The 54,885-nt window shown below is 72.2% G+C and carries 55 protein-coding genes and 3 pseudogenes (2 of these 58 only partly in view); 32 read left to right on the forward strand and 26 right to left on the reverse strand.

The window, feature by feature from the left end:
• A pseudogene (gene amaP / locus KGS77_RS28920) lies at window positions 1-545 on the forward strand (alkaline shock response membrane anchor protein AmaP) (it extends 60 nt beyond the left edge of the window).
• 52 nt (window positions 546-597) lie between these two features.
• Here amaP and KGS77_RS28925 read toward each other — a convergent pair.
• Window positions 598-1,137 (reverse strand): helix-turn-helix domain-containing protein, encoded by a 540-nt coding sequence (locus KGS77_RS28925; RefSeq protein ID WP_242586089.1) that lies wholly within the window; start codon window positions 1,135-1,137, stop codon window positions 598-600.
• Between the two features lie 100 nt (window positions 1,138-1,237).
• On the opposite strand from KGS77_RS28925, the gene KGS77_RS34720 reads away from it, so the two are divergent.
• Both KGS77_RS34720 and KGS77_RS34725 read left to right on the forward strand, forming a co-directional pair.
• On the forward strand, window positions 1,238-2,002 hold the full coding sequence (locus KGS77_RS34720) for an erythromycin esterase family protein (protein WP_277994280.1): 765 nt from the start codon (window positions 1,238-1,240) through the stop codon (window positions 2,000-2,002).
• Window positions 1,957-2,712 (forward strand): erythromycin esterase family protein, encoded by a 756-nt coding sequence (locus KGS77_RS34725; RefSeq protein WP_347404594.1) that lies wholly within the window; start codon window positions 1,957-1,959, stop codon window positions 2,710-2,712. The genes KGS77_RS34720 and KGS77_RS34725 overlap by 46 nt, the downstream gene beginning before the upstream one ends.
• Before the next feature lie 83 nt (window positions 2,713-2,795).
• On the opposite strand, the gene KGS77_RS28935 is transcribed toward KGS77_RS34725, so the two are convergent.
• Genes KGS77_RS28935 through KGS77_RS28950 form a run of 4 tightly spaced genes read right to left on the reverse strand, consistent with a single transcriptional unit; the run spans window position 2,796 to window position 6,880 of the window.
• A complete protein-coding gene (locus KGS77_RS28935; RefSeq protein WP_242586090.1) occupies window positions 2,796-3,305 on the reverse strand; it encodes a GNAT family N-acetyltransferase in 510 nt (169 codons plus the stop codon).
• 16 nt (window positions 3,306-3,321) lie between these two features.
• Complete coding sequence (locus KGS77_RS28940) at window positions 3,322-4,077, reverse strand: SDR family oxidoreductase (protein WP_242586091.1); 756 nt, start codon at window positions 4,075-4,077, stop codon at window positions 3,322-3,324.
• A 4-nt stretch (window positions 4,078-4,081) separates the two neighbouring features.
• Entirely contained in the window at window positions 4,082-5,911 is a 1,830-nt protein-coding gene (locus KGS77_RS28945; protein ID WP_242586092.1) for a glycoside hydrolase family 15 protein, read from the reverse strand.
• 30 nt (window positions 5,912-5,941) lie between these two features.
• The gene (locus KGS77_RS28950) at window positions 5,942-6,880 is read right to left on the reverse strand and encodes an SURF1 family protein (RefSeq protein ID WP_242586093.1); all 939 of its coding nucleotides are present in this window, start codon (window positions 6,878-6,880) and stop codon (window positions 5,942-5,944) included.
• Window positions 6,881-7,080: 200 nt separating this feature from the next.
• On the opposite strand from KGS77_RS28950, the gene KGS77_RS28955 reads away from it, so the two are divergent.
• Entirely contained in the window at window positions 7,081-7,332 is a 252-nt protein-coding gene (locus KGS77_RS28955; RefSeq protein ID WP_242586094.1) for a hypothetical protein, read from the forward strand.
• Here the strand turns inward: KGS77_RS28955 and KGS77_RS28960 are convergent.
• Window positions 7,322-8,341, reverse strand: coding sequence for a DEDDh family exonuclease (locus KGS77_RS28960; protein WP_242587754.1), 1,020 nt, complete (start codon window positions 8,339-8,341; stop codon window positions 7,322-7,324). The genes KGS77_RS28955 and KGS77_RS28960 overlap by 11 nt on opposite strands.
• 272 nt (window positions 8,342-8,613) lie before the next feature.
• Window positions 8,614-9,390, reverse strand: a complete 777-nt coding sequence (locus KGS77_RS28965) for a helix-turn-helix domain-containing protein (protein ID WP_347404541.1) — start codon at window positions 9,388-9,390, stop codon at window positions 8,614-8,616.
• Window positions 9,391-9,505: 115 nt separating this feature from the next.
• Between KGS77_RS28965 and KGS77_RS28970 the strand changes: the two genes are divergently transcribed.
• The 4 genes from KGS77_RS28970 (at window position 9,506) to KGS77_RS28985 (ending at window position 14,108) form a co-directional block, all read left to right on the forward strand.
• Window positions 9,506-10,393 (forward strand): acetoacetate decarboxylase family protein, encoded by an 888-nt coding sequence (locus KGS77_RS28970; RefSeq protein ID WP_242586095.1) that lies wholly within the window; start codon window positions 9,506-9,508, stop codon window positions 10,391-10,393.
• On the forward strand, window positions 10,393-11,283 hold the full coding sequence (locus KGS77_RS28975; protein WP_242586096.1) for an SDR family NAD(P)-dependent oxidoreductase: 891 nt from the start codon (window positions 10,393-10,395) through the stop codon (window positions 11,281-11,283). Before KGS77_RS28970 ends, KGS77_RS28975 begins: the two co-directional genes overlap by 1 nt.
• A gap of 94 nt (window positions 11,284-11,377) precedes the next feature.
• Complete coding sequence (locus KGS77_RS28980; protein WP_242586097.1) at window positions 11,378-12,670, forward strand: amidohydrolase family protein; 1,293 nt, start codon at window positions 11,378-11,380, stop codon at window positions 12,668-12,670.
• Window positions 12,663-14,108 (forward strand): amidohydrolase family protein, encoded by a 1,446-nt coding sequence (locus KGS77_RS28985; protein WP_242586098.1) that lies wholly within the window; start codon window positions 12,663-12,665, stop codon window positions 14,106-14,108. The genes KGS77_RS28980 and KGS77_RS28985 overlap by 8 nt, the downstream gene beginning before the upstream one ends.
• Window positions 14,109-14,117: 9 nt before the next feature.
• On the opposite strand, the gene KGS77_RS28990 is transcribed toward KGS77_RS28985, so the two are convergent.
• Window positions 14,118-14,891 (reverse strand): peptidase E, encoded by a 774-nt coding sequence (locus KGS77_RS28990; RefSeq protein ID WP_242586099.1) that lies wholly within the window; start codon window positions 14,889-14,891, stop codon window positions 14,118-14,120.
• A 210-nt stretch (window positions 14,892-15,101) separates the two neighbouring features.
• Between KGS77_RS28990 and KGS77_RS28995 the strand changes: the two genes are divergently transcribed.
• Together KGS77_RS28995 and KGS77_RS29000 are read left to right on the forward strand one after the other, a co-directional pair.
• The gene (locus tag KGS77_RS28995; RefSeq protein WP_242586100.1) at window positions 15,102-16,064 is read left to right on the forward strand and encodes a sterol desaturase family protein; all 963 of its coding nucleotides are present in this window, start codon (window positions 15,102-15,104) and stop codon (window positions 16,062-16,064) included.
• A 140-nt stretch (window positions 16,065-16,204) separates the two neighbouring features.
• Window positions 16,205-16,870 carry a lysoplasmalogenase gene (locus KGS77_RS29000; RefSeq protein WP_242587756.1) on the forward strand — a complete coding sequence of 222 codons (666 nt, stop codon included), beginning with the start codon at window positions 16,205-16,207 and terminating at the stop codon, window positions 16,868-16,870.
• A 146-nt stretch (window positions 16,871-17,016) separates the two neighbouring features.
• Here KGS77_RS29000 and KGS77_RS29005 read toward each other — a convergent pair whose 3' ends face one another.
• Together KGS77_RS29005 and KGS77_RS29010 are read right to left on the reverse strand one after the other, a co-directional pair.
• The gene (locus KGS77_RS29005) at window positions 17,017-18,543 is read right to left on the reverse strand and encodes a S8 family serine peptidase (protein WP_242586101.1); all 1,527 of its coding nucleotides are present in this window, start codon (window positions 18,541-18,543) and stop codon (window positions 17,017-17,019) included.
• Between the two features lie 375 nt (window positions 18,544-18,918).
• Window positions 18,919-19,056: a hypothetical protein gene (locus KGS77_RS29010; RefSeq protein ID WP_242586102.1), complete on the reverse strand. Its 138-nt coding sequence runs from the start codon at window positions 19,054-19,056 to the stop codon at window positions 18,919-18,921.
• A gap of 235 nt (window positions 19,057-19,291) precedes the next feature.
• Here KGS77_RS29010 and KGS77_RS29015 point away from each other — a divergent pair, with 235 nt between their 5' ends.
• From KGS77_RS29015 to moaA, 3 genes are all read left to right on the forward strand, one after another.
• The gene (locus tag KGS77_RS29015; RefSeq protein ID WP_242586103.1) at window positions 19,292-19,636 is read left to right on the forward strand and encodes a DUF485 domain-containing protein; all 345 of its coding nucleotides are present in this window, start codon (window positions 19,292-19,294) and stop codon (window positions 19,634-19,636) included.
• A 5-nt stretch (window positions 19,637-19,641) separates the two neighbouring features.
• Window positions 19,642-21,291, forward strand: coding sequence for a cation acetate symporter (locus KGS77_RS29020; RefSeq protein ID WP_242587757.1), 1,650 nt, complete (start codon window positions 19,642-19,644; stop codon window positions 21,289-21,291).
• A gap of 213 nt (window positions 21,292-21,504) precedes the next feature.
• Window positions 21,505-22,494 carry a GTP 3',8-cyclase MoaA gene (gene moaA, locus KGS77_RS29025; RefSeq protein ID WP_242586104.1) on the forward strand — a complete coding sequence of 330 codons (990 nt, stop codon included), beginning with the start codon at window positions 21,505-21,507 and terminating at the stop codon, window positions 22,492-22,494.
• Here the strand turns inward: moaA and KGS77_RS29030 are convergent.
• Both KGS77_RS29030 and KGS77_RS29035 read right to left on the reverse strand, forming a co-directional pair.
• Window positions 22,477-22,722 (reverse strand): hypothetical protein, encoded by a 246-nt coding sequence (locus tag KGS77_RS29030; RefSeq protein WP_242587758.1) that lies wholly within the window; start codon window positions 22,720-22,722, stop codon window positions 22,477-22,479. The genes moaA and KGS77_RS29030 overlap by 18 nt on opposite strands.
• A 313-nt stretch (window positions 22,723-23,035) precedes the next feature.
• Window positions 23,036-23,409, reverse strand: a pseudogene (locus tag KGS77_RS29035) (DUF3099 domain-containing protein).
• A gap of 219 nt (window positions 23,410-23,628) precedes the next feature.
• Between KGS77_RS29035 and KGS77_RS29040 the strand changes: the two are divergent.
• Window positions 23,629-23,901: a GlsB/YeaQ/YmgE family stress response membrane protein gene (locus KGS77_RS29040; RefSeq protein ID WP_242586105.1), complete on the forward strand. Its 273-nt coding sequence runs from the start codon at window positions 23,629-23,631 to the stop codon at window positions 23,899-23,901.
• A 128-nt stretch (window positions 23,902-24,029) separates the two neighbouring features.
• On the opposite strand, the gene tyrS is transcribed toward KGS77_RS29040, so the two are convergent.
• From tyrS to KGS77_RS29055, 3 genes are all read right to left on the reverse strand, one after another.
• Window positions 24,030-25,433 carry a tyrosine--tRNA ligase gene (tyrS, locus tag KGS77_RS29045; protein ID WP_242586106.1) on the reverse strand — a complete coding sequence of 468 codons (1,404 nt, stop codon included), beginning with the start codon at window positions 25,431-25,433 and terminating at the stop codon, window positions 24,030-24,032.
• Between the two features lie 173 nt (window positions 25,434-25,606).
• Window positions 25,607-27,019 (reverse strand): TldD/PmbA family protein, encoded by a 1,413-nt coding sequence (locus KGS77_RS29050; RefSeq protein WP_242586107.1) that lies wholly within the window; start codon window positions 27,017-27,019, stop codon window positions 25,607-25,609.
• Complete coding sequence (locus tag KGS77_RS29055) at window positions 27,016-28,650, reverse strand: TldD/PmbA family protein (RefSeq protein WP_242586108.1); 1,635 nt, start codon at window positions 28,648-28,650, stop codon at window positions 27,016-27,018. The genes KGS77_RS29050 and KGS77_RS29055 overlap by 4 nt, the downstream gene beginning before the upstream one ends.
• Before the next feature lie 214 nt (window positions 28,651-28,864).
• On the opposite strand from KGS77_RS29055, the gene fabG reads away from it, so the two are divergent.
• The 3 genes from fabG to KGS77_RS29070 all read left to right on the forward strand — a co-directional run bounded on the left by fabG (window position 28,865) and on the right by KGS77_RS29070 (window position 30,822).
• Window positions 28,865-29,569 (forward strand): 3-oxoacyl-[acyl-carrier-protein] reductase, encoded by a 705-nt coding sequence (gene fabG / locus KGS77_RS29060; protein ID WP_242586109.1) that lies wholly within the window; start codon window positions 28,865-28,867, stop codon window positions 29,567-29,569.
• A gap of 5 nt (window positions 29,570-29,574) precedes the next feature.
• Window positions 29,575-30,354 carry an enoyl-ACP reductase FabI gene (gene fabI / locus KGS77_RS29065; RefSeq protein ID WP_242586110.1) on the forward strand — a complete coding sequence of 260 codons (780 nt, stop codon included), beginning with the start codon at window positions 29,575-29,577 and terminating at the stop codon, window positions 30,352-30,354.
• 273 nt (window positions 30,355-30,627) lie between these two features.
• Window positions 30,628-30,822: a hypothetical protein gene (locus tag KGS77_RS29070; RefSeq protein WP_242586111.1), complete on the forward strand. Its 195-nt coding sequence runs from the start codon at window positions 30,628-30,630 to the stop codon at window positions 30,820-30,822.
• A 54-nt stretch (window positions 30,823-30,876) separates the two neighbouring features.
• Here KGS77_RS29070 and KGS77_RS29075 read toward each other — a convergent pair whose 3' ends face one another.
• Window positions 30,877-31,560: a FadR/GntR family transcriptional regulator gene (locus KGS77_RS29075; protein ID WP_242586112.1), complete on the reverse strand. Its 684-nt coding sequence runs from the start codon at window positions 31,558-31,560 to the stop codon at window positions 30,877-30,879.
• Between the two features lie 102 nt (window positions 31,561-31,662).
• On the opposite strand from KGS77_RS29075, the gene KGS77_RS29080 reads away from it, so the two are divergent.
• The 5 genes and pseudogenes from KGS77_RS29080 to KGS77_RS29095 all read left to right on the forward strand — a co-directional run bounded on the left by KGS77_RS29080 (window position 31,663) and on the right by KGS77_RS29095 (window position 34,602).
• On the forward strand, window positions 31,663-31,965 hold the full coding sequence (locus KGS77_RS29080) for a hypothetical protein (protein WP_242586113.1): 303 nt from the start codon (window positions 31,663-31,665) through the stop codon (window positions 31,963-31,965).
• A gap of 53 nt (window positions 31,966-32,018) precedes the next feature.
• A pseudogene (locus KGS77_RS29085) lies at window positions 32,019-33,222 on the forward strand (MFS transporter); the annotation flags it as partial.
• Between the two features lie 16 nt (window positions 33,223-33,238).
• Window positions 33,239-33,355 (forward strand): SGM_5486 family transporter-associated protein, encoded by a 117-nt coding sequence (locus tag KGS77_RS34730; RefSeq protein ID WP_277994281.1) that lies wholly within the window; start codon window positions 33,239-33,241, stop codon window positions 33,353-33,355.
• A 431-nt stretch (window positions 33,356-33,786) separates the two neighbouring features.
• A complete protein-coding gene (locus tag KGS77_RS29090; RefSeq protein WP_242586114.1) occupies window positions 33,787-33,996 on the forward strand; it encodes a hypothetical protein in 210 nt (69 codons plus the stop codon).
• An 87-nt stretch (window positions 33,997-34,083) separates the two neighbouring features.
• Window positions 34,084-34,602: a histidine phosphatase family protein gene (locus tag KGS77_RS29095; RefSeq protein ID WP_242586115.1), complete on the forward strand. Its 519-nt coding sequence runs from the start codon at window positions 34,084-34,086 to the stop codon at window positions 34,600-34,602.
• Window positions 34,603-34,866: 264 nt separating this feature from the next.
• Here the strand turns inward: KGS77_RS29095 and serB are convergent, their stop codons facing one another.
• From serB to KGS77_RS35100, 3 genes are all read right to left on the reverse strand, one after another.
• Complete coding sequence (serB, locus tag KGS77_RS29100; RefSeq protein WP_242586116.1) at window positions 34,867-36,114, reverse strand: phosphoserine phosphatase SerB; 1,248 nt, start codon at window positions 36,112-36,114, stop codon at window positions 34,867-34,869.
• A 119-nt stretch (window positions 36,115-36,233) separates the two neighbouring features.
• Window positions 36,234-37,877 carry a streptophobe family protein gene (locus KGS77_RS29105; protein ID WP_347404595.1) on the reverse strand — a complete coding sequence of 548 codons (1,644 nt, stop codon included), beginning with the start codon at window positions 37,875-37,877 and terminating at the stop codon, window positions 36,234-36,236.
• On the reverse strand, window positions 37,775-38,287 hold the full coding sequence (locus tag KGS77_RS35100) for a streptophobe family protein (RefSeq protein ID WP_347404542.1): 513 nt from the start codon (window positions 38,285-38,287) through the stop codon (window positions 37,775-37,777). The genes KGS77_RS29105 and KGS77_RS35100 overlap by 103 nt, the downstream gene beginning before the upstream one ends.
• Window positions 38,288-38,516: 229 nt before the next feature.
• Between KGS77_RS35100 and KGS77_RS29110 the strand changes: the two genes are divergently transcribed.
• Window positions 38,517-41,207, forward strand: a complete 2,691-nt coding sequence (locus KGS77_RS29110) for an FHA domain-containing protein (protein WP_242586117.1) — start codon at window positions 38,517-38,519, stop codon at window positions 41,205-41,207.
• Window positions 41,208-41,335: 128 nt separating this feature from the next.
• Here KGS77_RS29110 and KGS77_RS29115 read toward each other — a convergent pair whose 3' ends face one another.
• From KGS77_RS29115 to KGS77_RS29130, 4 genes are all read right to left on the reverse strand, one after another.
• Entirely contained in the window at window positions 41,336-42,070 is a 735-nt protein-coding gene (locus KGS77_RS29115; protein ID WP_242586118.1) for a transglycosylase SLT domain-containing protein, read from the reverse strand.
• 428 nt (window positions 42,071-42,498) lie between these two features.
• Window positions 42,499-43,200 (reverse strand): nitroreductase family protein, encoded by a 702-nt coding sequence (locus KGS77_RS29120; RefSeq protein ID WP_242586119.1) that lies wholly within the window; start codon window positions 43,198-43,200, stop codon window positions 42,499-42,501.
• 16 nt (window positions 43,201-43,216) lie between these two features.
• Window positions 43,217-44,353, reverse strand: coding sequence for an S-adenosylmethionine:tRNA ribosyltransferase-isomerase (locus KGS77_RS29125; RefSeq protein WP_242586120.1), 1,137 nt, complete (start codon window positions 44,351-44,353; stop codon window positions 43,217-43,219).
• A complete protein-coding gene (locus KGS77_RS29130; protein WP_242586121.1) occupies window positions 44,353-45,141 on the reverse strand; it encodes an SDR family NAD(P)-dependent oxidoreductase in 789 nt (262 codons plus the stop codon). The genes KGS77_RS29125 and KGS77_RS29130 overlap by 1 nt, the downstream gene beginning before the upstream one ends.
• Window positions 45,142-45,426: 285 nt before the next feature.
• Between KGS77_RS29130 and KGS77_RS29135 the strand changes: the two genes are divergently transcribed.
• The 5 genes from KGS77_RS29135 (at window position 45,427) to KGS77_RS29150 (ending at window position 48,359) form a co-directional block, all read left to right on the forward strand.
• Complete coding sequence (locus tag KGS77_RS29135) at window positions 45,427-46,572, forward strand: GAF domain-containing sensor histidine kinase (protein WP_242586122.1); 1,146 nt, start codon at window positions 45,427-45,429, stop codon at window positions 46,570-46,572.
• A gap of 16 nt (window positions 46,573-46,588) precedes the next feature.
• Entirely contained in the window at window positions 46,589-47,263 is a 675-nt protein-coding gene (locus KGS77_RS29140) for a response regulator transcription factor (protein ID WP_277994333.1), read from the forward strand.
• 107 nt (window positions 47,264-47,370) lie between these two features.
• A complete protein-coding gene (locus KGS77_RS34735; RefSeq protein WP_277994282.1) occupies window positions 47,371-47,502 on the forward strand; it encodes a hypothetical protein in 132 nt (43 codons plus the stop codon).
• 162 nt (window positions 47,503-47,664) lie between these two features.
• Window positions 47,665-47,907: a chaplin gene (locus tag KGS77_RS29145; RefSeq protein ID WP_242586123.1), complete on the forward strand. Its 243-nt coding sequence runs from the start codon at window positions 47,665-47,667 to the stop codon at window positions 47,905-47,907.
• 215 nt (window positions 47,908-48,122) lie between these two features.
• A complete protein-coding gene (locus tag KGS77_RS29150; RefSeq protein ID WP_242586124.1) occupies window positions 48,123-48,359 on the forward strand; it encodes a chaplin in 237 nt (78 codons plus the stop codon).
• Between the two features lie 399 nt (window positions 48,360-48,758).
• Here the strand turns inward: KGS77_RS29150 and KGS77_RS29155 are convergent, their stop codons facing one another.
• Complete coding sequence (locus KGS77_RS29155) at window positions 48,759-49,577, reverse strand: hypothetical protein (protein WP_242586125.1); 819 nt, start codon at window positions 49,575-49,577, stop codon at window positions 48,759-48,761.
• A gap of 91 nt (window positions 49,578-49,668) precedes the next feature.
• Between KGS77_RS29155 and KGS77_RS29160 the strand changes: the two genes are divergently transcribed.
• From KGS77_RS29160 to KGS77_RS29175, 4 genes are all read left to right on the forward strand, one after another.
• Window positions 49,669-50,478 carry an ABC transporter ATP-binding protein gene (locus KGS77_RS29160; protein WP_242586126.1) on the forward strand — a complete coding sequence of 270 codons (810 nt, stop codon included), beginning with the start codon at window positions 49,669-49,671 and terminating at the stop codon, window positions 50,476-50,478.
• A gap of 185 nt (window positions 50,479-50,663) precedes the next feature.
• On the forward strand, window positions 50,664-51,077 hold the full coding sequence (locus tag KGS77_RS29165; protein WP_242587760.1) for an NfeD family protein: 414 nt from the start codon (window positions 50,664-50,666) through the stop codon (window positions 51,075-51,077).
• Between the two features lie 255 nt (window positions 51,078-51,332).
• Window positions 51,333-52,274 carry an SPFH domain-containing protein gene (locus KGS77_RS29170; protein WP_242586127.1) on the forward strand — a complete coding sequence of 314 codons (942 nt, stop codon included), beginning with the start codon at window positions 51,333-51,335 and terminating at the stop codon, window positions 52,272-52,274.
• 169 nt (window positions 52,275-52,443) lie between these two features.
• Window positions 52,444-53,211: a sulfite exporter TauE/SafE family protein gene (locus KGS77_RS29175; RefSeq protein WP_242586128.1), complete on the forward strand. Its 768-nt coding sequence runs from the start codon at window positions 52,444-52,446 to the stop codon at window positions 53,209-53,211.
• A gap of 151 nt (window positions 53,212-53,362) precedes the next feature.
• Here the strand turns inward: KGS77_RS29175 and KGS77_RS29180 are convergent, their stop codons facing one another.
• Window positions 53,363-53,866 carry an HNH endonuclease gene (locus tag KGS77_RS29180; RefSeq protein ID WP_242586129.1) on the reverse strand — a complete coding sequence of 168 codons (504 nt, stop codon included), beginning with the start codon at window positions 53,864-53,866 and terminating at the stop codon, window positions 53,363-53,365.
• Window positions 53,867-54,388: 522 nt separating this feature from the next.
• Window positions 54,389-54,885 carry the 3' portion of a YbhB/YbcL family Raf kinase inhibitor-like protein gene (locus tag KGS77_RS29185; protein ID WP_242586130.1) on the reverse strand. The gene runs 43 nt beyond the window's last position, so only the last 497 of its 540 coding nucleotides appear in the window; its start codon lies beyond the right edge, outside the window; the stop codon is at window positions 54,389-54,391.

Consider the following 54,885-nt stretch of genomic DNA (forward strand, 5'->3'; position numbering starts at 1 on the left):
CTGGGCACCGGCGGGCTGGTCCTGCTGGGCGGGCTCGACCTGCCGGGCCGGTGGGGCTTCGGGCTGCCCGACCGGTGGCCGTGGGCCGGGCCCGGCGAGGTGCTGCTCACCGAAGCGGACCGCCGGCGCTGGACCGGCCACGGCTGGTGGTGGCCGGTGGTCATCGCCGCGCTGGCCGTCCTGGTCCTGCTCGCCCTGTGGTGGCTGCTCGCCCAGTTCCGGCGCCACCGCGTGCGGGAGGTCCTCATCGACAGCGGTGACGGCGAGGGCGCGCTGCTGCGCGGCCGGGCCCTGGAGGCCGTGGTGGAGGCGGACTCCCGATCGGTGGAGGGGGTGGAGCGGGCCCACGTCCTGCTGGCCGGCCGGCGCCGGGAACCCCGTATGCGTATCGGCCTCGCCCTGGCCCCCACGCGGAGCCCGCCACCGTGGTCACCCGCCTCACCGACGAGGCACTCACCCGGGCCCGTCACTCGGCCGGCCTGTCCCGTCTCCCGGCCGAGGTCCGGCTGCGCGCGGTCAGGCACCGCGCCGAACGGGTGAGCTGAACAGGCGAGCTGAACAGGCGAGCCATACGGGTGAGCTGACACGCCCGCCGGCTCACTCGTGGGCCGGTTCCCCCGTCGGGAACAGGATCGTGCTCAGCAGATGGGGCCTGCGGCCCGGCGCGGGTTTGTTGTGCATCTTGGCCGTGATGGCGCCGACGAGGTCACCGATCAGTTCGGCGAGTTCCGCCTCGTCGAGCCAGAGCGGGAACTGCCGGTAGGAGACCGAGTCGGCGGACGGGTCCGCGTGATCCCGGTCGAGGTAGGCGTTGAACTCCGTGAGCAGGGCGGCCATGGCTGCCGCGAACCCCTGGCGATGCTCGCTCAGGGTCATCGACGCGGCCGTCTCCCGGTCGATCACCGTCCGCGCCCGGTGCAGCCGGTAGCGGCGTTCGACCGCGCCGTGCACCCGCTGTTCGTCCTCGACCTCCAGCACTCCCGCCTCCGCGAGCAGGCCCACGTGCCGGTACACGGTCGTCTTGGGGACATCGGGGAGGTGCACGCACAGCTCGGACGTCGTACGGGTCCGGTCGCCGGACATGGCGTGCACGATGCGCAGCCGTACGGGGTGCAGCAGCAGGTCAAGAGTGTCCATCCCCGCACGGTCCCACATCTGGTACCGTTCCCAAAAATGGGAATGCAGCCCGGGTTTCCGGAGCCGGGCCGTCTTCTCCTGAATCGCGAGGGAGCCACCAGTGACGCCGAATCCGCCTTCGACGCCGAACCCCCCTTCGTCCGCGCCGGCCCGGCTGAGTGCCGAGGCGGTCCAGCCTCTGTCCCCGCCGGCCCCCGCGGGGTCGCCGGACGACCTCGGATGGCTGGACCGGGCGATCGGCGACGCACGGGTCGTGGCGATCGGTGAGCCCGCGCACTACAACCGCGAGTTCTACGAACTGCGCCACCGGCTGTTGCGCCACCTGGTCCAGCGGCACGGGTTCAGCGCCTACGCGACGGAGTCGGGATTCACCGAGAGCCGGCTGACCGACGACTGGGTACGCGGCGACGGCGCACGAGGCGACGGCGCACAAAGCGACGATGCACGAGGCGACCGCGTACGAGACGTCGGCGCACGAGGCGACGATGCACGAAGCGACGATGTAAGAGGCGACGGGGACGGCTTCGCGGACCCGCACCGGCTCGGCCCGGTCATGGCGCACGGCATGACCTCGCTCATGGGCCTGTGGACGCAGATGCGCGACCACCTGGAGTGGATGCGGCAGCACAACCGCACCGCCTCCTCGCCGGTCCGCTTCTACGGCATCGACCTGCCCGGCTCCGTGGTGTCCCTGCTGCCCGGGCTGGACGCCGTAACCGCCTATCTCGCGGAGGCCGACCCCGGATTCCATACCGATCCGGCCCTGCGGGAGCTGGCCTCCGTCTTCGCCGCGCCGTCACCGTTCTCCGCCCCCGGGCCCTGGCCGCCTACGCGGAACTCGCCCCCGAGGCCAAGGACGCGCTGACGGCGGGGCTCGCCGCGCTCCTCGCGCGCATGACGGACCGGCGCGCGGACCACCTGCGGCGGACGACCGTGGACGCGTATGAATGGGCGTACCGTTCGCTCCACCTCACCGTCACCCTCGACGCGGTGATCCGGGAGCTGGCGAGCGGCAGGCCCGACGGCCGGCAGCACGACCTCCGTGACGGCGCGATGGCCGACACGGTCCGGTGGATCCTCGACCGGGAGGACCGGATCGTGCTGACCGCCCACAACGGACACATCCAGCGCTGCCCCCTGGCCCTTCCGGGCCTTCCCCGGGCCACCACGATGGGCATGCGGCTCGCCGGACAACTGGGCGGGGACTACCTGGTCATCGGTACGACCTCGGCGACCGGCGCCACCCTCACCACGGACGCGGACGGGTTCGCCGCCGGTGAGTTCTTCGTGGACATGGAGGAGCCCCGGCCGGGAAGCCTGGACGCGCTCATGGCGGCGAGCCACGACGGGCCCTTCGCCACCGATCTGCGGCGGTTGTCAGCGACCGACACCGAGACCCTGCGGACGATCTCCCGGCAGCGCTTCGGCGGCCTGTACGCCGATGTGAACCCCTTGGAAGCCTTCGACCTCGTCGTCCACCTTCCCCACGTCACCCCGGCCGAACCCGACCCCGCCGCGCTCGCACACGCCCCCCGCGAGGTGCGGGAGGCGTTCGCGCGCTGGAAGCCGGCCTGACGGAGCGGGCCTGACGGAGCCGGGCATGACGAACCGCCCGGCCACTCCGTGCCCGCGCGCGGCACCTCCCACTACCTGCGACATCAGTCCAATTCCAGCTCACCCACCTTCTGGTCCCCGCTCATCTCCCCTGTCGGCCGGAATCCGAGCCCCAGGTAGAAGCCCTCGGGGCCGCCCTCGCCGGGGTGCCAGGTGGTGGTGAGCCGGGTGCCGCCGCGGCGGCGGATCTCGGCGGCCACCGAGGCGACCGCGAAGCGGCCGTAACCACGGCCCTGTTCGCCGGCCGCGATGTTCAGGCGCCACAGGCCCGAGCGGAGGTCGCTGCCCTTGCCGTCCCCGGCGAAGTCGGCGCCGAAGAAGGCCATGAGGAAGCCGACCGGCCGCTCGCCGTCCAGGATGAGGCGGGGCCAGGCCAGGTCGCCGGAGACGTACGCCTCGGCGAGGGACTTCACGACCGGCGCGACCAGGTGCTCCTGATCGGGACGGACCTTCAGGCCGATCGCGGCGTCGAAGTTGTCGGCGGTGATCTTCTCCAGGCGGAGGGTGGCGGGCGGACGCGGTGTGGTCGTCAGGCCAGGAGGAACGGTCGTCATGGGCGGGCGCTCCCGGTCAGAAGCCGTGGCGGGCGCCGCCGTCGACCGGGAGCATGACTCCGGTGACGTACGAGGCCGCCGGGGACAGCAGGAACGCGGCGGCGCGGCCGAACTCCCGCGGGTCGCCGTAGCGGCGCAGGGGGATGGCGGCGGAGTTGCGGGCGCGGGCGGCCTCCGGGTCGGTGGACAGCTCGTCGAGCTGGCGCAGCCGGTCGGTGGCGATACGGCCCGGGAGCAGGCCCAGGACCCGGATGCCGCGCGGTCCCACCTCGTTCGCCAGGGACTTGGCGAAGCCCGCCAGGCCCGGGCGCAGGCCGTTGGAGAGGGTCAGGCCCGGGACCGGTTCGTGTACGGAGCTGGAGAGCACGAAGCCGATCACCCCGCCCTCGCCGAGTTCGGCCGCCGCCGTACGGGCCAGCCGTACCGCGCCGAGGAAGACCGTGTCGAAGGCCGCCTGCCACTTCTCGTCGGTGAGGTCGGCGGCGGAGCCCGGCGGGGGACCGCCGACGCTGATGAGGATGCCGTCGAAACGGCCGAAGCGCTCGCGGGCCGCAGCGATCAGCCGGGCGGCCGTGTCCGGGTCGGCGTTGTCGGCCGGCACGCCGAGCGCGCGGGCGCCCAGGGCGCTCGCCGCGTCGTGTGTGCTCTCCTCGCCGCGGCCGGTGATCACGACGTTCGCGCCGTCGGCGATCAGCTCCTGTGCGGTGGCCAGGCCCAGTCCGCGGGTGGCACCGGTGATGACGTACGTCCGGTCGGTGAGTCCAAGATCCATGGACTCAGTGTGCCCCGGCGGACCCGAACAGGGTGAAGGCGGTCTGGATCAGGCCGACGTGGCTGAACGCCTGCGGGTAGTTGCCGAGCTGGCGGCCGAAGGCGGGGTCGTACTCCTCGGCCAGCAGCCCGACGTCGTTGCGGAGCGTCAGCAGCTTTTCGAACAGCGCGCGGGCCTCGTGCTCACGTCCCGTCAGGTACAGCGCGTCGGCGAGCCAGAAGGAGCAGACGAGGAAGGCGCCGTCGCTGCCGGGCAGCCCGTCGATCGTCAGGCCGTCGGCGGTGGCGCCGTCGATGGTGTAGCGGCGCACGAGTCCGTCGGCGCCCAGCTCCCGGCGTACCGCGTCGACCGTACCGATCACCCGGGGATCCTTGCCCGGCAGAAAACCCAGGCGGGGGATGAGCAGGGTCGCGGCGTCCAGTTCGGCGGACCCGTAGGACTGGGTGAAGGTGTTGCGCTCCGGGTCGTAGCCCCGCTCGCAGACCTCGCGGTGGACGGTGTCACGCATCGCCCGCCACCGCCCCGGGTCCCCGCGCAGCGTGGGCCGGGCCTCCAGCGCGCGGACGGCGCGGTCCGCCGCGACCCAGGCCATGACCTTGGAGTGCACGAAGTGCCGGCACGGCCCGCGGACCTCCCACAGCCCCTCGTCGGGCTCGCGCCAGTTGCCCTCCAGGAACTCCAGCAGTGCGCGCTGGATGCTCCAGGAGTGCGGCTTGGCCGGCAGGCCGGCGGTGCGCGCGATGTGCAGGGAGTCCAGCACCTCGCCGTACACGTCGAGTTGACGCTGTTCGACGGCGGCGTTGCCGGTGCGTACGGGCACGGAGCCGCCGTAACCGCTCAGCCAGGGCAGTTCGCTCTCCGCCAGCCGCCGCTCGCCGCCCAGGCCGTACATGATCTGGAGGTCGGCGGGATCGCCGGCCACCGCGCGCAGCAGCCAGTCGCGCCAGGCGGCGGCCTCCTCCAGGTAGCCGGCGGACACCAGGGACTTCAGGGTCAGGCTGGAGTCGCGCAGCCAGCAGTAGCGGTAGTCCCAGTTGCGTACGCCGCCGAGCTCCTCGGGGAGGGAGGTGGTGGGGGCCGCGACGATGCCGCCGGTGGGGGCGAAGGTCAGCGCCTTGAGGGTGATCAGGGAGCGCAGCACGGCCGCGCGGTGCGGTCCGTCGTACCGGCAGCGCGCGGCCCACGCCTCCCAGTCCTCCACAGTGGACTCCAGCGCCTCGTACGGGTCGATGACGCGCGGGCGCGGCTCATGGGAGGGGTGCCAGGTCAGGACGGCGGTCACCCGCTCGCCCGGGGCGAGGGTGAATTCCGAACGGGTGCTGAAGTCCTGCCCGTAGGTCTTGACCTCGGGTTCGGTGCGCAGCCATACGGAATCGGGGCCCGCCACCGCGACCCGGCAGCCCTGCGCGCGGCGCACCCAGGGCACGACGTGGCCGTAGCCGAAGCGCAGCCGCAGGACGCTGTGCATCTCGACGCTGCCGCGCAGGCCCTCGGCGATCCGGACGACGTCGGGCGCCCGGTCGCGCTGCGGCATGAAGTCGGTGACCTTGACGGCGCCGGTGGGGGTCTCCCAGACGGTGTCCAGGACCAGCGAGTCACCGCGGTAGGACCGCCGGGGGCGGGCGTCGGGGGCGGCGGGCGCCAGCAGCCAGTGCCCGTTGTCCCGGTCACCGAGGAGAGCGGCGAAGCAGGCGGCGGAGTCGAAGCGGGGCAGACACAGCCAGTCGATGGAACCGCCGCGGCGGACGAGTGCGGCGGTCTGCAGGTCGCCGATGAGTGCGTAGTCCTCGATGTATGGGTCCTCGTTGTATGCGTCCTCGGTATCTGCGTGCACTCAGCGCTTTCTTCCCGCTGGGCGGGGGTGCTATTCGGTGGCGGCGGCTGTACGGGCGACCGGTCCGGTGGCGACGGCGGAGCCATCCGTGCCGTCCGGTTTGTCCGAGTCATTCGAACTGCCCGGGTCAACCGGGGTATCCGAGCCATCCGAACCGTCCGGGCCATCGGAGCCGTCCGGGTCCGTACCGGCTTCCCGGGCGGCGGCCTCCTTGGCCGCGGCCTCGGCCCGGTCCCGGCGCTCGCGGCGTACCAGGACGAACCACCCGACGGGCACGGCCGCGGCGAACAGCCACCACTGGACCGCGTACGCCATGTGCGGACCGATGCTGTCGTGGTCCGGCGCGGGGACCAGCTCCGGCTTGCCGCCGGCGGGCTCGGGCGCGGTCTGCTCGATGTAGCCGCCGAGCACCGGGCGCCCCAGGTGCTTGGCCTGCTGCTCGCTGTTGATCAGCATGAACATCCGGTCCGGCAGTCCGGCCGTGTCCTTGATGCCGCTGGATCCGGTCGTCTCGTCGGCCATCATGCGGCCGGTGACGGTGACCTTCCCGGCGGGTGCGGCGGGCACGTGGGGGAACTTCGTCAGGTCCCGGCCGGAGGCGATCCAGCCGCGGTTGACCAGGACCGACCTGCCGTCCCCGAGGTCCAGAGGGGTCACGACGTAGTAGCCGATGGACTGCTCGTCGGCGGCGGTGCGCTGGCGTACGACGATCTCGTGCCGGGTGTCGTACGTACCGGTGGCCGTGACCCGGCGCCACATGTCCCGGTGCGGCAGGGTCTTGCCGGGCGCGGTCAGGTCGGTGACCGGGACCGGCTTCGCGGTGAGATTGTCCGAGATGAGCTGGTTTTGTGCCACGCGGTGCTGATGGCGGTGGAGCTGCCAGTACCCCAGCTTGATCATGACGGGGATCAGGACGAGACCCACGAGGGTGAGGATCACCCACTGCCGGGACAACAGGAAGCGGTACACGGCTTCGACGGTACCTGGAGGGAAGTGGACCTTCGGCAGGGGGTCCCGGCGCGACGGCGATCGGCACCCGGCGCGCCCCGAGGGGCGGCGGGCAGGGCTCGTCGCCGGTGCGCCCAGGGCGCTGCGCCGACCGGGTAGAACCTTCCGATGGCAGCCCTGTCGGCTTGTCAGTGGGCCGGGTGCCCCCAACGATGCGGTTCATGACATGTTGCGAGGTGTGCGGGAACGACTATGAGCTGGCGTTCACCGTCACGACCCAGGACGGATCGGCGCACGTCTTCGATTCGTTCGCCTGTGCGATTCATCGTATGGCTCCGATCTGTGAGCACTGCCGGGTCCAGATCATCGGGCAGGGCGTCGAGGCCGACGGCCACTGGTACTGCGGGGCGCACTGTGCCCGCGCGGAAGGCAGGGCGGGCATCGTGGACAAGGTGGGCAGCGTCAGCGGGTAGGCCCGGACGCGGGCGCGGGGGCCACGTCCTGGAGGAGTTGCATGAACGCCGCCTCGTCGATGACGGGGGTGCCGAAGGAGCGGGCCTTGACGGTCTTGGAGGTCTGGGCTTCCGGGTCGTTGGTGACCAGCAGGCTCGTCAGGCGCGAGACGCTGGTGGCGACGTGCAGCCCGGCCTCGGTCGCACGGTCCTCCAGCAGCTCGCGGTCCACGGAGGTGTCACCGGAGAAGGCCACCCGCATGCCCTGGACCAGCCGGGCCCCCGGCTCGTACCGCCCGGGGTTGGGGTAGGGGCACGCCGGGCGCTTGCGGGCCGGGCGCCAGGAGGTGGGGCGGTAGGCGGAGGAGGGCTGCCGCCGTTGCGCGGGGACGTCGGACCACTCGGTGAGCGGCTGACAGGCCAGCAGGGGCAGGCGCAGATTCGCCTGCGCGGCCAGCAGCAGGCTGGGACGGAACGCCTCGGCCAGCACCCGGGCGTCGTCCAGGGCGTGGTGGGCGCGTTCCTGTACGACTCCGTAATGGGCCGCGAGGGACTCCAGTTTGTGGTTGGGCAGCGGCAGCCCCAGTTCCTTGGACAGGGCGATGGTGCACAGCCGCTGCCGTACGGGTGCCTCGGCCCTGGCGCGGGCGTACTCGCGGGCGATCATCGACCAGTCGAACATCGCGTTGTGGGCGACCAGGACGCGGCCTTCAAGGCGCCGGGACAGCTCGGGGACGATCTCGGGGAAGAGCGGGGCGGTGGCCAGCATGTCGCTCGTCAGACCGTGGATCCAGACCGGGCCGGGGTCCCGCTGCGGGTTGACCAGGGTGTACCAGTGGTCCTGGACCTCGCCGTGGGTGTCGAGCTGGTAGACGGCGGCGGACACTATCCGGTCGTCGCGGGCCAGGCCGGTGGTCTCCACGTCGACCACCGCGTACCCCTGCGGATACGCGGCCGGCCACGGGGCCGGGAGTCCCTGCGGGGACGGCTGCTGCCCGGTCGTCGGCGTGATCGGGCGGGCTGCTGCCATGCGGTCTTCGAGCATGGTCCCTGAGGATACGGGCCAGGACTGACAACGCCGCCGCCCTCCCCTCGTACGCGGCCCCCGTGGGCGCGGCGTGACCCGGACGTGACCCGGGCGTGACCTCGGCGGGTGGTGGCCCGGGCGGTGGTGGTGCGTGTCGGCCGGCTGTCAACGCGGAGGGGTACGGGGCGGATTGGAACCCGTACGGGCGACGAGGGAGTACGGGGAAGCGGGGCGGCGGGGTGATGCCGGGGTGCTGGAGGCCGGTCGTCGGCGGCTCATTTCATCAGGAGGCCGTCGACGAGTGCGCGTACGGAAGCGGCGAAGAGCTGTTCGGTGTCGGCGGGCCGGGCCAGCGCGCGGGCGAGGGCCGGGTCCTGGCCGGCGGTGGGGGAGGCCCACAGCTCGCTCTCGGTGGGGTGCTGGGCGGGGGCGCGCTCGCGATTCCGCTCCGTCAGGACAAAACCGACGACTTGGAACTGCACCGCTCGTACGGCCTCGGCGGCGAGCGCCCCGCGCAGCCCCGCCGCACCCACCTCGCGGACCAGCGCCTGCTGCGCGGGCAGGAACATCCGCTCCGTCAGCCCGCGTTCGTGGACCATCGCGATCAGATGGGGGCGCTCGCGCAGGGCACGGCGCAGGGCGCAGGCGACGGAGACGACGCGCTGCCGCGGGGTGGCGCCCGTCGGCCGGATCTCGCCCATGTCGCGCACCGTCCGCTCGACCAGGGCGTCCAGGAGCGACTCGCGGTTGCCGACGTGCCAGTAGATGGCGGTCACGGCGCTGCCCAGCTCGGCGGCGAGCGCGCGCATGGTCAGCGCCTGCGGCCCGTCTCTCGTGACGAGCCGCGCCGCGGCGTCCAGGACGTCCGCGCGGGACAGACCGGCGCGCGGCGCCCGTGCGGTCGATGCCGGTTCCTGTACAGAGGCCGGTTCTGGTGCGGGCGCCGGTTCCTGGACGGGGACCGGTTCCGGCGCGGGCGCAGGGTCTGGGGCGGGCGCCGGGTCCGGTGTGGATGCGGAGGGCGGCGTGGGCGCGGACGCCGGTGTCGGCATGGTGCCTCCCATCTGGTCCGTGCACATGTCTTTACCCTTCGGGCATCCCGCTGTAACCGTGTTACAGAACCACGCGGAACCCCCGGTGCGTCAGGACGGCGAAGGGCGGTACGGCATGGCACGCGTACGGTACGGACCGCGCGACGAGGCGGAGACCAGGGCGGCACGGGCAGCCGCCGGCCCGCTCCCGGAGATCTGGTCCACAGGAGTCACCGCCATCTGGGAGAGCGACCCGCAGGTGGTCGCGGCGGTGCTCCCGCCGCCCCTGGAACCGCCCGCCACGCCGCTCGTACGGGCACACATCGGCACGGTGGAGCTGCCCGGCGCGCCGCTCGGCGCCGGCTCGGTGGCCGTGGCCGCCCGGCACCGCGGGCGCGCGGGCTGGTATCCGCTGGTCATGCCGATGACGCACGAGCGGGCACTGACCGGCGGGCGCGAGGTGTTCGGCGAGCCCAAGAAGCTCGGCGAGGTCGTCCTGGAGCGGGACGGCACCGCCGTACGGGCGTGGCTGGCCCGGCACGGCGTGGCGTTCGTGGAGGTGAGTGGCGAGGTGACCGGGCCGCTGCCGCCGCCGGAGCCGGCCGTGAAGCTGGACTTCTACTTCAAGTTCCTGCCCGCCGTGGACGGTTCGGGCTTCGACGGCGATCCGCTGCTGGTGTACTGCACCCGCCGCGAGAGGGTCCGCCGCCTGGAGGCGGTCACCGGCGAGCTGGTGTTGCGCGAGTCGCCCTTCGACCCGGTGGCCGACCTGCCGGTGCGCCGTCTGGTGGAGATCACCGTCGCGGAGAAGACCACGGACCAGAAAGGCGAGGTCATCGAACGGGTGAGCGGTGCCGCGCTGCTCCCATACATCCACCAGCGGTACGACGACGCCGGGCAGATCCTGGACGGGCCGCCCCCGCCTCCGCCACCGCCGGCCGCCCCGGCCACCGCCTCCGGAGCCACCACCTCCGGGGCTGCTGCCTCCCGGCCGGCACCCGCCCGGCGCGGCGGGAGCGCCTGATGGAGCTGCGCGCCGGACAGACCGCCGTCGTCACCGGTGCGGCGAGCGGGATCGGCCTGGCGATGGCACGCCGGTTCGCCGCCGAGGGGCTGCGGGTGGTCCTCGCGGACGTGGAGGAGCCCGCGCTGGAGAAGGCCGCGGCCGAACTGCGCGCGGACGGCGCGACGGTGCTGGCCCACACCGTCGACGTCGCCGAGCGCGCGTCCGTGGAGGAACTGGCCGCCGCCGCGTACGAGACCTTCGGCGCCGTCCACGTGCTGTGCAACAACGCGGGCGTGGGATCCGGCGCCGAGGGACGCATGTGGGAGCACGACCCGCGCGACTGGGAGTGGGCCTTCGCGGTCAACGTATGGGGCGTCTTCCACGGTGTGCAGTGCTTCCTGCCCAGGATGCTGGCGGCCGGCGAGCCCGGCCACGTCGTGAACACCTCCTCGGCGGACGGCGGGATCGCGCCGCTGCCCACCGCGTCCGTCTACGCCGTCACCAAGGCCGCCGTCGTGACGATGACCGAGTCGCTGTACGCACATCTGAAGGCGGAGCGGGCGGCGGTGGGCGCCTCGGTGCTCTTCCCCGGTCCGCACATGCTCCGTACGGGCCTGTGGGCCTCGCACCGCAACCGGCCCGCGCGCTACGCCAAGTCACGCCCCCGCAAGACCCCTTACCGCAGCCTGGAGCAGTGGGAGGCGGCGATGGCGCGGGCCGGGCACGAGGTCGCCTTCACCCCGGTCGAGGAGGTCGCGGAGCTGGTCGTGGACGGCATCCGGGCCGGCCGATTCTGGATGCTGCCGGCGAGCGAGCGCAGCGACGCGCAGATCAGGGCCCGGTCGCAGTCGATGCTGGACCGCTCCGACCCGGCCTATTTGGAGAGCTTCATCCTCGACCGGGACTGACCGGGAGGCGGGGCAGGGGCCCAGGGTCGAGGGGCAAGGGCGAAGGCGAAGGAACTGAGAAGCGAAGGAACCGAGGACCGAGGGGTGCCGAGCGATGGAAGACCCGCACAGCCGTCCGTACCTGATCATCTCCTCCGACTGCCACGCCGGACCGCCCACCGAGGAGTACCGCCCCTATCTGGAGCAGCGGTTCCACCGGGCCTTCGACGACTTCCTCGCTCAACGTGCCGCGCGCCGCGCGGACATGACACGGCTGGGCATACGGAACGAGGCGTTCGCCGACAAGTGGTTCCGCGACCACGAGGAAGGGCTGCGCGGAGGCTGGGACGCCGCGCAGCGCGCCAAGGAACTGGACGGCGACGGAGTGGCGGCCGAGGTCGTCTTCCCGGACGCCGACGCCGTGGACAGCGGCACCGCCCCGCCCTTCGGAGTGGGCCTGGGCCTGACCGGCGACCACGACCCGGAGCTGGGCATGGCGGGCGCGCGGGCACACAACCGCTGGCTCGCCGAGTTCTGCGCCACCGACCCCGAGCGCCACTGCGGGGTCGCCCTGCTGCCCGTCACCGCCGAGCCGGATCTGGTCCTCGCCGAGATCCGCCGCGCCAAGGAGTCGGGCCTGGGCGCGCTGATGATCCCGGCGATGTGGGGGGAGCGGGCCCCGTACCACGACCGCCGTTACGACCCCGTGTGGGCGGCTGCCGCCGAGGCCCGGATGCCCGTCCTGACGCACTCCGGGGCCGCGCCCCGCCACGAGTACGGCGACCACCTCGGCATCTACGTCTCCGAGGTCACCTGGTGGCCGTCCCGGCCGCTGTGGTTCCTGCTGTGGTCCGGCGTCTTCGAACGCCACCCCGGGCTGCGGTTCGGCGTCGCGGAGTCGGGCTGCTGGTGGCTGCCGAACCTGCTGTGGTTCATGGACCGGCTGTACATGGGCGCGCACGGCGGCAAGAAACTCTCGCCGTTCCCCGGGCTCAAGCGTCCGCCGCACGAGTACCTCGACCGCAACGTCTTCATCTGCGCGACCAACACCAAGCGCCGCGAACTGGCACAGCGCTACGAGATCGGCGTCGACAACATCCTGTGGGGCTCGGACTTCCCGCATCCGGAGGGCACCTGGCCCGACACCCGTAGCTGGCTGAGGAAGACCTTCCATGACATTCCGATCGGTGAGACCCGCCGCATGCTGGGCGAGTCGGCGACCGAGATCTTCGGCTTCGACCGGGCCGCGCTGGAGCCCCTCGCCCGCCGCATCGGCCCCACGCCCGCCGAACTGGGCCAGCCGGCGAACCAGGCGCCGGTGGAAGCCGCCTGGCGCCGCGCCCGGACGACCGGCCGCCACTGGCTGACCGGCTTCGACTTCCCGTACGTGGGAGTGGGCGATGACTGACACCGGCGGGGGCGGGGGCGACAGGGTCCGGGGCGGTACGGCATACGACGACAAGGCATACGACGACAAGGCATACGACGACAAGGCATACGACGACAAGGCGTACAACGACAAGGCGTACGACGCAGGAAGCGCCCGGCGCGCGTCCGGCCGATACACCGTCATCTCCGCCGACTGCCACGCCGGCGCGGACCTCCTGGACTACAAGCCGTACCTGGAGTCCCGCCACCACGACGCGTTCGACGCCTGGGCCGCCGACTACGTCAATCCGTACGAGGACCTGCTCGCCGACACCGCCGACCGCAACTGGAACTCCCGGCGGCGGCTGGCGGAACTGGAAGCGGACGGCATCGTCGCCGAAGTGATCTTCCCCAACACCGTTCCGCCCTTCTTCCCCAGCGCCTCGCTGCTGGCCCCGGCACCCTCGCGCGCGGAGTTCGAACTGCGCTGGGCGGGACTGCGCGCCCACAACCGCTGGCTCGCCGACTTCTGCGCCGACGCGCCGGGGCGGCGGGCCGGCGTCGCCCAGATCCTCCTGAACGATGTCGGTGAAGCGGTACGGGAGGTCCGCAGGACCAAGGAGGCGGGACTGACCGGCGGCGTCCTGCTGCCCGGCACCCCGCCCGGCTCCGGCCTTCCCGAACTCCACTCCCGGGTGTACGACCCCCTGTGGGCGGTCTGCGCGGACCTGGGCATCCCGGTCAACCACCACGGCGGCTCCGCCTCCCCGCCCCTGGGCGAGGAACCCGCGGCCCGTGCCGTGTTCATGGTGGAGACGACCTGGTTCTCACACCGGGCCCTGTGGCACCTCGTCTTCGGCGGCGCCTTCCACCGCCACCCGGACCTCACCCTCGTCCTCACCGAACAGGGCTCGGGGTGGATACCGGGTGTCCTGGAGATGCTGGACTACTACTACCGGCGGCTCGTCGCGCACGTACCCGAGGAGAAGGCGACCGGGACGGGAACGCGGAGGGAAGCCACGGCGGGGGCAGGAACGCGGAGCGAAGCCACGGCGGGGACGGCCGAGGCCAAGTTCGGCACCGGCCTGGCCGCGTCGATGGGGGCCGCCCCGAGCGAGGTGTGGCGGTCCAACTGCTGGGTGGGCGCCAGTTTCATGCGCCCGCACGAGGTGCCGCTGCGCCACCGCATCGGCCTGGACAAGATCATGTGGGGCAGTGACTACCCCCACGACGAGGGCACCCACCCCCACAGCCGCGAGGCCCTGCGGATCGCCTACGCGGGCCTTCCCGAGGAGGAGGTCGCGGCCATGGCGGGCGGCAACGCGGCCCGTGTGTACGGCTTCGACCTCGCCCTGCTGGCGCCGGTCGCGGCCCGGGTCGGTCCCACGGTCCAGGAGATCGCACAGCCGCTGACGGCGGTGCCCGAGGGCGCCACCAGCCCGGCGTTCGCCCCTGGCGGGGCGGTCAGGGTGTGGTGATCCGGGTGGTCAGGGGGAGGTGATCGCGGCGGTCGGCGCACCGGGCCCGGCAGTGGGGCCGGGCCCGCGGGCGGTGAGCAGCCGGGCGGGCAGGGCCTCTTCCCGTACGGCACAGCCGCCGGCGGCGGCATCGGTGACCACCCGGTGCAGCGAGGCGCCCTCCTTGCGCGTGACGGCCTCCGCGAGGTGGCCGTCCACGAACAGTGCGGCGGCGCCGTCGTCGAGCGCCCACCCGCCGGGCAGGGCACCGGCGGCCAGCGCGGACCGATAGCCGCAGCGGCGGCCCGGCTCGCTGTCGTAGTGCGGACACAGGCTCCCGGGCAGCAGGCCGAGGCCGTCGGCGAGCGGGCGCAAGGGGCCGAAGGAGTCGGTCAGACAGCCCTGGAACCAGCAGCAGGCGCCGGCGCTGATGCCGCACAGCAGCACCCCGGACGCGTACGCCTCGCGCAGGATCTCGTCCAGGCCGTGCAGCCGCCACAGGGCGAGCAGGTTGGCGGTGCTGCCGCCGCCGACGTACACCACGTCCTGAGAGAGGATCAGGGAGCGCAGGTCGGCGTCGGTGCGCCGGAACAGCGGCAGATGGACCGTGCCGCAGTCGCCCCGGCCGCCCAGGACGTCGTGGAAACGGTCGATGTACCCCTGCGCGTCGCCGCTCGCGGTGGGCAGGAAGCAGACCCCGGGCCGCTCCCGCCCCGCCGCGCGGAGCACGAAGTCGTCGAGCAGGGTGTCGGGGTCGGTGGAGAAACCGCCACCGAGCAGGACGATCCGACGCGAGGCCGCCACGGGATCTCCTTCCGGCCGTCATCGGCAAGGCACCGCCACAAGGCGCCACAAGACGCCGCCACAAGACGTCACAGCGGCAAGACGTTACGCCCGTGCCGCCGTCCCGTCCCGTCGTTTTCACCGCAAGGGCCGGACAACTGACAACTTGTCTTACATACTTCTCGGTAACACCTCTAGCGGCGCCCCTGTCGGCGGATTTATGGTGCGAACATGCCGCACCTGCCCGATGTCGTGTTGTGGTCCGTACCGGCGTTCGTCCTGCTGACCCTGGTGGAGTTGGTCAGCTATCGCCTGCATCCGGACGAGGAAGCCGCCGGCTACGACACCAAGGACGCGGCGACCAGCATCACCATGGGGCTGGGCAGCCTGGTCTTCGACGCCCTGTGGAAGATCCCGATCGTCGCCATCTACTCCGCGGTCTACGAACTGACGCCGCTGCGCGTACCGGTGCTGTGGTGGACGCTGCTGCTGATGCTGCTCGCCCAGGACTTCTTCTACTACTGGTCGCACCGCGGGCACCACGTCATCCGCATCCTGTGGGCCTGCCACGTCGTCCACCACTCCAGCAAGCACTTCAACCTCACCACCGCGCTGCGCCAGCCGTGGACGACCTGGACGGTCTGGCCGTTCTACGTGCCGATGGTCGCCCTCGGGGTGCACCCGGCCGCGATCGCCTTCTGCTCCTCGGCGAACCTCGTCTACCAGTTCTGGGTGCACACCGAGCGAGTCGGCAAGCTCCCCAGGCCCCTGGAGTTCGTCTTCAACACCCCCTCGCACCACCGCGTCCACCACGCCTCGCAGGGCGGCTACCTGGACCGTAACTTCGGCGGCATCCTGATCATCTGGGACCGGATGTTCGGCTCGTTCGTGCCGGAGACCGAACGGCCGGTCTTCGGGCTCACCAAGAACATCGAGACCTACAACCCACTGCGGGTGGCCACCCATGAGTACGCCGCCATCGCACGGGACCTGCGGGCGGCCAAGAGCTGGCGGGAGCGCGCCGGGCGGGTGTTCAGGGGGCCGGGCTGGCAGCCCGTGCCCGTACGGCGGCCTTCGGCACCTGAGGAGCGGTCTGCCGGAACCGGGGCGGGTGCCGGAACCGGCACTCCCGCGCAGAGTCCGGCCGCGCCCGCGCCGCGCCCGTCCGCAGAGGAACGGGAACGCGTCGCGTGAGCCGGGCCCCGGCCCCGGCTCCGCCTCCCCGTCCGGCCCGGAGCCGCCGCGTACGCGGAAACTCCTCCGTACGCGCAAGGCTCCCCGTACGCGCAGACGTCTCCGCCCGGCTCCCGGCCCTCCTGTCCGCGCTCTTCCTCGTGCTGGCCGTCACCCACCTGGCCGCACTGCTCACCCGCGCCGTCCCCCTGGAACACCTCACCAAACCCGCCCTGATGCCGGTGCTGGCCGCCTGCGTCCTGGCCCGCGGCGCACCCCGGCAGCTCGCCGCCGCCCTGCTGTTCGGCTGCGGCGGTGACGTCCTCCTCCAGATCGGCGGCGATGTCCCGTTCCTGCTGGGCATGGGCTCCTTCGCGGCCGGTCACCTGTGTTACCTGCGGCTCTTCACACGACGGGGACGCTTCCCGGGCCGCCGCCCCGCCCTGACGGCCACCGCTGCGGCCCTGGTGTACGCGGCCGGCTGGCTCGCGGTGGTGGCGCTGCTGTGGCCGGGCCTGGCGGCGGACATGAAGGGCCCGGTGGCCGGGTACAGCCTGCTGCTCACCGGTACGGCCTTCCAAGCGGTCCGCCTCGGGCCGCGGGCGGCGCTGGGCGGTCTGCTGTTCCTGCTCTCCGACACCCTGATCGCCGGCGGCATCGCCCGGTGGCCGCAGCCGCCCGTACCGCAGTTCTGGATCATGCTGACCTATATCGCGGCCCAGTACGCGCTGGCGGACGGCGTACGACGGGCGTACGCGGCCGGTCCCGGCCCAGCTCACCGGACGACGGCTCGCAGGACGTACCGAAAGGCCCGTACGACCGTGTGACCGCGTCCGCGAACAGGCGGCAGAGCAAGCGGGGGAACGGGCGGCAGAGCAGGCGGCAGAGCAAGCGGAAGAACAGGCGGAAGGGGCCGGACCGAGGTCCGACCCCTTCTTCGTCAGCCGTCCGCCGTGGTGGCGGGTGCGGCGGATTACTCCGTCACGGCGTCGAGGGCGTCGACGATGCCGTAGCCGAAGTGGCTGTTGATGTGCTCGTTACCGGTGCAGGTGGTCTCGGTCGTGGCGCAGCCGGGGTTGTCCGCCTGGGCCTTGAGGAGCCACTGGATCTCCGCCGGGTTGGAGTCCGGGTGGGTGCTCTTGAGCAGCGCGGCGACACCGGCGACGTGCGGCGTGGCCATGGACGTGCCGGCCAGGTAGGCGTAGTCACCGTCAGGCATGGTGGACAGGATGTTGCCGTTCTTGGCGGGGGACGGCGGGACCTGCTTGCTGTCGCCGCCGGGCGCCGCCACGTCGATCACGTTCAGGCCGTAGTTGGAGTAGCTCGACTTGAGCTTCTTCACGCCCGTCGCGGCGACCGTGACCGTACCCGGGAGCTGCGTGGGGACGTCCCAGCAGGTCTTGGGGTTGATCTTGCGTTCGACCGGGGTGGAGTCGTTGGGGCTGGACTTGTCGACGAGGGAGTCGGCGTTCAGGTCCAGGTTGGAGTTGCCCGCGGCGGCGACGTTGATGGCGCCCTTGCGCTGGGCGTACTTCGCCGCCCGGCCGACCGCGTCAACGATGGCGCCCTGGTCGGCGTCATCCTTGCAGTTGAACATCCACGGGTCGACGTAGTAGCTGTTGTTGGTGACCTGGACGCCGTGGTCGGCCGCGAAGACGAAGGCGCAGACCACGCTCTCGGCGTAGAACAGGCTGGTCTTGGGCTCGCTGACCTTGATGGCGGAGACCTTCACGCCCGGGGCCACACCCGCCACGCCGATGCCGTTGCGGGCCGCCGCGATCGTGCCCGCGACATGCGTGCCGTGGTAGTCCGACTCGGGGTCGTACGGACGCCACGAGCCCTTGGTGGTGTCGGCGACGCCGCCCACGCAGTTGGCGGACTGCCGGGCCGAGAAGTTCGGCTTCAGGTCCGGGTGGGTGTCGTCCACGCCGGTGTCGATGACGGCGACGGTGACCTTCTTGCTGCCCGGGTTGACCTTGGCGGCCTTGTCGGCCTTGATGGCACCCAGGTCCCACTGGAGCGACTCCAGGGGCTCCTTGCCGCTCTTCTTGGCGGCTGCGGCGACGGCGCTGTTCTTGGCCGCGGCCAGCGCCTGCTTGGGCAGCTTGAGCTTCTGCGGCTTGCCGATGTCCGTGGTGCCCAGGGGCTTGAGCGGCGCGGTACGGGTCGCGCCCGCCGACTGCACGCCGGGGACCTTGCGCATGGTCGCGGCGAACTGCGGGTTGGCGGAGTGGACGACGATCACGCCGATCTTCTCGTAGGCGATGATCACCTTCCCGCCGGCCTCGGCTATCGCCTTCTTCACCTTGGTGACGGTGGCGTTGTCGGCGGTGGTGTTCACCACGTACGACAGCAGCGGCCCTTTGGTGGTGGCGGCCTTCGGCGCCACGTCCTTCGGCGCCGCGGTGGCGGCGCCCGGCAGGAAGCCGAGGGAGGCCGTCAGAGCCAGCCCGAGCGGGACGGCCAGCGCCCCCATGCGTCTGGATCGGGGAAGTGCCATGGGCAGGGGTACTCCACATCATCCGTGAGACCGCCCGCACACAGGTCGTGTACGGGCGGGTGCCTGTCCGGTGCCGCGCCGGTCCGCGGCAGGCCTGCGGACCGCGGCCGGACGGCGAGCCGCCGAAGCGGCTCCGCGCCGTCCCGCGCGGCAGGTTGCCAGTGAAGTTATCGGGCCGCACCGTCGAACATCAATGGACTACGGAGAAAACCTGTCACAAGCCGCGCATTGACGCCCTGTCAGCCCATCGCGGCACATGGCGCGGCACACGGCACGGCACCCGGCCCATCAGGGGGCGCACCACGGCGCCCGGCCCGCCGCATCGCGCACCACGGCGCCCGGCCCGCCACGGAGCACGCCGGGGCGCGCGGCCCGTCAGGGCGTCGTACGCCGCAGCGTGACGATGCTCAGCGGCGGCAGCGGCACCCGGGGCCCGTACCACCGCCCGGACGGCGCCGGACCGGCCGGGCGCCGGGTCAGCGGCCGGACCGCGACGGGGGCGGGCAGCCGCACGCTTCCGTACGGCCGGCGGTCGGGCCCTGGTGGCGGCTGGGGTGGCGGGGGCGTCACACCCGGCTCAACGAACGGGCTCTTGAGCGGTGGCGGCCACGGCGGCGCGTTCCTGCGGAGTTCAACCAACGCCCCCTGTCTTATCCGGTGCCACGCCTCTACGATGCGTGATCCACGTCACTTATCCGCGCTTTACTGTCGGGCTCCGTCACCCCCTTCCAGCCACCAGGAGAATCCCGTGAGCACCGCACCGCCCACCCGTCCGGGACCGCACGAGTTCCCGGACTTCACCGATGTCCAGTCCAGCGCGGAGTTCAGCGAACTACGCCGTGCCCACCGCTCCTTCGCCTTCCCGCTCACCATCGCCTTCATCGCCTGGTACCTGCTGTACGTCCTGCTCTCCAACTACGCCGGCGACTTCATGGGCACCAAGGTCTTCGGCCATGTCAACGTCGCCTTCCTCCTCGGCGTCGCCCAGTTCCTGACGACCTTCCTCATCGCCTGGTGGTACTCCCGCCACGCCGCCGCCAAGCTCGACCCCAAGGCCGAGGCGATCAAGTCACGCCTGGAGGGCGACGCATGAACGCCATGTACGGCACGGACCACGTGTACGGGACGAACGTCACGTACGAGCTCGCCGCCGGCGGTGCGGAGGAGCACCGCGCGCTGATCATCACACTCTTCGCCGTCTTCGTCGCGGCCACCTTGGCCATCACCGTCTGGGCCGGGCGCCGCACCAAAGGGGCCGAGGACTTCTACGCCGGCGGCCGTCAGTTCAGCGGCTTCCAGAACGGCCTGGCCATCTCCGGCGACTACATGTCCGCCGCGTCCTTCCTGGGCATCGCCGGAGCCATCGCCCTGTTCGGCTACGACGGCTTCCTGTACTCCATCGGCTTCCTCGTCGCCTGGCTCGTGGCACTCCTGCTGGTCGCCGAACCGCTGCGCAACTCGGGCCGCTTCACGATGGGGGACGTACTGGCCTACCGGATGCGCCAGCGCCCGGTCCGTACGGCCGCCGGCATCTCCACCATCGTCGTCTCGATCTTCTACCTGCTCGCCCAGATGGCGGGCGCCGGCGCCCTGGTCACGCTGCTGCTCGGCATCACCAGCGAGGCGGGGAAGATCTTCGTCGTCGTCCTGGTGGGCATCGTGATGATCCTCTACGTGTCCATCGGGGGCATGAAGGGCACCACCTGGGTCCAGATGGTCAAGGCGGTCCTGCTGATCGCCGGAACCCTGCTGATCACCTTCCTGGTGATGCTCAAGTTCCACTTCAACATCTCCACCCTCCTCGGCAGGGCGGCGGAGGTCAGCGGCAAGGGCGCGGCCTTCCTGGAACCCGGCCTGAAGTACGGCGTGAGCGCCACCTCGAAGATCGACTTCATCTCGCTGGGCATCGCGCTGGTCCTGGGCACCGCCGGACTGCCGCACATCCTCATCCGCTTCTACACCGTGCCCACCGCCAAGGCCGCCCGTAAGTCCGTGAACTGGGCCATCGGCATCATCGGCGCCTTCTACCTGATGACCATCGCCCTCGGCTTCGGCGCCGCGGCCCTGATCAGCCCCGACACGATCAAGGCATCCAACAAGGCGGGCAACACCGCCGCGCCGCTGCTGTCCCAGGAGATCGGCGGCGGTGCCGGCTCCACCGGCGGTGCGATCCTGCTGGCCGTCATCTCGGCGGTGGCCTTCGCCACCATCCTCGCCGTCGTCGCCGGCCTCACCCTGGCCTCGTCGTCCTCCTTCGCCCACGACCTGTACGCCAACGTCATCCGCAAGGGCAGGGTGACCGAGAAGGAGGAGATGGCCGCCGCCCGGTGGGCCACGGTCGGCATCGGCGCGGTCGCCATCGTCCTGGGCGTCTTCGCGCGCGGCCTGAACGTCGCGGGCCTGGTGGCCCTGGCCTTCGCGGTCGCCGCCTCCGCCAACCTCCCGACGATCCTCTACAGCCTCTTCTGGAAGCGGTTCACCACTCAGGGCGCCCTGTGGTCCATCTACGGGGGACTGGCCTCCTCCGTCCTGCTGGTGCTCTTCTCGCCGGTCGTCTCCGGCAAGGAGACCTCGATGTTCCCCGGCATGGACTTCCACTTCTTCCCGCTGGAGAACCCCGGCCTGATCTCCATCCCGCTGGGGTTCCTGCTGGGCTGGCTAGGTTCGCTGCTGTCCAAGGAGGAGCCCGACGTGAAGAAGTACGCGGAACTGGAGGTACGGTCCCTCACCGGCACCGGAGCGCACTGAGCGCCGCAGCGTACGGGGAGCCGGGGCGTACGGGGCGTACGGGGCATACGGGGCGCTGAAGCGTACAGAGCACCGGCGTGCAGGGAACCGAGGGCCGTGTCGTGGCCGCCCACGACGCGGCCCTCCGTGATCCGGTGACTCCTGGCTCCTGCCCGTTGTCAGACCCATCGCGTAGGCTCGAAGCCGAAGATCCGTGCTCGGGGAGGGGGCCCAGTGCTCATTGACACATTCGGTCGCGTGGCCACCGACCTGCGTGTTTCGCTGACCGACCGGTGCAACTTGCGGTGTACGTACTGCATGCCGGAAGAGGGCCTGCAGTGGCTCGCCAAGCCCGACCTCCTGACCGACGACGAGATCGTGCGGCTGATCGGTGTCGCGGTCACCGGCCTCGGCATCGAGGAGGTCCGCTTCACCGGCGGTGAACCGCTGCTGCGCCCGGGCCTGACCGGCATCGTGGAGCGGGTCGCCGCCCTCACCCCGCGCCCCCGGATGTCCCTGACCACCAACGGCATCGGGCTGGAGCGGACCGCCGCCGCCCTGCGCGCCGCCGGCCTGGACCGGGTGAACGTCTCCCTGGACACGCTGCGCCCGGAGGTCTTCCAGGCCATGACCCGCCGCAAGCGCCACGACGACGTGCTGCGGGGCCTGGCGGCGGCCCGTGCCGCCGGCCTGACCCCGGTGAAGGTCAACAGCGTCCTGATGCCCGGCCTGAACGACGACGAGGCCCCCGACCTGCTGGCCTGGGCGGTCGAGAACGACTACGAGCTGCGTTTCATCGAGCAGATGCCGCTGGACGCCCAGCACGGCTGGAAGCGCCAGGGCATGATCACCGCCGGTGACATCCTTGCCTCGCTGCGCACCCGCTTCGAGCTGACCCCCGAAAGCCGGGACGAGCGCGGCTCCGCGCCCGCCGAGCGCTGGATCGTGGACGGCGGCCCGCACCGCGTCGGCGTCATCGCCTCGGTGACCCGCCCCTTCTGCGCCGCCTGCGACCGTACGCGGCTGACCGCCGACGGTCAGATCCGTACGTGCCTGTTCGCCACCGAGGAGACGGACCTGCGGGCCGCACTGCGCTCCGGCGCCCCGGACGCGGAGATAGCGCGCATATGGAAGCAGGCGATGTGGGGCAAGAAGGCGGGCTCCGGCCTGGATGACCCGTCCTTCTCGCAGCCCGAGCGCCCGATGTCAGCGATCGGCGGCTGAGTTCTCGTCCGGTCCGTCCTGCCCGTCTCGCCGGTCCTGCCGGTCCTGCCATTCCTCCAGCGTGCACACATCCTTCAAGAAGCCCCGCACGCCAAGGAAATGGGACAGATGCTCACGGTGCTTCTCGCAGGCCAGCCAGGTCTTGCGGCGCTCGGGGGTGTGCAGCTTGGGGTTGTTCCACGCCAGCACCCACACCGCGTCGGCGCGGCAGCCCTTGGCCGAGCAGATGACGGCCTCGGCCGGGGAGTCCTTGCCGCCGGAGCCCGCCGCCTCTGGATTCGTTGAATCGGGGAAGTTCACGACCTCAACCCTACGTCTCACGGTGCTGCGTACCGCCGGGCAGTACCGCCGGGCACCGGAAGCGGACATGGCGACGCCGGGCAGCCACGGGGGGAGCCGCCCGGCGTCGGTCCGTCGCTCCGACGGGGGATGCGGAGCGCGTACGCAGTATGTCATGGGCGACCCGGCGCAGTGCACCGGAACCGCATGATTGATCTGAGCTTTTCTTGAGCTTTGCTGACCGCCCGGAGATCCGCGGAGGTCAGCTCTGCTCACGCCGGGGTTCGCCGAAGTCCGGCCGTGCGGCTTCCGGGACGGGTTCCGCCCGCCCGCTGTGGCCTCCGGGGCCCAGCATCGGCCGGGTGGGCGCGGGGATGAACGTCGACGGGAGTGAAGGGGCGTTCTCCCGCCCGGCGTTGGCGATCACGACCGCGATGTAGGGAAGGGCTATGCCCAGGACCAGCGTGGCGATGGCGACGTGACGCTCGATGTTCCAGAGCACGGCCGTGAGCACGACGGCCACCGTCCGCACCGACATGGAGATCACATACCGGCGCTGCCTGCCCCGTACATCCTCCGACAGCCCCCGACGGGCCCCGTGATCCGGATGGCCTGGGCGCCGGTCTGCTTCCGCATCACGTTCCACCACCTGCTTGTCGTGCCGGAATCCGCCTGCCTCCGGACGTATCCCACGTTACGCCGCGTCTGCGCAGCCTTCGAGACCGGGGCGCGACACACGGTGACCGGGTACGGACCGGCGTCGTGGGGAGCGGCCCGTCCGGCGTGCGGCGTAGCGCTCCGGGGCGAAACTGGCGGTGCACGGCCGCGTTGCGGCGCGCCGCTAGAGGAGGCGACATGACTTGGTTGTGGGCAATCATCGTGGGCCTGGTTCTGGGCCTGCTCGCGAAGGCCATCATCCCGGGCAAGCAGCAGATTCCACTCTGGCTGACCGTCATCTTCGGCATGCTCGGCAGTGTGCTGGGCAACTGGCTGGCGACCGGCATCGGAGTCAACGACACCAAGGGCATCGACTGGACGCGGCATCTGCTGCAACTCGTCGGAGCGGTCGTGGTGGTCGCGATCGGTGACCGCCTGTGGGCCGCCGTCCGAGGCAGAAGCACCACCTGAACCACCGATCGCAAAGAGCGGCAACAGTCACAGCAGCATCAGCAGATGAGGGCGGCCGGCGCACACCCAGCGCGCCGGCCGCCCTCATCCAAGAAGGGCGAACCCTGCCCCATGCCGTACCGGCGGTACTAGCGCCCTTGAAGCTGGGCCAGTTTGCGGCCGGCCTTCAGGTACGTGGTTCCCGGCAGGGCGGCCAGCTTCTCCGAAAGCACCTCGCCCAGCGGGCGGATCGCCTCCGCCTCGGAGAGCACCACCGTCTCCTGGCCCGCGTCGGACTCCACGACCAGCCGCAGCGCGTTCTGCTTGGCCAGCCGGCGGGCCGCCGAGGCACTGGGGGTGAATTCCAGGACCTTGGACAGCACCACCGTGACCGGCTCGGTGCCGTGCTCGGCCACGTCCACCACCGGCAGCGTCCCGACGTCCGCGAAGGACTTCTTGGAGAACTGGGCGGTGAACCCGGCGCGGGCCGCCATCGCCGCCTGCGGTCCGTACAGCGCGGAGACGACCTCACCCGCGAGGATCTTCTTGAGGTCCATCGGGTGCAGCGAGGAGTCCGCCAGCCGCGACCCTACGAGCGCGACCTCCTCGTCCGTCCACTCCGTCCACGCCTTCAGGTACGGCTCGACCAGCCGGTCCGGCACCGACATGATCTTGCCGAAGACGTCGTCGGCGGGCGCGCCGAGGCCGATGTAGTTGCCCTTGGACTTGGACATCTTGGCGCCCGAGCCGTCCGTGCCCTCGATCAGCGGCATGGTGACCACGAGCTGCGGGCGCTGGCCGCGCAGCTCCATGAGCTTGCGGCCCATCTGGAGGTTGAGGAGCTGGTCGGCGCCGCCCAGCTCCACATCGCACTCCAGCGCCACCGAGTCCAGCCCCTGCGCGATCGGGTACAGCAGCTCGGACATCGTCAGCCCGGAGCCCTGCGCCAGCCGCGTACGGAAGTCCTCGCGCTGCAGGAGCTGGGAGACCGGGACCTGGGCGAGCAGGGAGAGCAGCTCGGGGAAGGTGTAGGGCGCCAGCCACTCGCTGTTCTGCCGGAAGCTGACCTTCTCGAAGTCGAAGAAGGGGCGGACCTGCTCCTGGTAGCCGGCGAGGTTGCGTGCGATGTCCTCGTCGGTCAGCGGCGGACGCTCGGCGGTACGGCCGGTCGGGTCGCCGATCTTGGCCGTGAAGTCACCGATGAGCAGCGTGACGTCGTGGCCCATCCGCTGGAAGCGGCTGAGGATGATCATCGGTACGGCGTGCCCGAGGTGCACGTCGGCCGCCGTCGGGTCGATGCCCAGCTTGATGCTCAGGCCCTCGCCCGCCGACCGGCGCTCCTCGATCCGCTCGGCGAGCTTCTCGACGCCCGGCAGCACCTCCACCGTACGGGCGGCGATCAGCTCCGCCTGCTCCTTGGCCGTCAGGTCCGTCAGGTCCAGATAGCGCCGCGCGCCCGTCTCCTTGAGCAGCTCCTCGACCGTGGAGTCGGCGGAGAGATCTGCACGGAGCAGTGCGCTGGCGCGGGCGACGGATTCGCCGAGGCGTGTCATGGCGTTCCTGATCGATCGATGGTCCCGAATGGGAGGACGAAAGGAGAGTCTATTATCCGCACCTCCTCCGCCTCCCCGTCTCTTCCGCCTCCCGGCCTCTCACCGCCTCCCGCCTCTCCGCCTCCCGCCTCTTCCACCTGTCCCGCCTTCCCGGCGACGGGGCGGGCAGCGGATCACACCCCGGGGCTGACCGAACTCATGTTGAAGTCCGGAACGCGCAGCGGCGGCATGGCGGCCCGGGTGAAGTAGTCGCTCCACTCCCGCGGCAGTGTGCGCTCCGTACGGCCCGCCTCCACCGCCCGGGACAGCAGGTCCACCGGTGACTCGTTGAAGCGGAAATTGTTGACCTCGCCGGTCACCTCCCCGTTCTCCACCAGGTAGACGCCGTCCCGGGTCAGCCCCGTCAGCAGCAGCGTCGCCGGGTCGACCTCGCGGATGTACCACAGGCAGGTCAGCAGCAGCCCCCGCTCGGTGCCGGCCACCATCTCCTCCAGGGAGCGGGTGCCGCCGCCCTCCAGCAGCAGGTTGTCGATGCCCGGCGCCACCGGGAGGCCGGTCAGCTCCGCGCTGTGCCGGGTGGTGACCAGCCGGTTCAGCTCTCCCTCGCGGATCCACTCGGTGGGCTCCAGCGGCAGCCCGTTGTCGAAGACGGACGCGTCGTCGCCGGAGCTGTGCGCCAGGACGAACGGCGCGCACTGGAGCCCCGGCGCGTGCGGATCGCTGCGCAGCGTCAGCGGCAGCGCGCAGATCCGCTCGCCCAGACGGGTGCCGCCGCCGGGCCGGGAGAAGACGGTACGGCCCTCGGCGGCGTCCCGGGCGGCGGCCGACCAGATCTGGTAGATCAGCAGGTCCGCGACGGCGGTGGGCGGCAGCAGCGTCTCGTACCGCCCGGCCGGCAGCTCGATCCGGCGCCGCGCCCAGTCCAGCCGCCGGCTCAGCTCCTCGTCCATCGCCAGCGGGTCCACGTCCCGGAAGTCACGGGTGGAGCGCCCCGCCCAGGCCGAGCGGGCCCGGTCCGGGGACTTGGCGTTCAGCTCCAGCGTGCCGGTGGGCTGGTCGTGGCGCAGCCGCAGTCCGGTGGAGGTGCCGAGGTAGGAGGAGACGATCTCGTGGTGGGCGAAGCCGTACAGCTCCCGGTCGCCGGAGCGGGCCCGCTTGAAGGATTCGCCGAGCGCGGGCGCGAAGTCGGCGAAGACCTCGGAGGACGTCTCGGCCGGGGCGTCGGTGAAGTCGCCGCCGGGCGCGACGCCGGTCACCAGGGGGCGGGCGTCCTCGGCCGGGCCCGCGGCGCGCGCGGTGGCCTCCGCGGCCCGTACGAGCGGCTCCAGGTCGGCCGCGGTGACGGCGGCCCGTGAGACCACGCCGCAGGCCGTGCCCTGCGCGCCGTCCACGGTCGCCATGACGGTGACCGTACGGCCGCGGGTGACGCCGTTGGTGGTCAGCGCGTTGCCCGCCCAGCGGAGATGGGCGGTGGAGGACTCCTCGGCCAGGACCACACAGCCGTCGGCCCGGGACAGCTCCAGCGCCCGCTCGACGATCTCGTGCGGCTTCGTACGGCCAGGACCCATCGGCCTGCGCGGGCTCATCGGCCGGCCTCCTGCGTGGTGTTGAGGATGGTGACGCCCGTGAACAGGGCGGACGGGCAGCCGTGCGAGACGGCGGCGACCTGGCCGGGCTGTGCCTTGCCGCAGTTGAACGCGCCGCCCAGGACGTAGGTCTGCGGGCCGCCGACCGCGGCCATCGAGCCCCAGAAGTCGGTCGTGGTCGCCTGGTAGGCCACGTCGCGGAGCTGCCCGGCCAGCTCCCCGTTCTTGATCCTGAAGAACCGCTGGCCGGTGAACTGGAAGTTGTAGCGCTGCATGTCGATGGACCAGGAGCGGTCCCCGACGACGTAGATGCCGTCCTCCACGCCCGCGATCAGGTCGCGGGTCGAGGGCCCGGCGGGCGCCGGCTGGAGGGAGACGTTCGCCATCCGCTGGACGGGGACATGGCTCGGGGAGTCCGCGTACGCGCACCCGTTGGACCGTTCGAAGCCGGTCAGCCGTGCCATCCGCCGGTCGAGCTGGTAGCCGACCAGGGTGCCGTCCCGGACCAGGTCCCAGGACTGGGCGGCCACGCCCTCGTCGTCGTACCCGACCGTCGCCAGGCCGTGCTCGACGGTCCGGTCGCCCGTCACGTTCATGACCTGCGAGCCGTACTTCAGCGTGCCGAGCTGGTCGAAGGTGGCGAAGGAGGTACCCGCGTACGCCGCCTCGTAGCCCAGGGCCCGGTCCAGTTCGGTGGCGTGCCCGATCGACTCGTGGATCGTCAGCCACAGGTTGGAGGGGTCGATGACCAGGTCGTACGTGCCGGGCCGCACGCTGGGCGCGCGCATCTTCCCGGCGAGGTGGTCCGGGATCCGCTCCAGCTCCGCGTCCCAGTCGTGGTGCCCGCCGGTCAGGTACTCCCAGCCGCGGCCGACCGGCGGCGCGAGGGTACGCATCGAGTCGAAGCCGCCGCCGGCCGGGTCCACCGCGACCGCAGTCAGGCGCGGGTGCACCCGTACCCGCTGCTGCGTCGTGGTGGTGCCCGCGGTGTCCGCGTAGAACTTGTTCTCCTGTACGGCGGTCAGCTCGGCGTCCGTGTGCGCCACGCCCTCGGCGCGCAGCAGCCGGGCGCTCCACTCCTCCAGCAGCCCGGTCTGTTCGGCGTCCGGCACGTCGAACGGGTTGATCTCGTAGGAGGAGACCCAGGTGCGGTCCGGGTAGGCGGGCTCGTCCGCCAGCTCCACCCGGCCGCCCGCGCCGCCTTCCGCGCCGGCCGACTCGATCACCTTCGCCGACAGCTTCGCCATCGCCACCGCCTGCGAGGCCACCCGCGCCGCGGCGTCCATCGTCAGATCCACGCCGGAGGCGAACCCCCAGGCGCCGCCGTGCACCACGCGGACGGCGTAGCCGGTGTCGGTGGTGTCCGAGGCCGCTGCCGGACGGGCGTCGCGCAGCCGCCGCTCCGCCACCCGTATCCGCTCGAAGCGGAAGTCCGCGTGGTCGGCGCCCAGCGCCCGGGCCCGGGCCAGCGCCGCGTCGGCCAGCGCGCGCAGCGGCAGGGCCAGGAAGGACTCCTCGATGGGACGGGGAGCACCCGGCGCGGGGGTGCGGAAGATGTGGGGGGTGTATGAGGTGTGGTGGAACCAGGCGTGGGTGTAGCAGGCACGGCGTCCTCCCGTAGTAGGCGCCATGCATCATGCCCTGCCGGGCGGGCCCGGCCCACCCCACCGGGGTCGTGGCACGGTGTTGCCGCACGTCCCGCGTGCCGCCGGATGCGCGGTGTTCTGTAGGGACCCGACAGTGACCAGGGTGCGCCCCTGTCTGGGGTCGATTCTCCGTACGAGGCCGGTGACCGATAGTTTCGTACGGAACACAGGACGGACAGGACACGGAAAGGGTGATCTCTTGAGCCGCTCGGTTCTGGTCACCGGAGGTAACCGCGGCATTGGCCTCGCCATTGCCCGGGCCTTCGCCGAGGCAGGCGACAAGGTCGCCATCACCTACCGCTCGGGCGAGCCGCCCGAGGGATTTTTGGCCGTGAAATGCGACATCACGGACACCGAGCAGGTCGAGCAGGCGTTCAAGGAGATCGAGGAGAAGCAGGGCGCCGTGGAGGTGCTGGTGGCCAACGCCGGCATCACCCGCGACCAGCTTCTGATGCGGATGTCCGAGGAGGACTTCACCTCCGTCCTGGACACCAACCTCACCGGCACGTTCCGCGTGGTCAAGCGCGCCAACCGTGCCATGCTGCGGGCCCGCAAGGGCCGGGTCGTGCTGATCTCCTCGGTCGTGGGCCTGTACGGCGGCCCGGGCCAGGCCAACTACGCCGCCTCCAAGGCCGGCCTGGTCGGCTTCGCCCGCTCGCTCGCCCGTGAACTGGGCTCGCGCAACATCACCGTCAACGTCGTCGCCCCCGGGTTCGTCGACACCGACATGACCCGCGCGCTCACCGACGAGCAGCGGGAGGGCATCGTCAAGCAGGTGCCGATGGCGCGCTACGCGCAGCCCGAGGAAGTCGCCGCCTCGGTCCGCTTCCTGGCCTCCGACGAGGCCGCGTACATCACCGGAGCCGTCATTCCCGTCGACGGCGGATTGGGCATGGGTCACTGATCAGCATGAGTGGAATCCTCGCAGGCAAGCGCATCCTCGTCACCGGCGTGCTGACCGAGGCGTCGATCGCCTTCCACGTCGCCAGGCTGGCCCAGGAGGAGGGTGCCGAGGTCGTCCTGACCGGCTTCGGGCGGCTCTCCCTGGTCGAGCGGATCGCCAAGCGGCTGCCGAAGCCCGCGCCCGTGATCGAACTGGACGTCCAGAACAAGGAGCACCTGGACGGCCTGGCCGCCAAGGTCTCCGAGCACTTCGGTGCCGACGCCTCGCTGGACGGCGTCGTGCACTCCATCGGCTTCGCCCCCCAGGACGCGCTGGGCGGCAACTTCCTGAACACGGAATGGGAGTCGGTCGCCACCGCCGTGGAGGTCTCGGCGTACTCCTTCAAGGCCCTGACGATGGCGCTGCTGCCGCTGCTGGAGAAGCGCGGCGCCTCGGTCGTCGGCATGGACTTCGACGCGCAGATGGCCTGGCCCAAGTACGACTGGATGGGCGTGTCCAAGGCGGCGCTGGAGGCCACCTCCCGCTACATGGCCCGCGACCTGGGCCCCAAGAACATCCGCTGCAATCTGATCTCGGCCGGCCCGATCAAGTCGATGGCCGCCCGGTCCATCCCCGGCTTCGAGGAGCTGACCGACGTGTGGTCCACCCGCGCGCCGATCGGCTGGGACCTCACCGACCCCGAGCCGGCGGGCCGTGGCGTCGTGGCCCTGCTCTCGGACTGGTTCCCCAAGACCACCGGTGAGATCGTGCACGTCGACGGCGGCGTGCACATGATGGGCGCCTGACGCCTCATCTTTTGACGTACGCGTGATGCCCGTCCCGGACCGCCGGGGCGGGCATCACGCGTTCCCGGGTCGTGATCTTCGGGGCGGGCCCGCAGACTGGGGGAGTGCGCTGCTCCTGCCGCGCGCGGCAGCCCTGGCCATCACCCTGGCCGCCCTCCTGGGAGGCGCGGCCCCGGCCGCGCGGACCGCCCCGCTCCGCCGTCGGACGACTTCCCGGCCGCCCGCGCCTGGTGCCGTACCTCTGTTGCGGGCAGTACGGGCACCGCTACCGCCATGTGCTCCGACCCCGACGGCTCCGCAGACCGGGCCCGGCCGCACATCGAATGCCGCAGGCGGTACGACCCGGACGTGGACACCGACCCGGTGGTGGCCGGGCCCGCCCGGTACGTCACGCTCTCCGGCCGCTGCCGGCAGGAGGCCGAGGACCTGTGGGTCGGTCACGGCGCGGGCCGTCGAAGAACAGCCTGAATCGGCCGGTGCCCCTCCGTCACCCGGCTGTTCCGCCGGATTCCGCCCGGCCGCTCAGCCGCGGCGCGGGCCGTTGACCCGGCAGCCGAAGGGGTGCCGGCCGGCCTCGGCCGCCGCCCGCTCGCCGTCGCCCGCCCGGACGGTCTCCAGCAGCCGTGAGTGGTCCATGTACAGCTCGGGCAGCAGTTCCTCGCCGACGTCGGCGCGCAGGAAGTCGCGCAGCACCCCGCTGAGATCGGCGTACAGCTCCGTCAGTACGTCGTTGTGCGCGGCGGAGACGACCGCCATGTGGAACGAGGCGTCGGCCGCCACGAACGCCGCCGCGTTCCCGGATGCCCAGGCCGCCTCCCGGCGCTCCAGCAGCGCGGCGAGCTGCCGCAGGTCCTGCTCGGTACGGCGCTGGGCGGCCAGCCGGGCGGCCTCCGTCTCCAGGGCGCGGCGCAGCTCGGCGACGTGCCACGGATCGGCGTCGGCGAAGCGGCGGTTCATCACACCGGCCAGCTCACTGGTCGCCACCACGTACGTGCCCGAGCCCTGGCGGATGTCGAGCAGCCCGTTGTGCGCCAGCGCCCGTACGGCCTCACGGACGGTGTTGCGGGCCACGCCCAACTGCTCGACCAGCTCGGGCTCGGTGGGGATACGGGAGCCGACGGGCCATTCACCGGAGGTGATCTGGGCGCGGAGCTGCGTGATCACCTGGTCCGCCAGCGCGGAGCGCCGGGGCGAGGTCAGGGGCACGGCTGTCCTCCTGGGTACGGGGCGGGGCTGCGGTGAGGATAGCGGGACGGCCGGCCGTAAGCGCTGGACAGCCATTCATCCCATGATTCTATGATGTCGCTCATGGCTGACGACGAGCACGCTTCACCCGGCGCCAAGGGCACGGCCGCGGGCACCCTCCGTACCGCGGTCGGGGTTACGGGGCCGGTCACCGGAGCGGCGCGGGCCGCCGAGAGGGAGCATCCGGGAACAGGGGGGACCGACGGGCCGGAGGCGAGCCGGCGCGAGAGGAACGGCCTTCAGGTGAAAGACCCCAAGGCGAACGACGCCGAGGTGAACGGACCTGGGGTGAACAAACCCGGGGAGAACAACCCCGAGGTGAACAACCCCGAGGTGAACGGACCCGAGGTGAACGGACCGAGGTGAACGGCCCCCAGGCCGGGGGAACCGCGCGCGCCGGCTCCCTGGGGCGCGGCCTGACCTGGATCCTCACCGTCGGCATCGCGCTCGCCGCCCTCAACCTCCGCCCCGCCATCACCAGCCTGGGCCCGCTCCTCGAAGAGGCCAGGGCGGGTCTGGGCATGGGCGGCACGGTCGCCGGCCTGCTGACCTCCGTACCGGCCGTGTGCTTCGCGGTCTTCGGCATCGCCGCCCCCGCCTCGCCCGGCGGCGGGGACCCGGCCCGGTCGTCTGCGCCGGTCTGGCCGCCGTCGCGGCCGGTCTGGCGGTGCGGCCCTTCACCGGCGGGACGGCGGGCTTCCTCGCCGCCAGCGCGCTGGCCCTGGCGGGCATCGCGGTCGGCAACGTCCTGCTGCCGGTCGTCATCAAGAGCTGGTTCCCCGACCGTGTCGGCGCCATGACCGGCCTGTACTCGATGGCGCTGGCCCTGGGCAGCGCACTGTCCGCCGCGCTCACCGTGCCCCTGACCGGCGCGCTGGGCGGCGGCTGGCAGACGGGCCTGGCAATCTGGAGCGTGCCCGCCGCCGTCGCCGTCCTGCCCTGGCTCGCGGCCCTGCGGCGCCGGGGCCTTGCCGCGCCGCCCGCCCGCCCGGCCGCCGGCCCGGTCACCGCCCCCGCCACCCGGCCCTCCGGGAACGCCGGGAACATCCGGATCACCAGGTCGCCCACCGCATGGGCCCTGGCCGTCTTCTTCGGGCTCCAGGCCACCGCCGCGTACGTCGCCATGGGCTGGATGTCGCAGATCTTCCGCGACTCCGGGGTACCGGCCGGCCGGGCGGGGTGCTGCTCGCCGTCACGATGGCGATGGGCGTCCCGCTCTCCTTCGTCCTGCCGGGAGTGGCCGCCCGGATGCGGCACCAGGGGCCGCTGGTGGTGGGCCTGGGCGCGTGCGGGCTCGCCGGGTACGCCGGGCTGTGGCTGGCGCCGGCCGGCGGGGCCTGGGCCTGGGCACTGCTGCTGGGCCTGTCCAACTGCGCCTTCCCGCTCGCCCTGACGATGATCTCGATGCGCTCGCGCAGCGCCGAGGGCGTCATCAAGCTCTCCGCCTTCGCCCAGAGCGTCGGCTATCTGATCTCGGTCCCCGGGCCGCTGCTCGTCGGCACCCTCAACCAGCGGACCGGCGGCTGGGGCGCGCCGATCGCGCTGATGGCGGCCCTGATGGTGCCGCAGATCGTGGTGGGCGTCCTGGCGGGCAGGGACCGCCGCATCGAGGACGGGCACTGAGTGCGACACTGGGCCCATGCCAGTGCTCGAACCGAATCCGCAGGGCGGTCAGAAGAAGCTCCTCATCGTGCTGGGCGCGATGCTGGGCGTGACCCTCGTCATCGCCGTCATCGCGAGCCTCGCCTCACCGTGACGCGCCGGCCGTGCGGAGCGCCGTGAGGCGTTCGCCGTACGAGGACGCTGTGACTCACCGGCCGTACGGGATACCGTGGCCTGCCCGGACCGTACGGACGCCGGGATGCGTCGGCCGTACGGGAACGCTGTGGCCCGCCGGCCGCAGGGGATACCGGGGCGCGTCGGGATACCGTCGTGTGTCCCGTCCGGGGTGCCGAGGTCCCGCCCTTGCGTCCGTACCGCCGGACGGCGGGGCCGGTGGAGGTGGCCGGTGGTGGGGCTGCCCCCACCATCCCCTAGGGGGCGGGCGTCAGGGTTAAGTGGGTGGCTTCCCGGATAGGAACCGCCGCTCTTGATCCGTAGCTTGGGCAGTACACCGTGCCGCTGCGGTGGGCGCGGTCACCTCCCGTGGCCGCGTCGCCCCTTCGATCCCCTACGGAGGCGATCCCCATGTCCGCCGCGTCCGGCCGGTCAGACATCCCCACGGCCAGGGGTCTGCGCGTGCGGTTGCCGTGGTGGGCCCTGGCCCTGCCGGTGGTGTGCTTCGGCGCCCTGCTCGCGCTGATAGCGGCCCCTTCGCAGGCGCAGGCCGCGAGCCTGTCCCAAGGTCTCACCTCGCTCATACAGTTCTTCGCGCGCCTGTTTCACCTGAGCTCCTGACGTCTCATGTCACCCGGTCGTCACCCTGCCGGGGGAGCGCCCCAACACCCCGCGCCCCGCGCCGCGTTTCGTGCGAAGCTGGGGAACATGAGCGTCGATACACCTCGCCGGATCGTCCTTCTCCGACATGCCAAGGCCGAGTGGTCGCAGGAGAGCGACCATGAGCGCCCGCTCGCCGAACGTGGCCGCAAGGACGCCCCGATCGCCGGCCGCCGGCTCGCCGGAGCCGGCATCACCCCTGACCTGACCCTGTGCTCCACGGCCCTGCGCACCCGCGAGACCTGGAAACTCGTCGCCCCGGAGCTGCCGCAGCGGCCCCGGACGGTCTATGAGGAGCGGCTCTACGAGGCGTCGATCGGCGAACTGATCGCGGTGGTCAACGAGGTTCCCGACGAGGTGAACGACCTGCTGCTGGTCGGGCACAACCCGGGCATGCAGGGGATGGCCGACGTCCTGGCGGGCGAGGCGGAAGGCGACCTGCTGGTCCGGCTGAACAGCCGCGGCTTCCCGACCGCCTCCGTCGCGGTGCTGACCTTCAACGGCTCCTGGAAGTCCGTCGAGCCCGGCGTGGCCCGGCTGGTCGCCTACTGGCCGCCGCACGAGTAACCGGCCCCGGCCGTACGCGGCCTGTCCGGGCGCCGAGCCCGTGCCTGCCCTCCTGCCCGGGCCCGCGCTTGCCGTCCGGATGGCCGGATGCCCGGACGTCCGGACCGTCTGTTTCCTGTTTCCGCTGTTCCGACATGGTCAGGACCCCGGCGCCGAGTGTGCGCGGCCGGGGCCCTGACCGTACGGAGGAGGGCCCGCGCGGTCCGCCGTACGGGGCTCGGCCGCCGTACGTGTTCCCCGTGGTCCCGGCCGTTGTCCGCGACCTCAGTCGTCGTGGGTGTCCGCAGCCTCGACCTCTTCGCGGGTGATGCCCAGCAGATACAGCACGGTGTCCAGGAACGGCACGTTCACGGCGGTGTGGGCGGCCTCCCGTACGACCGGTTTGGCGTTGAAGGCCACGCCCAGGCCCGCCGTGTTGAGCATGTCCAGGTCGTTGGCGCCGTCACCGATCGCCACGGTCTGCGCCAGCGGCACCCCGGCCTGGCGCGCGAAGCTGCGCAGCAGCCGCGCCTTGCCCGCCCGGTCCACGATGTCGCCGGTCACCCGGCCGGTGAGCCGTCCGTCGACGATCTCCAGCGTGTTGGCGGAGGCGAAGTCCAGGCCCAGCTCCTCCTTGAGCGCGTCGGTGACCTGGGTGAAGCCGCCCGAGACCACGCCGACCTGGTAGCCCAGGTGCTTGAGGGTACGGACGAGCGTACGGGCGCCGGGAGTGAGCCGTACCTCCTTGCGCACCTTCTCCACCACCGAGGCGTCCAGGCCCTCCAGCAGCGCGACCCGGGCGTGCAGCGACTGCTCGAAGTCCAGCTCGCCGCGCATGGCCGCGGCCGTCACCTCGGCGACCTCCTCCTCGCAGCCGGCGTGCGCCGCGAAGAGCTCGATCACCTCGTCCTGGATGAGGGTGGAGTCGACGTCCATGACGACCAGCCGCTGGGCGCGGCGCTGAAGACCGGCGGCCACCACCGCCACGTCCACGCCCAGGACCGCCGCCTCGGTGGCCAGGGCGGTGCGCAGCAGGTCCGTAGGGGCGCCGGACACCGCGAACTCCACGGCGGTGACCGGGTACTTGGCGAGCCGGAAGATGCGGTCGATGTTGCCGCCGGTGCCGGTGATGGCGGCGGCGATCGCGGCGGTGGACTCGGCGGTGAGGGGGTGACCCAGGACCGTGACGTGCGAACGGCCGGTGCCGCGCGGCCGGTTGTCACCGATGCCGGAGATGATCTCCGCCTGGAGGCGGAGGGACTCGGCCCAACTGTGCACCGTGGCGCGCAGGTCGCCCTCGGTGGAGCCGGACGAGCCGACGGCGGGCGAGGGTGCGGTGATCAGCACGCACAGGACGATGCGGCCCCGGGTGACGACCTGCTCGATGTCCACGACATCGACGGAGTAGGCGGCGAGGGTGTCGAAGAGACCTGCGGTGATGCCGGGCCGGTCCTTCCCGAAGATCTTGACGAGAAGAGTCGGTACGTCATCGCCCGGTACGGCGGTGGCAGGCTGGGTCTGCGATGCGCTCATGGTGCTCTTACGGTATCCGGCGCGCGCCGGACGCCGTACGGGTGTCCGGGGTGCGGACGCTCCGGCCCGCCTCCGGACCGCTGCGCACCCCCCCCGTATCAGCGTCGGCCGCCCCCGGCTCAGCGCCGGCCGCCGGGCCGCCCCGGCGGCGGCGGTTCGCCGGGCGGCTCGTACCGGTCGCGCCGCGGGGGCTTGCGGGGCCGCGCCGGGGGCGGCATCGGTACGCCGCTCACCGTCGGCGCCGAGTACCGGTCCGGCGGCGGCTGCGCCTGCCCTGACTGCCCCTGTCCCGGCTGCTCCCGTTCCGGGGGCCACGCCTGTTCCTGACCTGAGGGTTCCGTCTGCTCCCGCCCTCCCGGCCACTCCTGCGGCCCCGGCGGCTGCGGTGGCTGCGGCGCCCCCGGCCACTGCGGCGGCTGGGAGGGCTGTGCGGAGGGTGGCGGCTGCGCAGGCGCCGGCGGCTGCGCAGGGCGGGACGGCGGCAGTGGTCGCAGATACGGATTCGTCTCGGCGTGCGGCGGCCGGTGCACCGGGGAGGGGGTGTACGGCCCCGGCTCGGCGGGCCCGTAACCGCCCTGTCCTTGCCCTTGCCTCCGCCCCCGCCCCCGCGTCTCGTACGTCCCGTAGGCCGCGGGCCCGTAAGCAGACGGCCCGGAGGCTTCGGGCATACCGGGCACCCCGGCGGGCCGCCCGTCCTCGTACCCGTATCCGTACCCGTCGTCCCTCCGGTCCTCGGGAGGCCGTGCCGCCACCATGGCCCGGTGCCCCGCGGCCCCCGTCGCACAGGCCAGCAGCGCGCCCAGCAGCCCCGCCGCCGCGCCCCACACCGCCCCCAGCGCCAGTGCCATCGGCACGCTGCCGCGCAGCTCGACACTCGCCCCCACGGCGTCGAACCCGAAGACCGAGAGTCCGGCGTCGGCCGAGACATGCGTCAGACGGACCAGCAGCGGCAGGGCGAGCGCGGTCGCCCCCGCCAGCGGCAGCGCGCAGCGGAGCGCGTACGACAGCACCGGTACACCCTTCCGGGGCGTGCGGACCGCCGTGAACACCCCGGCCAGCAGCATCGCCAGCGCCGCCGCGACGGCCAGCAGCCAGACCCGGCCGTCCAGCTCGGCCATCCGCCCGACGGTGATCACCTTGCCGTTCCCGCCGGCCAGCAGCCGGTCGACCGGGTCCGGCAGCAGATGCGTCAGTACGCCGGAGGCGGTGCCGCGCCAGGGGACGAAAAGGCCGAGCGGCAGGCCGAGCCAGACGCCGTTCGGGGCGCCGAGCAGGGCCCCGCCCAGGACCCGCCGCGGGTGGTCGTCACCGATCGCGGCGTACGCGCCCGCCGCCAGCCCGGCGGCCACCGCCAGCACCAGGACCGCGACGAGCGAGGAGACCGCGGGCTGTACGAGCCGGCGGGCGCGGTCCAGCGCGCGGGGGAGCAGGGCCCGCCGGTCGGCCGCGAGCGCGATGATCAGCACGCCCAGCACCCAGACGGCGCCGCCCACGAGCGAGGCGCCGGTGTTCACCTGGAAGCCCACGGCCGCCTTGGCGTCGATGAGGTCCGCGATACGGCCCGGGAGGCCGCCGTCGCCACCGTCCCCACCGCCACCGTCCCCACCGCCCCCGATTCCGCCGAGGCCGAGGTCGCCCAGGCCGTCCCGGAGCTTGTCGATCAGCCCTCCGCCTCCGCCCCCGGCGCCTCCCCCAGGCCACCCAGACCCCCCAGGCCGCCCAGCGTCTTGCCGTCGATTGTTATGGAGTCGTGTCCGGCCCAGGCCAGCCCGCCGAGCAGGGCCACGAACAGTGCCGCCAACACTCCGATGCGCACCGCCAGTTCGGGCCCGCCCAGCACGCCGGCCCGGCGCAGCGAGCGTACGAAGATCCATCCGAGCAGCAGAGCCCCCACGAGACTCACACCCAACGGCGCGATGTCAATGGCGGTTCTGGTCGCCTCACCTTTCAGTCCGAAGGCGCTCACATCGCCGGAAGGCGTCACGGAACCGCCCACGGCCAGCGCGACGGCCGCCGCCGTCATCGCGCCGAGCGAACCGGCCGCATCCGCGTCCAGCAGATGCAGTCCCAGCGCCGCGATGCCGGCCATCGCGAGAAAAGCCCAGCTCACCGCGGCGACGGCGGACAGCACCGCGTCACCCCAGCGAATCCGTGTGGTCTCCCCGACGGTCATGGCAGCCCCCGATCGGTACCGACTTGCCCGGAACGCGCATGATCCGTTGATCCGTACGGATCCATGGGCGCTTCCTACTCTCCGGGGGTGTTTCGCCGCCGTCAACGGGACCGTCGCACAGGCCCTCCACGGCCCGGTTTCCGCTCCGGGCACCGCGCCTGAAATAGTTCCCCACGATGTTCGCCATCCCTAGACTTCCCATACAGGGCGTCACTCGGGGGACTATGTAATGGGGCATGGAGTGCCTGAACTCGTACTCGAATTGAACGGAAGGACCTGGACGCTCGATCCGTCCCGGTCCTACAGCCTGGGCCGTGACCCGCAGGGCGACATGGTGCTCGACGACGCCAGAGTCTCCTGGCGGCACGCCACCGTCCGCTGGGACGGGCGCAGTTGGCTCATCGAAGACCAGGGCAGCACCAACGGGACGTACGTCCAGGGCCGGCGGATCCACCAGATGGAGATCGGCCCCGGCTCGACCGTGCACCTGGGCAACGCCACCGACGGCCCCCGGCTGACCCTGTCGGGCAGTGCCGCCCCGGCCGCCGACCTCTACAGCGCGCACACGGCCATGGCTCCGCGGCAGAGCCGGCCGGCCCCGGCGCAGCAGGGCGGCCCGGGCTGGGCGGCGCCGCCGCAGGCCCAGCAGCCGCCCGTACAGCAGCCGCCGCTCCACCAGGCCCCGGCCCAGCAGGGCTGGCAGCCGCCTCAGCAGCAGGCGCCGCAGGCACCGTACGTCCCGCAGCAGCAGTCGCCCTCGCAGCAGTACCCCCAGCAGCAGACGCCGCAGCAGCAGATGCCGCAGCAGGGGATCCCGCGTCAGGGCGCGGCGGCCGGGCAGACCCGGGAGCGCCCAGGGCGCGAGGGCGGCGCCGTGGGCCCGGGGCCGGGCGGTGCCGTGCCGCCGGTCTACGGCGACCGCAGCCCGACCACCTTCCACCGCCTGGACCTCGGCCGCGTCATGCGCATCGGCCGTGCCCTGGAGAACGAGCTGGTCGTCTCCGACCTCCAGGTCTCCCGCTACCACGCGGAATTCCGGGCCACGCCCGACGGCCGCTTCGAGATCCGCGACCTGGGCAGCCACAACGGTACGTACGTCAACGGCCAGCCGGTCCCCAAGTCCGGCAGCACCCTCATCGGCCCGAACGACATCATCGGCGTCGGTCACTCCACCTTCCGGCTGGTCGAGGACCGCCTGGAGGAGTTCGTCGACACCGGTGAGGTCTCCTTCTCGGCCCGCCACCTCACCGTCACCGTCGAGGGCGGCAAGCAGATCCTCAAGGACGTCTCCTTCGGCGTCCCGGAGAAGTCGCTGATCGCCGTCATCGGCCCGTCCGGCTCCGGCAAGTCGACCCTGCTCAAGGCGCTGACCGGCTACCGCCCGGCGGACCAGGGCGACGTCCTGTACGACAACCGGAACCTGTACAAGCAGTTCGCCGAGCTGCGCCAGCGCATCGGCCTGGTCCCGCAGGACGACATCCTCCACAAGGAGCTGACCGTCCAGAAGGCCCTGCGGTACGCGGCCAAGCTCCGCTTCCCCGGCGACACCGCCGAGGCCGAGCGCGAGGCCCGTATCGACGAGGTGCTGCGCGAGCTCAAGCTCGACATCCACAAGGACAAGAAGGTCACCTCGCTCTCCGGCGGCCAGCGCAAGCGTGTCTCGGTGGCCCTGGAGCTGCTGACCAAGCCGTCGCTGATCTTCCTGGACGAGCCGACCTCCGGCCTGGACCCGGGCATGGACCGCGACGTCATGCAGTTGCTGCGCGGACTGGCCGACGACGGCCGTACGGTCCTGGTGGTCACCCACTCGGTGGCCGAGCTGGCCCTGTGCGACAAGCTGCTGGTGATGGCGCCGGGCGGCGGCGTGGCCTACTTCGGCCCGCCCGAGGAGGCGCTGAACTTCTTCCAGTACGACACGTGGGCGGATGTCTTCTCGGCCTTCGAGAACTACCGGGACTACGACTGGATGGGCCGCTGGCGCGGCTCCCCGCACTACCAGATGTACGCGGCCGACATCGACGCCGTCGCCCCGCAGTCGGTGGCGGTCCAGCCGCCCCCGGCCCGTATGCAGAAGTCGCAGAGCTGGGGCTCGCAGTTGTGGACGCTGATGCGGCGCTACGTCTCCGTGCTCGCCTCCGACCGCGGCTTCCTGGGGCTGATGCTGATACTCCCCGCCGTCCTCGGCGTGGTCTCGATCCTCATCCCCAGCGACTTCGGCCTGGGCTACGGCCCGGTGAAGAAGGGCCGTACGAACCGCGACGCCAGCACGATCATGCTGATCCTGGCGGTCGGCATGTGCTTCTCGGGCGCGGCCAACTCCGTCCGTGAGCTGATCAAGGAGCGGGTCATCTACGAGCGCGAGCGGGCCACCGGCCTGTCCCGCTCGGCGTACCTGATGTCCAAGGTGATCGTCCTCGGCGTCGTCACGGCCGTCCAGGGCGTGATCATCGCGGCCATCGGCTTCACCCCGCGCAAGATGCCCACCGAAGGCGTCCTGTTCAAGGACCTGCCGGCCGTGGAGATGGCGCTGGCGATCATCGCGCTCGGCTTCACCTCGATGATGTTCGGCCTGATCATCTCCGCGCTGGTCAAGACGGCCGAGAAGACCATGCCGCTGCTGGTCATGTTCGCCATCGTCCAGGTCGTCTTCACCGGCGTCCTCTTCCAGCTCTTCGACACTGTCGGCGTCGCCCAGGTCGCCTGGCTGATGCCCTCGCGCTGGGCGGTCGCGGCGATGGGCGCCACCGCCGACATGAACACGCTGCTCCCGTGGGAGGCGGGCAACCCCGACCCGCTGTGGAAGCACACCACCGGCGTGTACGTGATGGACATGATCATCCTCCTCGGGCTGGGCGTCGCCCTGGCCTTCGTCGTGGCCCGGCTGCTGCGCCGCCACGAACCGGAGGTCATGCGCAAGTAACGCGCGCCCGTATGCGCGACGCCGAGGGGCGGCACCCTGTGGGTGCCGCCCCTCGGCGTCGTCATGCCGCTCCGTATGCCGCTTGGCCCCACCGCTTCGTCCGCGGCGCAGCGGTGTGCTCCCGTGGCTCAGTAGGCCGAGTTGACGTTGTCCATCGAGCCGTACGTCGCAGCCGCGTAGTTGCAGGCGGCGACGATGTTGGCGACCGGGTCGAAGATGTCCCAGGAGGTGCCCTCGACGTGGTATGCCTGGAAGGTCGGGTCGATGACCTGGAGCAGACCCTTGGACGGGGTGCCCTGCACCGCGTTGGAGTCGTAGTTGTTCACGGCCTGCGGGTTACCGGTCGACTCCCGCATGATGTTGCGGTAGAGACCGTCGTACGAGCCGGGGATGCCGTGCTTGGCCATGATGTCCAGCGCCTCCCGGATCCAGCCGTCCAGGTCGTTGCTGTAGGTCTTGGCGACCGGCGCGGGCTCCGGGGCGGCGGCGCGCTCGGCGGACCGGCTCGCGGCCTCCTTGTCCTTGCGCTCCTGCTCCGCCTTGGCCTTCGCGTCGGCCTCCGCCTTGGCGCGGGCCTCGTCCTCGGCCTTCTTCTTCTGGGCGTCCGCCTCGCCGCGCGCCTTCTTGGCCGACTCGTCGGCCGCGCGGGCGATGGCCTCCTGCTGGGCCTTGGCGGCGGTGTCCACCGAGCTGACGGCGACCTTCTTGGCGGCCGGGGCGGCGGCCTGGTCGCCGCTGGCACCGGCCGAGCCCGGGACGAGCGCGAAGACCAGGGCCGCGGCACCGGCCGTGGCGACGCCCGCGGCGGAGAGCTTGTGGGTCCGGTTCAGGCGGGCGTAGCCAGGAATGGGGTGCTTGGGCATGACGGAGTAAGACCTCTTCCAATGGGTGACGTCGCAGTGGCCGGGGCGGCGTCTGAACGCCGGGTGTCTGAGCCGCGGCGCCGTGCGACGGGAGCCATTGTTAGCGGTCGAAAATTAACTGGGCAACGACGTCATCTACGACCGGGGATAGTGGAACCCATCGGCCGCCGAATGCGTCCGCAGCGGTCGCAGCCCAGCTCACACAGCTTTTACAGGTCCACTAAGCGCGATCGTAAGTGACCTGCGTCCTATGTGCGGGCTCACACCGGGCGGGGGTGTGGCTCGCCCGGTGTGATCGCAGTTGCACATTCCGTCAGTGCTGATTTCCCCTGCGTGGCCGATCGGCCCGGGCCGCGGCCCGCGGGACCGGCCCGTCGGTCTCGCCGGTCGGTCCCGGGCCCTGGATCTCAGACCCCGGGCCCCGGGTCTCAGACCTCCACCAGGACCTGGTCCAGCGACTTGCGCACCAGATCGGGCACCTGGCAGTCCCGCGCCGGATAGCCCACCGGGATCACCGCGAACGCCTTCTCGTTGGCCGGGCGCCCCAGCACCTCCTGGAGGAAGCGCATCGGGCTCGGCGTATGGACCAGCGCCGCCAGCCCCGACAGGTGCAGCGCGGACAGCAGCATCCCGACGGCGATACCGACCGATTCGTCCACGTAGTAGTGCTTGCGCTTCGTCCCGCCGTCCCCCAGCCAGTACCGCTGCTGGAAGACCACGATCAGATGGGGCGCGTCGGTCAGGTGCGGCTTGACCTCGTCCGTGCCCAGCGGGCGCAGCGCCGCCAGCCACTCCTCGCCCAGCCGCCCCTCATAAGAGAGGCGTTCCTCCGCCTCCGCCGCCTCCCGGATACGGCGGCGTACCTGTGGATCCTTGACCAGGACGAACGTCCAGGGCTGCTGATGCGCCCCGGAGGGCGCGGTGGCCGCACAGGCGATGGCGTCCTTCACCACCTGCTCCGGCACGGGGTCGGGGGAGAACTGCCGTACGGTCCTGCGCCGGTCCATCCGCGCGCGCAGCTCGGCGGCACGGGCCAGCGACTCCTGGGCCGGCATCCGCTCGGGCCGGTAGGGGACCGGCCGGTAGGGGGTGCCGTGGGTCGGGGTCCAGTTCCTGTCAGGTAAAGGCATGGCCCGAGTCTGGCTCTCAGGCGGGCAGGATGAGGTGGAGATCGCCGAACTCGTGCCAGAGGTAGCGGTGCGCGACCGCCTCCGCGTAGGCCCGGCGCAGCGTCCCGGCGTCCGCCACCGCCTCCAGCATCAGCAGGTGGGACGCCTCCGGCTCGTGCAGCCCGGTCAGCAGCCCGTCCACCACCCGCACCCCGCGCTCCGGCGTCACCACCAGGTCCGTCCACCCCGACGCGGCCCGCACCCGTCCGCCCCCGGCGGCGGCCGACTCCAGGGCCCGTACGGCCGTGGTCCCCACCGCGACGATCTTCCCGCCCCCGGCCCGCGCCGCGTTCACCAGCCACGCCGTGGACGGCGGTACCTCGAAGCGCTCCGGGTACGGCGGCTCGTACGCCTCCGCCGACGCCACCCCCGCGTGCAGCACCACCGGAGCGAACTGAACCCCCGCGCCGACCAGGCGTGCCACGGAAGAGGGGGTGAAGGGCCGGGCCGCGCTCGGCATCTCCGCCGACCCCTCGCCGTCGGCCGGCTCCGTCGCGAAGACCGTCTGGTACGCGGACAGCGGCTGGTCCCGGTCGGTGTAGCCGTACCGGATCGGCCGGCCGTACCGCCGCATCACCTCAAGAGCGCCTGCCCCGTCCCCCAGGGCGCCGGCTCCGTCCCCCAGGGCGTCGGTCCCCTCCACACGCGCCCACCACAGCCGTACCGCCCCCGGGTCCAGCGGGGCCTCCAGCACCAGCCGCGCGCCGCCCGCCAGCCGTACGACCGTGCCCGGCGGCCCGCCGGCCCGCGGCCGGGTGCTGCCCCGGCCGTCCGGGGTACGCAGCTCCACCGCCCAGCGCCCGGCCGCGCCGTGCGGCCGGGGGTACCCCCGGTCCGCCCGCGTCGAGAAGTGCACGACCACCGGCTCGCCGCGCCCGCGCCCGTCCCCGATCCGGCCGTCCACCGCGGCCGGCAGCGTCCGCGAGGTGTTCACCACCAGGACGTCACCGGGCGCCAGCAGCCCGGGCAGGTCCCGGAAGGCGTGGTGCGCCACCGGAGCCGGACCCCGGCTCACCAGCAGCCGCACCGCGTCCCGGCCCCGGCCCGCGCCGCGCTGTTCGGCCGGCACCCGTGCCGCCAGCTCCGGCGGCACCGGCTCCACCCGGACGGTCATCACGCGCCGCCCAGCAGGGCCGGCGCGCTGTAGCGCCCGCTCGCCGCCCAGGTGTCCAGCAGCCCCAGCAGCGCCGGGACGACCGTGCCGGGCAGTGGGCGGGCGGACGCGTCCTCGGCCGGCACCGCCGCCTGGTACAGGTCCGTACGCATGTCGCCCGGGTCCACCCACCACACCCGCAGCCACGGCTCCTCCACCGCCAGCACCGCGGAGAGCTGGTCCAGGGCCGCCTTGGAGGACCCGTACCCGCCCCAGGTCGGATACGCCTCGACGGCGGCGTCCGAACTGAGGTTGAGCACCGCCCCGCCGCCGGACGCCTCTTCCCTGCCGGGCCCGTCAGCGGATTCGTCGGCGGATTCGTCGGCGGACCCGTCACCGGTCCCCTGACCGGCCCGGTAAGCAGAGGCCCGCAGCAGCGGCAGCGCCTCCTGCACCAGCCCCAGCGGAGCCACCACATTGACCTCCAGCGCCGCCCGCAGCCCGTCCAGGGAGTGGTCCGCCAGCCGCACCAGCGGCGCGTCCCCCAGCACGCTCGCGTTGTTGACCAGCAGGTCCAGGCCGCCCAGCTCGCGCGCCGCGGCGATCAGCGCGGCCCGGTGACCGGCGTCGGCCACATCGCCCGGCAGGGCCACCACCCGCGTTCCCGCCGCCCGCAGCACCCGCGCCGTCTCCTCCAGGGGCCCCTGCGACCTGGCATCCACCACCAGGTCCCAGCCGCGCCCGGCCAGGGCCGTACCGAGCGCCCGCCCCAGCCCCTTCGACGCCCCCGTAATGATCACTACCGGCATGATCCGTCCCCGCCTCTCCGACGCCTTCCGTGCTGCCCGTCACGTGCTGCCCGTCCCGTGCCGCTCGTCCCGTGCTGCCCGTCCCCGTACCGCTCGTTCCCGTGTCGTCCGGTTCCGCGATTCCGCGATGCCCGGCCGGCGCCCTCCACGCTAGGAACCGGCCGCCCGGCCCGCCTCGGGCAGCGGGCGGGCCGACCAGGGCATTTCGGCCTAGGCCGGGGGTCGTAAGCGAGCAGCGCCGGTGGTCCGATACGGCCCCTCGTGACGCGCCGGTACGGTGAAGCCATGACCAACGGACCGGGGGCCGGTATCCCCGCGGTGAGCACCGCGATCCTCGCCATGAGCAGACATCTGGAGGTGCGCGACGTCCTCAAGACGATCGTGGCCTCCGCCCGCGAACTGCTGGACGCGGAGTACGCCGCCCTCGGCGTGCCCGACGACCACGGCGGCTTCGCGCAGTTCGTGGTGGACGGTGTCAGCGAGGAGCAGTGGAAGGCGATCGGGCCGCTGCCCCGCCAGCACGGCATCCTCGCCGCGATGCTCCACAACGCCACCCCCGAGCGGCTCGCCGACGTCCGCCAGGACCCCCGCTTCGGCGGCTGGCCCGCGGCCCACCCGGACATGTCCGACTTCATCGGCCTCCCGGTCGCCGACGGCGAGGAGATCCTCGGCGCGCTCTTCCTCGCCAACAAGCGGTGCCCCAAGCCGGAGGGCGGCTGCGGCTTCACCGCCGAGGACGAACGGCTGCTGGGCATCCTCGCCCAGCACGCCGCCATCGCACTGACCAACGCCCGCCTGTACGAACGCAGCCGCGAGCTGACCATCGCCGGCGAACGAGCCCGGCTGGCCCACGAACTGCACGACGCGGTGGCACAGAAGCTCTTCTCGCTGCGGCTGACCGCACAGGCCGCCGCCGCCCTGGTCGACCGCGACCCGGGCCGGGCCAAGGGCGAACTCCAGCAGGTCGCCGCGCTGGCCGCCGAGGCCGCCGACGAACTGCGCGCCGCCGTCGTGGAGTTGCGGCCCGCGGCACTGGACGAGGACGGACTGGTGGCCACCTTGCGCTCACAGACCCAGGTGCTGGACCGCGCGCACGCCGCCCGGGTCACCTTCGAGTCCCACGGCGTACGGGCGCTGCCGGCCGCCCAGGAGGAAGCGCTGCTCAGAGTCGCGCAGGAAGCACTGCACAACGCGCTGCGGCACTCCGGTGCCCACCGGGTCGAGGTGACCTTGACCCGGCACGGCCAGGGCGCGCTGCTGCGGGTGGCCGACGACGGCCGCGGCTTCGACACCGGCGCGGTCCGCCGCGCCGGGCGGCACCTCGGCCTGGTGTCGATGCGCGACCGCGCGGGCGGGGTCGGCGGAAAACTGAGTGTGGAGTCGGCGCCCGGGAAGGGCACCGCAGTCGAGATGGAGGTACCCGGTGGCTGACAACGACAAGGGCGGCGTGGCACGCCCGGGCACCGGGACGGGGACGGGCGGGGGACCGGTGATCAGGGTCCTGCTGGTCGACGACCACCAGGTGGTCCGGCGCGGACTGCGCACCTTCCTGGAGGTCCAGGACGACATCGAGGTGGTGGGGGAGGCGTCCGACGGTACGCAGGGCGTCGACGCGGCAGAGCGGCTGCGCCCGGACGTGATCCTGATGGACGTCAAGATGCCGGGCATGGACGGCATCGAGGCGCTGCGCAAGCTGCGCGAACTGGACAACCCGGCCCGGGTGCTGGTCGTCACCAGCTTCACCGAGCAGCGTACGGTCGTCCCGGCGCTGCGCGCGGGCGCGGCGGGCTATGTCTACAAGGACGTCGACCCGGTGGCGCTGGCCGGCGCGATCCGCTCCGTACACGCCGGGCACGTCCTGCTCCAGCCCGAGGTGGCCGGCGCGCTGCTCTCCCAGGACGAGGCCAACAACGGGCAGGGGCGCGGCACTTCCCTGACCGAGCGGGAGCGGGAGGTGCTGGGGCTGATCGCGGACGGCCGGTCCAACCGGGAGATCGCCCGCGCGCTCGTGCTGTCCGAGAAGACCGTCAAGACACATGTCTCCAACATCCTCATGAAGCTGGACCTCGCGGACCGTACCCAGGCCGCTCTGTGGGCGGTCCGGCACGGAATGGGAGCCTGACCCGACGGCCGCGGGCCCTGCGCATCGGGCGGGAAGGCGTTGACCAGCGGTGAGTTCCGTCCCCACCGGGAGGCAGCGGCAAGGCTTCCGGGACGGATCCGACCGGTGTGAGCTTCCGGGAGGGGCTGAGCGTCACCATGACCGGCGTCGGCCATCGGGTCTCACTCGCGCCGGATCCGGGGCGGCAGGGCGTGGCGGCGGCCCTGACCCTGTTCGGTGCCGAGGCATCCGCAGGGTAGGGCATCCACGCGGGGAAGCATCCGGACGGTCGTATTCCGATCCGAGATTCATACCGTCGTGTGGATGTCACCCGAGTGGCGCAACCCGGGCGGGGCGCGGCCGTTCTTCATGGCGTGCCGCGGGAGTACGGTCCGCGGCGACCGCGAGGAAGGTCAAGCGCAATGAAGGACATCAAGAAGGCCATGGCCGTGACGATCGTGACGGGCGGCCTGGTCATCGCCGGAGCCGGCGTCGCCGCCGCCCACGGCACCCAGGCCGACGGCAAGGCCGCCAACTCCCCGGGCGTCGGCTCCGGCAACCCCGTCCAGGTGCCGGTGCACGTCCCGGTGAACGCCACGGGCGACACCGCCAACGTCATCGGCGCCCTGAACCCGGCGTTCGCCGACGAAAGCAACAACGGCTGACCGCGCCGCCGCCCGCGCCGCGTGCTCGTACGGCGTCGCGCGACGGGCCCGCCGTGTGACGTGCCCATGCGTCCGTATGAGCCGTTCCCGGGCGCCCGTCCGCGTCCCGCGCGGACAGCCACCGGCCCTGTCCCCGAGCCCGGGCCGACCCCCCCGTGACACCGCAATTCTCATCCAGGCTCCCTGCCGACACGACAAGTGAGGAACACTTGCCCATGAACACCGTCAAGAAGGCCGCCCTCGTCCTCGCCGCCGCCGGTCTCGCCGCCGGTGCGGCCACCGACTCCGCCTTCGCCGTCGACGCCGACGGCAAGGCCGGCGGCACCCCCGGCATCGGCACCGGCAGGGTGGACCAGGTCCCGGTGAGCGTCCCGGTGAACGCCGCCGGCCTCGGCGTCAACGTCGTCAGCTTGCTCAACGCCGTGACCGGCGGCTCTTCCACGGCCGGCTGAGACCGCCACCGGGCCGAGCGCCGCCCCGGAAGGACCGGCTGCCGGGGTTACGGCAGCCGGCAGCCGGGGCGCGGCAGCCGACGAGCCGGTGCCATCCCTCCGTGCCCGCGCCGCGCGTGCCGGCCCGGAGGAGGAGCCCCGGCCCGCAGGCCGCCGTCCGTCCCCACCCAAGACCCCGCCACCTCCGTTCCACGGCCGGCGGGGTCGTCCCATGTCCCTGGCCCCGCCACCCCCGCGCCGGTCACCGGCCCGCCCGAGGCCGCCCGAGCCCATCCCGAGGCCGCCCGAGCCGCCCCCGTGCCCATTCCGGGGCCGTCCGGATCGTCCCGAGCCTGCCCCGCACCCGTGGTGGCCCGCCCGTCAGCCCTGTTCCTGCCCCGGCTTGTCCCGACCCGCCCCTCAGCCCCGCCCCCGCTCCCGCTCCTCCACGTACGCGTTGTACGCCGCCACCTGCGCCCGTCTGGCCGTACGCTCCACCGGCCGCAGCGCCTCCGCCCGCGCGGCTATCTCCGAAGCACTCACCGCCCCGCCGTGCTCCCGGCCGTCGCCGCCCGCGTCCCGCGCGATGCCGATCAGCGCCCCGACCCGCTGCGCCAGCTCCAGCACCCGCACCGCGCGCGGCGGATACCCCGGCGCCAGCACCTGTCGCCCGGCCTCCGACCGCGCCCGGTAGGCCGCCAACGCCGCCTGCGCGACCGGTCCGGACCCGGCCACGTCGAGCCTCGCGAGCACCTCGGTCGCCTCCTGGAGCGCCTGGGCCAGTTCCCGCTCCGCCTCGCCCAGCGAGGGCACGTCCGCCGGCGGCGCGTCCCGTACCGCCATGCAGTGCCAGGTCACCTCCACATGGACGTCCGGACCGCTGACCGCGCCGTCCGGCCCGGCCTGGCGCACCAGTGGTACGAGCCCCACCGCGACCCCGCAGACCGTCACCGCCTCCCCGGCCTCCAGCGCCCGCGCGTTGAACGCCGCGGGGCCGCTCAGGCCCAGCGGATGCCCCGGCACCGGCAGCGCCACCCGCAGGCCGGTCGCTCCCAGCGCCCGCAGCCGCCCCAGCGCCAGCGTCAGTCCGACCGGCGCCGGTTCTCCGGGCAGACCTTCCACGCGGTGCACCGCGTCGTCCTCCGCGATGCGCTCCGCGGCGTCATCAGGTGAGACCAATCCGGCCAAAAGGGCATTTCCCCATGCGGCCAGCCGTCCCGAGCGAGGTTCATCGAGCATGGTCCCCAGCCTAAGGACAGGCACTGACAGCGAGTGGCGTAGGTTTGCTGGGGGGATGCGCCTGAAGGCGCACGCGAGGCACCGAGAAGCAATGGGAGACAACGCGGTCATGAGCGATGTGCTGGAGCTGGTGGACGTATCCGTGGTCCGCGACGGACGGGCTCTGGTGGACCAGGTCTCCTGGTCGGTCAAGGAGGGGGAGCGCTGGGTGATCCTCGGCCCCAACGGCGCCGGCAAGACCACCCTGCTCAACGTCGCCTCCAGCTATCTCTTCCCGAGCAGCGGCAGCGCCACGATCCTCGGCGAGACGCTCGGCAAGATCGACGTCTTCGAGCTGCGCCCGCGCATCGGCATCGCCGGCATCGCGCTCGCCGACAAGCTGCCGCGCAGCCAGACCGTCCTTGAGACCGTGCTCACCGCCGCGTACGGCATGACCGCCACCTGGCGGGAGAACTACGAGGCCGTCGACGAGGACCGCGCCCGCGCCTTCCTCGACCGCCTGGGCATGAACGATTATCTGGACCGCAAGTTCGGCACCCTCTCCGAGGGCGAGCGCAAGCGCACCCTCATCGCCCGCGCGATGATGACCGACCCCGAACTGCTGCTCCTGGACGAGCCCGCCGCCGGGCTGGACCTCGGCGGCCGTGAGGACCTGGTCCGCCGTCTGGGCCGGCTCGCCCGGGACCCGTACGCGCCTTCGATGGTGATGGTCACCCACCACGTCGAGGAGATCCCGCCGGGCTTCACGCACGTCCTGATGATCCGCCAGGGCAAGGTGCTGGCCGCGGGCCCGCTCGACCTGGAGCTGACCTCCAGCAACCTCTCCCGCTGCTTCGGTCTCCCGCTGATCGTCGAGCGCGTGGGCGACCGCTGGACCGCTCAGGGCCTGCCGCTCTCCTGACCCGCTCTCCGAACCCGGTGCCCTGACCCGCACTCCTGCTCCGGCCCGCACTCCTGCCCCGGCCCACACTTCCGCCCCGGCCGGCACTCCTGCGCCGGTCCGTGCTCCCGCTTCCGGATCCGCGGTCCCTACGGGCTCTGTCCCGGACCGGCCCGCGGACCTACCATGAACGCGTGGACCCATGGGTGTGGTGGCTGATCGCCGCCGTAGGGCTGGGCATCCCGCTCGTCGTGACCGCGATGCCCGAGTTCGGGATGCTCGCGGTCGGCGCCGTCGCCGGTGCCGTCACCGCGGCTGTCGGCGCCGGCACGGTGCTCCAGGTCATCGTGTTCGTCGCCGTATCGGTCGCGCTGATCGCCGTCGTACGCCCCATCGCCAACCGCCACCGCTCCGAGCGTCCGCGGCTGGCGTCGGGCATCGACGCCCTCAAGGGCAGAAGCGCCACCGTCCTGGAGCGGGTCGACGCCGGCGGCGGCGGACGCATCAAGCTGGCCGGGGAGATCTGGTCCGCCCGCCCGCTGGACGCCGAGCAGGTGTACGAGCCGGGCCAGAAGGTGGATGTGGTGGAGATCGAGGGGGCGACCGCCGTCGTCATGTGAATCCCCGCGATCACGGGCGACTCCGTACGGGGCCCTCGGCACGGCACCGTACGCACCCACCGGCCGGCCTCCGCGGCGGCCGGCCGCGCGGTCGCCCGCCGGAGCCGGCCGTCAACGCCTGAAAAGCGTCGTCACATAAGCGGAAGAAGAGCCGAACGCCCTGCATGACGGGCCGTGACTCTGAAAGACTGGATCAGTGGAGACACCGGCCCAGGCCGGTCAAGAGCCAGCAACCGAGGGGCAACGGGAGCCGCTGTGGAACCGATCATCATCGTCCTGATCATCCTGGTGGTGCTCGTGTTCATCGCACTCATCAAGACGATCCAGGTCATCCCGCAGGCCAGCGCCGCCATCGTCGAACGCTTCGGCCGCTACACCCGTACGCTCAACGCGGGCCTGAACATCGTCGTCCCGTTCATCGACTCCATCCGCAACCGCATCGACCTGCGCGAACAGGTCGTCCCGTTCCCGCCGCAGCCGGTGATCACCCAGGACAACCTGGTCGTCAACATCGACACCGTCATCTATTACCAGGTCACCGACGCCCGCGCCGCGACGTACGAGGTCGCCAGCTACATCCAGGCCATCGAGCAACTGACCGTCACGACCCTGCGGAACATCATCGGCGGCATGGACCTGGAGCGGACCCTGACCTCCCGCGAGGAGATCAACGCGGCACTGCGCGGCGTCCTGGACGAGGCCACCGGCAAGTGGGGCATCCGCGTCAACCGCGTCGAGCTCAAGGCGATCGAGCCGCCGACCTCCATCCAGGACTCCATGGAGAAGCAGATGCGCGCCGACCGTGACAAGCGCGCCGCGATCCTCCAGGCCGAAGGTGTCCGGCAGTCCCAGATCCTCACCGCCGAAGGTGAGAAGCAGTCCTCCATCCTGCGTGCCGAAGGTGACGCCAAGGCCGCGGCCCTGCGTGCCGAGGGCGAGGCCCAGGCCATCCGTACGGTCTTCGAGTCCATCCACGCCGGCGACCCGGACCAGAAGCTGCTCTCCTACCAGTACCTCCAGATGCTCCCGAAGATCGCCGAGGGCGACGCCAACAAGCTCTGGATCGTGCCCAGCGAGATCGGCGACGCCCTCAAGGGACTCAGCGGCGCCATCGGCAGCTTCAACCCCGCCGGAGGCAGCGGCGGGGGCGGCGGCAAGTCCGTCGGCCCGCACCGTGAGCAGCCCCCCATCGACTGACCAGCCTCCCACCGACCGATCAGGGGTTCCCTCACCGACCGGCCAGGTTCCCCCACCGGCTGACCAGCCTCCGTCGAGCCGACCGAACGGCTCCCCCTCGACCGCGCATACGATTCCTCGTGCATGATCGGTCCGGTATGCGCCGGCCACCGTGCACGAGGGAGTCCGTATGACCTTCTGGGAAGCTGTCGCCGTCTTCGCCGCGGGGATCGGTGCCGGAACGATCAACACCGTCGTCGGCAGCGGCACCCTCATCACCTTCCCCGTCCTGCTGAGCATCGGCCTGCCGCCCGTCACGGCGAACGTCTCCAACACTCTCGGGCTGGTGCCCGGCTCGGCGAGCGGCGTCCTGGGATACCGCCACGAACTGCGCGGCCGGCGCCGCCGCGTGCTGCGCTTCGGCGCCACGGCCCTGATCGGCGGCCTGACCGGCGCCGTACTCCTGCTGACCCTGCCCCCGGGCGCCTTCCACGCGATCGTCCCCGTCCTGATCGTGCTGGCCCTGATCCTGGTCGTCCTTCAGCCCAGGCTCTCCGCCGCGATCCGCGCCCGCCGCGAGCACACCGGCAGCACCGCCCACCCGGACGGCGGCCTCGTCCTGCTGACGGGCCTGCTGCTGGCGAGCGTGTACGGCGGCTACTTCGGCGCCGCCCAAGGGGTGCTGTACATCTCCCTGATGGGCCTGCTGCTGGATGACGACCTCCAGCGCCTCAACGCCCTCAAGAACCTCCTCGCGCTGCTCGTCAACGGCGTCGCGGCGGTCTTCTTCCTCTTCGTCGCCGACTTCCACTGGCCCGCCGTCCTCCTGATCGCCGCCGGCTCCGCCCTCGGCGGACTCATCGGCGCCACGGTCGGCCGCCGGCTGCCGCCCCGAGCGCTGCGCGCCGTCATCGTCCTCGTGGGCATCGCGGCGATCGTCCGCCTGCTCCTGGACTGACCATCCGCGCTCGGACTGACCGTTCGCGTTCGGGGCCGACCGCCCGGGCCCGGCCGCAGGACCGCCCGTGCCCGGCCGCATGACCGCCGGGCACGGGCAGCGCGAGCCGGTACCGCCCGGAGATGAAGAACCGGCCGCTCGGCGGGCGGAATCAGGCCGAGGCGCCCAGCCAGTCCGGCAGCTCCTCCCGTACGGACCCGGCGAGCGCCGCCACCAGCGCGTCCGCGGGAGTCGGCTCGAACGGCCGGCGCAGCAGCCGCATCCCCGCCTGCTCGGGCGTACGGTCCGCCTTGCGGTGATTGTCCTCGACGCAGGAGGCGACCGTGTTGAGCCAGGTGTCCCCGTCCCCGTGCGAGCGCGGCACGATGTGGTCCACGGTCGTCGCCCGCCGGCCGCAGTACGCGCACCGGTGCTGGTCCCGTACGAGCACACCGCGGCGCGACCACGGCGCCCGTCTTCGGAACGGCACCCGTACGTATCTGCTGAGCCGGATCACTTGAGGCACCGGGACGTCCACCGACGCGGCACGGACGCGCAGCCCGGGATGGGCCTGTTCGACCACGGCCTTGTCCTGCATCACCAGCACCACCGCACGCCGCAGCGACACCGTCGCCAGCGGCTCGAAGCTGGCATTGAGGACCAATGTCTCACGCATCCCGTCCACCTCCCGGACCCTGTTCGCCCCACGGCGAAGTGGCTCCACTGTGCAGGGGGAGAGATCCCCTGGACAACGCAATTTCCGCACGCCAGAAGGGAGATGAGGGGTTACGGGGGGATGGACGCAAGGTGCCCGGGACGGCCGGCGGGGAGGGACGGGACCGAGAGGGCGGCAGGGCGGCAGGGCGGTAAAGCGCCGAAGGCCGTCCGCGGCCGGCCTTCGGCGCTGGTACGCACGTTCCGGGCTCCCGCCCCCGTGTGTCACCCGGGAGCCCGGAACATATGACAGCCGGCGCGGACGTCCGACACGAGTGCGGACTCCGGCGGGCGGAGGGCGACACACCTGCGCCCCGCCGCCCCCGCCGCTGCGGTGCCGGCTGCCCGACGGCCTGTGCGAGCCGTCAGCCATCCACCACTGTGGGATCGGGAGCGCCGGGGCGCAACGGATTTATTCGGCCGGGAGCCCGAGTTCTGAAGACCTCCAGGGCCGAACCTCAGGGCGAAGAATCCCAGGCCGCACTCAGCTCTCGGCGGGCACCTCGTACTCACCGATCAGCGTGGCCCGGCCGATGGTGTGGAAGCGCAGGTTGAAGCCCACCACGGCGGGCGTGGCGTCGGCGTCGGGGCCGAGCTTCTCCTGATCCACCGCGTACACCGTGAAGACGTAGCGGTGCGGGCCGTCCCCGGGCGGCGGTGCCGCGCCACCGAAGTCGCGCGTCCCGTAGTCGTTCCGTACGTGTACGGCGCCCTCGGGAAGCCCCTTCATGTCACCCGACCCGGCACCGGCCGGCAGTTCGGTCACCGACGCGGGGATGTCGATGACCGACCAGTGCCAGAAACCGCTGCCGGTCGGCGCGTCCGGGTCGTAGCAGGTGACGGCGTAGCTCCTGGTGCCCTCCGGGGCGCCCGACCAGCGCAGGTGCGGCGAGGTGTTCCCCTCGGAGTGGACCTGCGCCGCCTTCAGCGTCCCGCCCGGCGCCACGTCGTCGCTCTCGACCGTGAACTCCGGCACCGGCG

Origin of the sequence: Streptomyces sp. MST-110588 (assembly GCF_022695595.1) — a bacterium.
Taxonomy (GTDB): Bacteria; Actinomycetota; Actinomycetes; order Streptomycetales; family Streptomycetaceae; genus Streptomyces.

Excerpts from the sequence above, each read along its gene's own strand:
- KGS77_RS29020 (WP_242587757.1), top strand. The coding sequence starts at position 19,642 with ATGTACGGCACGGACCACGTGTACGGGACGAACGTCACGTACGAGCTC.
- KGS77_RS29155 (WP_242586125.1), bottom strand. The coding sequence starts at position 49,577 with ATGCTCGATGAACCTCGCTCGGGACGGCTGGCCGCATGGGGAAATGCC.
- KGS77_RS28970 (WP_242586095.1), top strand. The coding sequence starts at position 9,506 with ATGGCACGCGTACGGTACGGACCGCGCGACGAGGCGGAGACCAGGGCG.
- serB (WP_242586116.1), bottom strand. The coding sequence starts at position 36,114 with ATGAGCGCATCGCAGACCCAGCCTGCCACCGCCGTACCGGGCGATGAC.
- KGS77_RS28975 (WP_242586096.1), top strand. The coding sequence starts at position 10,393 with ATGGAGCTGCGCGCCGGACAGACCGCCGTCGTCACCGGTGCGGCGAGC.
- KGS77_RS29160 (WP_242586126.1), top strand. The coding sequence starts at position 49,669 with ATGGGAGACAACGCGGTCATGAGCGATGTGCTGGAGCTGGTGGACGTA.
- KGS77_RS28980 (WP_242586097.1), top strand. The coding sequence starts at position 11,378 with ATGGAAGACCCGCACAGCCGTCCGTACCTGATCATCTCCTCCGACTGC.
- KGS77_RS28955 (WP_242586094.1), top strand. The coding sequence starts at position 7,081 with ATGACATGTTGCGAGGTGTGCGGGAACGACTATGAGCTGGCGTTCACC.
- KGS77_RS29050 (WP_242586107.1), bottom strand. The coding sequence starts at position 27,019 with ATGAGCCCGCGCAGGCCGATGGGTCCTGGCCGTACGAAGCCGCACGAG.
- KGS77_RS29070 (WP_242586111.1), top strand. The coding sequence starts at position 30,628 with ATGTGCTCCGACCCCGACGGCTCCGCAGACCGGGCCCGGCCGCACATC.
- KGS77_RS29090 (WP_242586114.1), top strand. The coding sequence starts at position 33,787 with ATGTCCGCCGCGTCCGGCCGGTCAGACATCCCCACGGCCAGGGGTCTG.
- KGS77_RS29055 (WP_242586108.1), bottom strand. The coding sequence starts at position 28,650 with ATGGCGCCTACTACGGGAGGACGCCGTGCCTGCTACACCCACGCCTGG.
- KGS77_RS29145 (WP_242586123.1), top strand. The coding sequence starts at position 47,665 with ATGAAGGACATCAAGAAGGCCATGGCCGTGACGATCGTGACGGGCGGC.
- KGS77_RS29135 (WP_242586122.1), top strand. The coding sequence starts at position 45,427 with ATGACCAACGGACCGGGGGCCGGTATCCCCGCGGTGAGCACCGCGATC.
- KGS77_RS35100 (WP_347404542.1), bottom strand. The coding sequence starts at position 38,287 with ATGACCGTCGGGGAGACCACACGGATTCGCTGGGGTGACGCGGTGCTG.
- KGS77_RS29150 (WP_242586124.1), top strand. The coding sequence starts at position 48,123 with ATGAACACCGTCAAGAAGGCCGCCCTCGTCCTCGCCGCCGCCGGTCTC.
- KGS77_RS29120 (WP_242586119.1), bottom strand. The coding sequence starts at position 43,200 with ATGCCTTTACCTGACAGGAACTGGACCCCGACCCACGGCACCCCCTAC.
- KGS77_RS28995 (WP_242586100.1), top strand. The coding sequence starts at position 15,102 with ATGCCGCACCTGCCCGATGTCGTGTTGTGGTCCGTACCGGCGTTCGTC.
- KGS77_RS29115 (WP_242586118.1), bottom strand. The coding sequence starts at position 42,070 with ATGCCCAAGCACCCCATTCCTGGCTACGCCCGCCTGAACCGGACCCAC.
- KGS77_RS29175 (WP_242586128.1), top strand. The coding sequence starts at position 52,444 with ATGACCTTCTGGGAAGCTGTCGCCGTCTTCGCCGCGGGGATCGGTGCC.
- KGS77_RS29005 (WP_242586101.1), bottom strand. The coding sequence starts at position 18,543 with ATGGCACTTCCCCGATCCAGACGCATGGGGGCGCTGGCCGTCCCGCTC.
- KGS77_RS29130 (WP_242586121.1), bottom strand. The coding sequence starts at position 45,141 with ATGCCGGTAGTGATCATTACGGGGGCGTCGAAGGGGCTGGGGCGGGCG.
- KGS77_RS29080 (WP_242586113.1), top strand. The coding sequence starts at position 31,663 with ATGGCTGACGACGAGCACGCTTCACCCGGCGCCAAGGGCACGGCCGCG.
- KGS77_RS29040 (WP_242586105.1), top strand. The coding sequence starts at position 23,629 with ATGACTTGGTTGTGGGCAATCATCGTGGGCCTGGTTCTGGGCCTGCTC.
- KGS77_RS28940 (WP_242586091.1), bottom strand. The coding sequence starts at position 4,077 with ATGGATCTTGGACTCACCGACCGGACGTACGTCATCACCGGTGCCACC.
- KGS77_RS28985 (WP_242586098.1), top strand. The coding sequence starts at position 12,663 with ATGACTGACACCGGCGGGGGCGGGGGCGACAGGGTCCGGGGCGGTACG.
- KGS77_RS29180 (WP_242586129.1), bottom strand. The coding sequence starts at position 53,866 with ATGCGTGAGACATTGGTCCTCAATGCCAGCTTCGAGCCGCTGGCGACG.
- KGS77_RS28925 (WP_242586089.1), bottom strand. The coding sequence starts at position 1,137 with ATGGACACTCTTGACCTGCTGCTGCACCCCGTACGGCTGCGCATCGTG.
- KGS77_RS29110 (WP_242586117.1), top strand. The coding sequence starts at position 38,517 with ATGGGGCATGGAGTGCCTGAACTCGTACTCGAATTGAACGGAAGGACC.
- KGS77_RS28965 (WP_347404541.1), bottom strand. The coding sequence starts at position 9,390 with ATGCCGACACCGGCGTCCGCGCCCACGCCGCCCTCCGCATCCACACCG.
- tyrS (WP_242586106.1), bottom strand. The coding sequence starts at position 25,433 with ATGACACGCCTCGGCGAATCCGTCGCCCGCGCCAGCGCACTGCTCCGT.
- KGS77_RS28935 (WP_242586090.1), bottom strand. The coding sequence starts at position 3,305 with ATGACGACCGTTCCTCCTGGCCTGACGACCACACCGCGTCCGCCCGCC.
- KGS77_RS29095 (WP_242586115.1), top strand. The coding sequence starts at position 34,084 with ATGAGCGTCGATACACCTCGCCGGATCGTCCTTCTCCGACATGCCAAG.
- KGS77_RS29125 (WP_242586120.1), bottom strand. The coding sequence starts at position 44,353 with ATGACCGTCCGGGTGGAGCCGGTGCCGCCGGAGCTGGCGGCACGGGTG.
- KGS77_RS28960 (WP_242587754.1), bottom strand. The coding sequence starts at position 8,341 with ATGGCAGCAGCCCGCCCGATCACGCCGACGACCGGGCAGCAGCCGTCC.
- fabI (WP_242586110.1), top strand. The coding sequence starts at position 29,575 with ATGAGTGGAATCCTCGCAGGCAAGCGCATCCTCGTCACCGGCGTGCTG.
- KGS77_RS34730 (WP_277994281.1), top strand. The coding sequence starts at position 33,239 with ATGCCAGTGCTCGAACCGAATCCGCAGGGCGGTCAGAAGAAGCTCCTC.